The sequence below is a fragment of the Roseibium album genome, assembly GCF_965233825.1.
In the GTDB taxonomy this organism is placed as follows: Bacteria; Pseudomonadota; Alphaproteobacteria; order Rhizobiales; family Stappiaceae; genus Roseibium; species Roseibium album.
Genome location: NZ_OZ247583.1, coordinates 3,884,173 through 3,941,193, shown reverse-complemented (window position 1 = coordinate 3,941,193; position 57,021 = coordinate 3,884,173). Strand labels below are relative to the sequence as shown.

Genomic DNA, 57,021 nt, shown 5'->3' with positions numbered 1-57,021 from the left:
GCTCTTGACCGGATATCGATCCCACGCCGGTTCCTTGTAGTGCACATGCGCATCGAACAACGGCAGCTTCCAGACATCCTCTCCGATCGCCTCGTGGTCACCATCAGCGTTCGCAGTCGTCAAGGAGAGCATCAAGGATATGACACCAAATACCGGGAACAAATATCTGAAGCACGATCCGGGCATAAACTGACCTTTCATTTCACCAGCACTCTGTCAGAACTTATCCTAAAATATCGATTTTTCTATACCCATTATCATAATTTGGATTAATTCGCCCTTCATAAGTTGCATTCGAAAAAATGACATCCCCGGCACTTACCGGGTGCAATTACATGCTAAAATTGCACATCAACGGGAGGAGACCATGAGATGCGCACTGGCGAACTCACAATCCTTGTCGGTACCACCAAAGGTGCCTTTCTGATTTCCGGAGGCCGTGACAGGTCAGGATGGGCCGTCAAGGGACCACTATGCGATGGCTGGCCGGTCAACCACGTTGTCGGTGACGCTGAGAGCGACACATTGTGGGCAGGCGGAGGCAGTGACTGGAACGGTGCGGGGATCTGGCGATCCGACGATGGCGGCGATACCTGGGAGCTGACAAAACTCACAAGGGGTTCAATGGACGACTGGGCCGCGAATGATCCTGATTTTGCGAAGCTCATCGGCTGGATCGATCAACCCCAACCATTCGGCGATGATTTCTCGCAAATCTGGTCGCTTGGTTTCTTCCATGGAACACTCTATGCCGGCACCAAACCGGCCAAGCTTCTTGCCAGCCGTGACAGGGGCAAGAGTTTCGAGCATGTGGACAGTCTTGCCAATCACCCTTCCGCTGACAGCTGGAATCCGGGTGCCGCAGGGCTCGTTCTGCATACGATTGTTTCCGATCCCAAGGATCCGGCGAAGCTCTGGATCGGCATTTCAGCGGCCGGTGTCTTTGCGACGGAAGACGGAGCCAGAACGTGGGAGCGGCGGAACCGGCTTTCCAATGCTGCTGCCTGCGAGGGTCATGACCATCCTGCCGCACCGAGAGACGGCGATACAGGTCATTGCGTCCACAACATGATGCGTGCGCCCGGCGACGGCGATCTTCTTTACCAGCAAAACCACCATGGTGTATGGCGCTCCTCGGATGGCGGCCGGAGTTGGGACAGCATCAATGACGGCCTCCCCTCCACATTCGGTTTCCCGATCCGCGTTCATCCAAGGGATCCTCAGACCATCTGGACCATTCCACTCAACGGCGATGCCGCCGGCCGTTATCCACCCGATGCCTCGGCGGCGGTCTGGAAATCGTCGGATGGTGGTGAGAACTGGGAGGCGCAGCGAGACGGCCTGCCCCAGGAAGCCTGCTTCTTCACCGTTCTTCGCCAGGCAATGTCCGGCGATGACAGAGACCCGGCCGGTCTTTACTTCGGTACCAATTCAGGGTCGATCTTCGCCAGTTTCGACGAAGGCGATCACTGGCACGAAATCGCACGGCATCTGCCGACGGTGCTTTCGGTGGAGGTGATGGACCGGGCGTGACCTGCAGGCGGCGCATTTCAGTTACGAAACGCAAATGCCCATTGCCCCGCTTCCGTTTCTGATTTTTCCAGATCTTCCTGTTCACTTACCGAACGGACCAACTGATGAAACCCGGTATTCTCTGCTTGTTGTGCAGAAGCGCTGCCCGGTGGGTATCCAGCATCTTGTCTGACCGGGATGACAAACCAATTCACATTAGATATACAGTCAATATGCAGTCAATTTTGAAAGACCCCACCGCGCATGACCAATTGGCACCCCGACCTTTCAAACAGTAACGCGCCACGTTACATCGCCATAGCCGACAGCATCGAAACCGATCTTTCGACCGGCCGCCTGTCGCCGGGTGACAGGCTGCCTGCGCAACGACACCTGGCGAAACTGCTCGGCCTGGATTTCACCACCGTCGCCCGCGGCTACACCGAAGCCCGCAGACGCGGCCTCCTGTCTTCGCAGGTTGGGAGCGGAACGTTTGTCACACATCCCCATGACGGCGACAAGAAGAACACCGGAGGTCATTCGAGCCGCATCGGCATTCCCGATTTCTCCATGAACTTGCCGCCGGAGCCCGAAGGCACGGCTCTGTTGTCCAAAATGCAGTCGGGTTTTTCCGCGCTTTCATCAGATTTGACGCCGTTGTTGCGTTATCAGAGCTTCGAGACGTCCGAGCCGGACCAGAACGCTGCAGTCAGTTGGCTCAAAAGCGCTGGATTGACCGCAAGACCAGAGCAAGTTCTGTTTTCGCCAGGTGCCCAGGCAGCTCTGACAAACATTCTGGCAACGCTTACGGCCCCTGGCGATCAGATTGGCAGCGAGGCGATCACCTATCCTGGCATTCGTTCTGTCTGTGCGCAGCTTCACCTGGAACTCAAAGGACTGGAAACGGACGAAAACGGTATCATCCCTGAAATATTTGAAGCAGCAAGCAGAACCGGCGGGCTGAGAGCCCTTTATCTCAACCCGACCCTGCACAATCCGACCACACGCACCGTGCCCTACAAGCGTCGGCGGGAACTGGTTTCTATCGCCGAGAACCACGGCATCCCCATTCTCGAAGACGATGCCTACAGTCTACTCAGCCGAACGCCTCCAGTTCCGTTTGCCACACTGGCGCCCGAGATCACCTGGTATGTTGGCTCGCTGTCGAAGTGCCTTGGCGCCGGTCTGCGGCTCGCCTACGTTCTTGCACCGGACCAGGGCGCATCCTGGCAATTCTCGCGTGCAGTACGGACATCGCAAGTCATGCCGTCTCCGTTGACGGTCGGGCTCGCAACGCGCTGGATCGAAGATGACACGGCGGCCGCTCTTCTCGACCAGATCCGCTCCGAAAGCCGAACACGGCAAACCATTGCTGCCAACTATCTCAAGGATCATGCATTTTTAGCCGACCCGGACGGATTCCACCTGTGGCTCAACCTGCCGGACGGCTGGAACCGGTCAGCCTTCGTCAGCCAGATGCGCAATCTGCAGATAGGTATTGTCGAAGCTGACGCCTTTACCGTTTCAGGCCAGCCAACGGAGGCTGTCCGGATCGGACTTGGTGGCCCTATCAACCATGCGCAACTCAGCCAGGCCATGGAAATCATCGCTCAAACGCTGCAAGCTTCCCCTGCAAGGGCGTCGGTCTATTTCTGATGCCACAAGCCAATTTGCCGCAGCGGGATGGCTTGACTTGCTGCAGTAATTTCATAAATTGAATGCAATCACTTCCTATCAATATTGAAGTGACGGGATGTCAATCCACATTCAGCTGCGACCGCAAGCTCCCCAGAGAATGGCAACGCCAATGAACGCACAACAGTCCTGGCCCAAGCTCCCGCCGATCCAGACCGGCATCAAGGGCCGCTGCCCGCGCTGCGGGGAAGGCAAGATTTTCGACGGGTTTTTGACCCTGAAACCGCGATGCAATCACTGCGGACTGGATTACAGTTTCGCGGATCCCGCGGACGGGCCGGCCTTTTTCGTCATATGCTTCGGCTGTGTTCCGGCTGTCGCTTTTGCCATCTGGCTGGAAATCGCGTTCACGGCTCCCTACTGGGTGCACCTTGTGACCACCCTGCCCCTGATCCTGCTCACCTGCATTCCCATGCTGCGCCCGCTCAAGGGCTGGCTCGTTGCCAGTCAATATTTCTACAAGGCGGAAGAAGGCAAGCTTGCGAGTGCGGACCCGGAGCCTTCGGAAAACCAGCCCTGACCAACGGGAGCCCCAAACCTGCAATCAGGTCTGGCAAGGCAGCGCACCCGAACGGGGTCTGCGCTGCCTTTTTTTTGAAAAAATTCAGTGTTTACGAAGTCATCTTGTATCAAAGTCGGCGCTATTCGGATCAATCAACCATTGTCCTGAGTCCCAAATCGGCTTCCAGTCCAAGAACTTCCTTTCGAGGTCAATTTCCACTCTTGTGAGCTCCTGCTGGCTCCACCCTATTTTGAATGAGTGTCGGATGCAGGCATAGTTTGCGATATCGGTGCAATGGAAATTCTGCAGAACGTTTGATTTTTCGTTCCATTTCAGCCAACCGTGGTAGTCATGAACAACTACCGTCCAACCTTGATCCAGCTGCTTCAGCTTCGGTAAATACAACGACTTCCAATTCTCAAACTCAAGCGCAGACTTTTGTCCGCTTCTCAAATTCAAGAGCATTGCTTTCGAAAAATAGTCGCCGGTTTTGTCGGTCACGACCACAAGGAAAATCCAGGAACGGATTTCCTTCGAGAACCCGCTGAATTCGTCCTTATGCCAGTTGTCATCAATTCCTAGATGGCGACGTATTGCATCGGGGAAGACATCAAGATCTTCCAGCGCCAAGCTGTACTTTTCATGGAAATTTGCCCGGAACTCACCTCGCTTGATTGGCGTAGGTTCCCAGCTTTCAACCGGCTGCAGCTGCTCGAGCAGAGGGCTTGAACTCGCAGGCATGATTGCGATCGCCTGAATTGCTGCGATCAAAATATCAGCTTTAAGCAACTTCCTCAGCACACTCACCATCCCATCAAGCAACTTGTCCGAACGCATTCCAGATGGGAGTATCGAGATCAATTGACAAGGGAATTGCTATTCAGCCCTTATCCAAACAGCCGTATCGTGGAACGCTGCACCGCCATAAGGCGCAACCGGGTCGGCGCCGGTCAGCGTGTTGATGCCCTTGCCATCTTCAAAGGATGCGTTCGGCCAGATGCCTTCTGAAATCACTGTGCCGGGTGCAACGCTCGGCACATGCCGTGCATGCAGCGTAACGGCTCCACGTTCGTTGCCCATCCGGACCTTGGCCCCGTCTTCAATCCCGAAACGCGCCGCTTCGTCAGGCCTGATCCAGACTTCCGGCCGGCCTTCCTTCTTCAGTGATGTCTCCGTTTCATTGAAAGACGAGTTGAGGAAGGAACGCGCAGGCGATGTTGCCAGGCGGAACGGGTGTATCTCGTCGGCCTGTTCGATGCTGTCCCATTGGTCAGGCAGATCCGGCATGGTGTCGCACGGGCCGAAGACAGCGTCCCCTTCAGGCTTGTTCGGTGCGTCCGCCCTGCCCCAGTCGGGTCTGAAGTGAAACTTGCCGTCCGCGTGTCCAAAACCGTTCAGGTAGTGCGAGGTCTCGAAATCCGGCTGAAGGTCGCGCCACTTTTCCGCTTCGAGTTCCACCAGTGTTCCAAAGCCAGAATTTTGCAACATCCAGTCGATTTGATCGCGTGCGCTCATATCGAATCCGGGGTGAGACTTTGAATCAACGCGCTTTGCGATCTCATTGATGACAAATATGTTTTCTCTGGGACCTCCCGGCGGCTCAACCGCCTTCGGACCGAGTGACAGATATTGATGACCACCACCCTTGTAGATGTCGTCATGCTCCAGAAACTGGGTGGCAGGCAGAACAATATCTGCCATTTGAGCAGTTTCCGTGAGGAACTGTTCGTGCACGACAGTGAAGAGATCATCACGCGAAAACCCTTCCCTGACCAGTTCCTGCTCCGGTGCAACGGACATGGGGTTGGTGTTCTGTATGAAAAGTGCCTTGACCGGTGGACCGTTGAGCAGCGCCTCTTCGTCACCGGTCAGAATACGGCCGATCAGACTCTGGTCGAGAGTACGTGTCGAAGCATCCTTCAGCGAGGTCGCCTCGATCATCTCCTTGTTGAACCTGAACAGGCCGCCATTGTTGTGGAACGCTCCACCGCCTTCATACTTCCAGCAGCCGGTCACACTGGCGATGGAAGCTGCCGCATGCATGCCGACAGCGCCGTTGCGCGATCGGGTAAAGCCGTAACCAAGTCTGAAAAAGGTCTTTTTCGTTTCCCCGATGTGATTTGCGACTTCCTCGATCTGCCGGACTTCGAGCCCGGTGATCGCCGCCGCCCATTCAGGAGTTCTGGTCTCAAGGTGAGTTTCCAGTTCCTGCGGACAGTCCGTATAGGCGTTCAGGTAGTCCCGATCTGCATGGCCGTCGCGGAAGAGAACATGCATGATGGCACAGGCAAGCGCGGCGTCTGTTCCCGGTTTCAGGATGAGGCCGATGTCGGCCTGTTTCATGGTTTCGGTTTCGTAGACGTCGACCACGATAACGCGGGCACCACGTTTTTTTCGAGCTGCGGTGACGTGGGTCATGACATTGACCTGGGTCGCAACCGGATTGGTTCCCCAGATGACGATCTGATCCGAACGCGCCATCTCGCGCGGATCTGGACCCGTCAGGCTGCCGGTTGCCGCAACATATCCGGTCCAGGCCATGTTGGTGCAGAAGCTGTCGAACTGGCGAGAATATCCCTTGGCATGCCGCAAACGGTGGATACTGTCCCGCTGCACCAGGCCCATCGTACCGGCGTAGTGATATGGCCAGATGCTCTGTGCACCGAATTCGGCTTCGACTTCCAGGAATTTCTCGGCGATCAGATCAAGGGCAGTTTCCCAGGAAACTTCCTCGAACCGGCCCTCACCCTTGCGGCCGACACGCCGCATGGGTTTGAGAAGGCGCTCCGGGTGATAGAGACGTTCCGGATATCGGGCAACCTTGGCGCAGACTACGCCCGCCGTATAGTCGTTGTCCTTGGCCCCATTCAACCGCCTCACGTCGCCATGCGGATAAAAGTGCACTTCAAGTGAACACGACGAGGGACAATCGTGCGGACACGTTGAGAATGTGCTTTTTGGCGGTTGCTGGTTCATGCCGCGTCCGATCCGGAGGATTGTTGTGAACAGGTCTACGATCATGCGTTATGAAAAACAAAGGGAGGCGCCGTCAAGCGCCTCCCTTTCAATTCAGGCAATCGTGTCTTTACTCAGCTGCCGCTGCACGGTGCACGTCGGCCTTGTCCGCCACCGCCCTGCCGGGGACCGCGTTGACCACGCTGCCCCCTTTGCGGAGGCGGACCACCGGGCCGCACTCGTGGCGGCTGACCGCCTTGTACCTGGATCAGGTGTCCGGCTGCTTCCGAGTTGTCCGTCATGGTGGCAAAGTCAATTGTCGGGCTGATTTGTTTTATCTCAACGTCGCCGCGGCGCTGTCCTCGGCCTTTCAGCCGCGTGAAGCTGGCATCCGGTTGCCCCATCCAGCATCGGGGAATGAAGGGAAACGTGTCAGTCAGGACATAGTGGTAGGTGCCGTCCGGATATTCCGGTATGACCGCAAAACGACCATTGCACTGGTCCAGGTCTCCCGCACCGGAGACGAAGGCCCAGTCCTGGGTAAACTTGCCATTATAGGCCCCCCCCGGACCATCCGGCCGGGTTCCGCTCTTGATCCGATAACTGCTCTTCAGCTTTTTCATCGATGATTTTCCGGCAGGATCCGAATACCCGTACTGGCCATAGACCGGAAAGCCGTCGGCTGCATAACCGATCATTGCAGGGACCGACCTGCCGCCGCTGGAAGCGACAACTCCCGTAGGTATGCCGTGATAGTGGTACGTGCCGTCCGGCTGGACGTGGGCATTGTATTTGTCCAGCCCAAGCTTGCAGGCGCCGCCCAGCGCTTCATAGTTCCAGCCTGAACGGCGATCGTTCTGCCAGAACTCCGCCGTTCCCGGGTCCATCACGACGCCATTGATGGCGATGCCGAAAACAGAACCTTGTGCGCTTGTTGCCCGGTTGGTCCTGCGCGGATTGAGAGGCACTTTCAAACTGTAGTTTTTCTTGGAAATCGCATGCGGATTGTTGCGGTTTGGAAACCGTCCTGGCGACTTTATCGGGTAGCCATTTGCGCGAATGCGCCTGGTGTTCCCCTGAACGGTGATATCCGCGCTCGCTTCGGCCTCAGGCAGAAGCAGATCCCAGATTTCATCCGCGATATGCGTGTGTTCGAGTGGTTCCTGACCACCAAGGGATGCAGAGCTGTCATGTGCTGCTGCAGGGAATGCAATCAGAGCGCTCGCAAACGCAAGACCTAAACGCATTGTCTCTTTCTCCCGATTCCAATACCCCGACGGCGCCAATATGGTCGGTTCCTCACGGGAGCACATCAGTTTTTTGGTAAGAATGTGTAACTGGATGTGTCAGGAAACGGGTTCAGAAACAAACAGAAAAGCCGGCCCTCATGGACCGGCTTTTCAAGTCTCGTAAAGAGACGGATTTATCCGACGATTTCGGTGCCGGAGAACCAGAATGCGATTTCCTCGGCGGCCGTTTCGGGCGCATCGGAACCGTGAACGGAGTTTTCGCCGATGGAAAGTGCATGTTCCTTTCGGATCGTGCCGTCAGCGGCTTCTGCCGGATTGGTCGCACCCATGACTTCACGGTTTTTGGCGATCGCGCCTTCGCCTTCCAGCACCTGAACGACGGTCGGGCCGGAAGACATGAATTCGGTCAGTTCGCCAAAGAACGGGCGTTCCTTGTGAACAGCATAAAAGGCTTCTGCTTCCCGAAGAGACATCCAAACGCGCCGGGAGGCTACAACCCGCAGGCCGGCTTCTTCCAGCTTGGCGGTGATGGCGCCGGTCAGGTTGCGCTTGGTTGCGTCCGGCTTGATCATGGAAAACGTGCGTTCAATCGCCATGGTTTCGTCTTTCTTGGTTCACAAACGGGCCGATCCATCGCCGGTCCCTCATTTTCAGAAATTTCGCGGCCTTCATAACTGTGCACCGCCTGCCCCGCAAGGGGGCCAGCGCATGACATTTTCATCTCGCTTGCGATATCGGCAATTGGAACCGCTCGATAACGCCCGAACAAGCTGGCATTGAAGCAAACGGATGCGTAGTCTTGCTCGGCATCGGATTTGTCTCGCCGAGCAAGTTCAACCGACCGGTTATCAATGGCAGAAACCCATGACATCGATAGTCAAACCGTTTTCCTTCCTTTTGATTGCGCTCATCCTGGCGATCAGCCTCGTCCAGGAAATCGCTTCGGCACAGACCGGTGCAGACGCGGACGGAGAACCCTATGCGGGTCTTGAAGCCAGTCTGGCGGAACTCTCATCCGACAGTCTCGGCGAACTGCTGGAATTCGTCTCGGGCAACACGCTCTTCGTGATCTATCACGAAGGTGGACACATGCTCGTTTCGGAGCTTGGACTTCCGGTCCTTGCTCAGGAGGAAGACGCAGTCGACAACCTTGCCACGATTTCCATGCTGGCCGCCGACACCGATGACATGGACCTCTTTCTCTATCATGCAATGACCGGCTGGTTCCTGATGTCGGAGGACAACCACGACGCACTGATCTTTTACGACGAACACGATCTCGACCAACAGCGCGGATATCGAATGCTTTGCATGATGGTCGGCGCGGACGAAGCTGCGTTTCTGGACCTTGCCCAAGACCTTGCACTTCCTGAAGATCGTATCGAAAGCTGCGGCTTCGACTTTGACCAGGCGTCGGTGTCCTGGGAAGTCGTTACCGATCCGTTTGTTCGTGATGGCGATGAGCCGGCCGGCAAGATCGATATCATCTATGAAGATGCACCTGAAAACCTGAAGACACTGGCGACCTCCTTTCAGGAAAGCGCCTTGATGGACCAGGTCGCCAACGAACTCGATACATTCTACGACCTGCCCGAACAGGTGACATTCCGCGCGACCACCTGCGGCACCGACAATGCTTTTTGGGATCCGGACCTGCGCGAAGTGATTATCTGTTACGAACTGCTCGGCGGATTTGCATCGCTATACCTTGATCTGCTGTCTGGCGAGGACTGAATGTTCTTGCGATAGGCACCCGGTGCCTCTTCAAACATCCGCTGGAATTCCCGGTAAAAGTTCGAACGGGTCAGAAACCCGACCTGTTCGTGAATTCTGGTCACTGGCGCATTTGTCTCTGCCAGTAGCCTTGCAGCCTCTTCCAACCTGATCTGATTGACAAACTGGCTGACATTGACACCGACAACTTTGTTGACGGCCTGAGACAGGTCCCTGTCCGGAGTTCCGGTCCGTCTTGCCAGGCGCGTCAGCGTCAAGGCGGGATCGCGATAAAGCTCCTGCTCCAACAGGATCCGTCTTGCCGCCTCAACAAGGGCGACCTTGTCGGCTTGTGCTGCCGATACATTTTTTTCTGAACGACGAGGCGGACGATAGCGCAATGCAAGCACGGCAAGTCCAAAGGCCGCGAGCAGAAAGGCCAGACTGGCATAGGAGATGATATCCGCGGCCATCGCGAATTTCTGCTGCGCGAACAGCAGAGCAATCCATGCATCTGTTGCAAGTGTCGCGGCCATGACCAGAATCGCCACCAGCTGAAGCTTGTGCAAAAGACCACTTTGACCGGTGGGCGCCTCCGATAACCTGTCAGGCCCGCCGAGCCAGACCAGAAACAGGGCCAGGCAGTAAACCGCGAAAGTCATGCCAATGACGACGTCCACAAAGCCTGGGATCGGGACCGGCAACATCATGGCTAGTGTCAAGAAGGTGGCGACCAGAGCGTTCAAACGGATCAGACGCTTCGCCCCGTCGAAAGGTACCGTCAGGGTCGCAAAGGCAAGATAGAGAGTTGGTGCAATCCAGACCGGCAGACTTCTTTGCAAGGCAAGAAAATCGACGTTGCCGTGCGCAAAGCGCAATCCAACCAACCCGGCTTCCACGCAAAGCAATAAGAAAAAGACCGCAAAAAGCAGTCGGGAGAAGAGCGGTAGCGCCCGCCAGAAAACCGCCAAAAGACCGAGTCCGAGGAAGATTGCTGCAAGCAGAAAGGAAACCGGAATGCTGATCATGTCTTTGCCTGCAGGGGGGACGGGCTGGCCACCTGTCCTTTATCACGTTTAAGGACAGGACAAAGCTTTCCCCGCGATTGTCAACACCTGCAGTCCGCACCCACGTTGGTGGAGTTGTCAATCGAACCGGAGGTCCCATGCCCTCACTCTTCTTCCGCCACCGCCTCGCGCAAAGACTACTGCTCCCGGCCGCATTTGTTGTGGCTTGTTCTCTCGCTGTGAACGCAGCACAGGCCGACAGCGAAACTGCCCTGCCCTACGGTCCGGGCGTTGCTAAAATCAACGTCGCAGACGAGCGGCCCGAAAGACCGCTTTCCGGTGACATCTGGTTTCCGACGCCAACACCTGAAAGGCACAGCCGCGCAGACAAGAGCAAGGTCTGGCAAATGGCGCTTGCCGACACGCGTGGCACGGTCGCCGATGGCACATTTCCGCTGGTGGTGGTTTCACACGGCATGTACGGCAATACGTTCAATCAGGCCTGGCTCGCATCTGAACTTGCACGACGTGGATATGTCGTTGCAATGATCAACCATCCCGGGACCAGCACTTTCCTGCGCGACGCGGACCAAGCCCGTGAATTGTGGCAGCGGCCTGTCGATCTTTCCAGGCTGATCTCTTTTCTCATTGACGAGAGCGAATATGCACCCGTCATCGACCGGAACAGAATATACGCCGCGGGTCATTCGCTGGGCGGCTTCACGGTGATGATGCTGGCGGGTGCGGAATTCGACAACGCCCGGTACAGGACCGTGTGCGATGGCCAAGACCTTCCCGTGGCCTGTGAAGTTCTGAGCGGCTGGTCTGTCGCGGAAACGAAAGACGATCAGGCCGAAATGGCAACTTCCCGGAAGGATGACAGGATCAGCAAAGTCATCAGTCTGGATCTTGGCGGCACTCCCGTCTTCTCTCTAGACAGTCTTGCCCGGTTTGACATACCGGTCCTGGTGCTGGGTTCCGGACGTGCAGACATGCTGAACCAGGAGATCGAATCCCGTGCGCTCGCAACTGCCCTGCCAGGGGAAAAAGTCAAACACCTTGAACTGCCGGATGCAGGCCACTTCGACTTCATGGGAGTGTGCAAGCCGGAAGGTTATGCCATTTTGGAAAAACACGAGCCTGGCGATGAAATTGTCTGCATCAAGGGACATCGCGAGCGTCAATCGCAGCATCAGCGCATCTTGAAGGAAATACTGACTTTTCTGGACAAGTGAGTGTGCGGGCGGCGGGCATTGCATCGAAGCCACAGCCCGCCGTCGGATGACGGGGACCGACGCTTTCCGCTTGCATCCCCGGCCATGCTCCGCCAAACATCCGGCCATGTTGCAGATTTCAGACCTAACCTATCGGATCGGGGACCGTCTCCTGATCGAAAAAGCCAGTGTGACGCTGCCCGGCAAAGCCAAGACCGGGCTTGTAGGCCGCAATGGTGCGGGCAAATCCACCTTGTTCAAGATCATTACCGGAGATCTTTCCACCGAGACCGGCTTCGTTCAAATCCCCAAAAGAGCGCGGATTGGACAGGTCGCTCAGGAGGCTCCGGGAACCGAAGACACCTTGATGGAAGTGGTTCTGGCAGCCGACAAGGAGCGCAGCGGACTGCTACGCGAGGCCGAAACGGAAACCGATCCCGAACGCATAGCTGATATCCACACGAGGCTTGCCGATATCGGTGCCCACACGGCGGAAGCACGAGCAGGCGCCATCCTGGCCGGACTGGGATTTGATGCAGCCGCCCAGCAACGACCCTGCTCCTCCTTTTCCGGTGGCTGGCGCATGCGTGTCGCGCTGGCAGCGGTGCTTTTTTCCGAACCCGATCTCCTGCTTCTGGACGAACCAACCAACTATCTTGATCTCGAAGGGACGCTCTGGCTCGAAAACTACGTCGCCCGTTACCCGCATCAAGTCCTCCTGATCTCCCACGACAGGGATCTTCTGAACAAGGCCGTTGACAGCATTGTTCACCTGGAGCGCGGTAAACTGACCTACTATTCCGGTGGCTACGACAGCTTCGACCGTCAGCGCCGCGAAGCGTTGGTGCTGGCGGAAAAAGCCAGGGAGAAACAGGATGCCCAGCGCAAGCACATGCAGGCATTTGTCGACCGCTTTCGCTACAAGGCCAGCAAGGCCCGTCAGGCTCAATCCCGGCTCAAGATGCTGGAACGGCTGCAGCCAATCGCCGCGCTGACGGAAGCAAGCGGCAAGCCGATCCAGTTTCCGGATCCGGAAAACCAGCTCGCGCCGCCGATCCTGAAACTGGAGAATGTGTCGACAGGATACGGTGACACAAAAATCCTGTCGCAGCTGACACTGAATATCGACACAGATGACCGTATTGCGCTGCTTGGCGCCAACGGCAACGGCAAATCCACCTTCGCCAAGTTGATTTCGGGACGCCTTGGGGCGATGGACGGCGAAATCACAAAGGCGTCAAAACTGAAGATCGCCTTCTTTGCTCAGCATCAGCTTGATGAGCTGAAGCCTTCGGAAAATTCCGTTGCGCATGTCCGAGCGCTGATGCCGGATGCGCCGGAGGCAAAAGTCCGCGCCCGGGTTGCGCGCTTCGGATTGCCGACAGACCGCATGGACACCCCGGCAAAGGACCTGTCAGGCGGAGAGAAGGCAAGGCTCCTTCTTGGGCTTGCGACCTTTGACGGTCCGCATCTTCTGATTTTGGATGAACCGACAAACCATCTCGACATCGACAGCCGTGAAGCCCTGGTCATGGCTCTGAATGACTATCAGGGTGCCGTCGTCCTGATCAGCCATGACCGGCATCTGGTCGAGGCCTGTGCCGACCGGCTATGGCTGGTCGCCGATGGCAAGGTCGACCCCTATGATGGCGACATGGAGGACTATCGCCGGCTGATCCTGCAAGGCCCGGAGGCCGTTCAAAAAGCTCGTATGCGGGCGGCCGAAGAAGCCGAAAAGGCATCCGCACAGGAAAAACGCCGCGAGGCTGCCCAGAAGCGCACACAGCTCAAGCCGCTCAGGCAGAAAATCGAGGCGGCGGAGAAGGAAATGGCGCGTCTGCAGGACAAGATCGCCAAGCTTGACGAAGCCCTGGCAGACCCCGAGTTTTTTCTGCGCGAAGCGGATCGCGCGACGAAATTCGCCAAGGAACGCGCTTTTTGCGAGAAAAAACTGGTCAAGGCAGAAGAAGACTGGCTGGAACTGTCAGCCGAATATGAGGACACGGGCTGACGCTGCGAAACGTCCGGTTGCCATGGTCTCATGACCAACTCTCTCCCAAGCTTGAAACCAAAGTATTCGTGACCAAACTGATGTATCTAAAACCCATGGAAGCGGCCGGCTCGCACACTCAACCAACGCTTGCTTTCGCGAAAAATCAACGGGTGCGACTAGACGGTTAAAATAAAAAAACAAAACCCGTGTCACTCAAAATTATTTCAAATTCTCCACAGCACGCGCATAATTCATTCGGAATTGGATCCCAGTATTAATACCGCTGCGAAGAAAAAAACGTTCGTTTGCGCTTGCAATTTCCTGAATAGCGAAATGCGGAAGGTCGAATTTATGTCCCGGAAGAATTCCCTTCTCGTCCTGATTTGTGCCGGAACTCTTGTGCTGGCACCCGTCGTAACCCCTGAGCTCATTCCTTTCCTGGAAACGAACGGCGAGGCTTACGCGAAAAACGGGAATGGAAATGGTAACGGGAACGGGAACGGCAACGGCAACGGTGGTGGAAACGGGAACGGGAACGGGAACGGGCATGGCGGCAACTCAAAGAAGTCGGGTAACGCTAATCGTGCGGGCGGGAATGGCGGGTTCGAAATATTCAACAACCGCAAGAACAAAACCCATGCCAGAAAGAACAAGGACAATTCAAACGGCTTTAAGGGGTTCTTCGGCAACGTTTTTGGAAACAATGCAGGGAACGGAAACAAAAAATTTAGTCGGCGCGGATCCTCCAACTCCAACTTTCGTCTTTCAAAGGCCGAGCGTGCGAGTCTTGGCAGTGTTGCCACAATACCCGCACGGAGACCCAGCCTGAAGGAGAAAAATCTCAATGCCAGACTGGGGCGCTTGAATTCTCTCAAAAGGAATTACAGGGCCTTCCTGAACTCCAATGACCCTCATCTTGCCTCGGTCAAGGAATTCATCGGTTCTTCGATTGAATTTCGCGAGGCAACCGAAGCTCTCAAAGGTCTTGCCGATGAATTTACTAAGGCACGCGACCGGCTGGCAGACGTTCTGGAAGGAAACGAACTGCCTGATGATTTCGAAGATCTTTCATCTGACGAAATATCGGATCGGATCGCGGAGCAAATAAAATCGCTGGAAGACGAGGTTGCGGAACTGCAAGCCTCCACCAACCCGGATGGCAGCTTCCCGAACGAAGAGGAAGTTGCAGCACTGCAAGAAGAGATCGATAATCTGAGCGATTTCCTTGGAAGTCCGGAGTTTGAACAATTCGCAAAAGCAGAGGCAACGTTCAGCGATGCCGAAGATAGTGTAGCTGAGTTGCAGGAGAGTGTCTCGGATGAGGCACTTAGGGAGGCACTGTCGGAAATGATCAACGACAATCGGGCCGACGCTGTTGATGACGAAATGGTCGATTGGGCGAAGTCGGTTCTGGATGGAAAGATAGAAGAAATCCGGGACGCCTCGGAGGATGAGGAAGAATTCTCCAAACCCGAAGCAACCCCGGGGGAAAATGCAAGCTTGGATCCGGATCTTCTTCCAGACGAAAACGATCTTCGCCCGACACTCGCCAACTGAAACCCGCCAATAGGAACTTAGGGCGACTGTTCCACCGGCCCGCCCTGCTTTGCCCAATCGTTGAATCCGTCTTTCAGGTGAGCGGCCTCAAACCCCATGTCGTTGAGGGTCGACACGCTCAAGGCCGAGCGCCAGCCGGAAGCGCAATGGAAGACGAACTTCTTGTCTTCGGCAAATACATCCTTGAAATAGGGACTTTCCGGATCAACCCAGAATTCGAGCATACCCCTCGGGCAATGGATGCTCCCCGGAATAAACCCCAGTTTCTGACGCTCGCGGACGTCGCGGATATCGACGAAGACAACGTCAGGGTCCTCAAACAGCCTGATGCCCTCTTCCGTCCCGATCTCCTCGATCCGTTCCTTTGCCCGTGTCACCATTTCGGCTGACGACATCTTCAGTTTCTTCACACCCGTCTCCCCTGGCTTCAAGCCTTTTTCTCCCAGCCGCCAACTTGCGTCTGTTGCCAATAGGCGATCTCAAACCCTTCGGATTTCGCCTCTTTCCAACGCCTGCGCGCTTCCTCGAGCGCTGTCTGGTCGTTGCCGTCAAATATGTAGATCGCCCGTTTGTAATCCTTCAGAGATGGCGGATCGGCCCTGTCCACCAGAAAGCGCACCTCGGCAGCGTTTGGATTGTCCTGTTCCGACGTCAGATAAATAGGTTGTTGTTCCGCAAAACCGTCCGTTTTGGTTCCGTGGGGAAGAAAACTGTCGTCGGCAAAGGTCCAAAGATGCGCATCGAGTGCATTGCAGCGCTCCTCGCTTCCGGTCTGAATAACCACCTTCCAGTCACGTTCAAGGCATTTGAGCAGAAGTTGCGGCAAGGCCGCTTCGAGCGGCTTGTGCAGCAGATGGTAGAACATCACTTCCACGCTCATTTTCCACTCCGGCGCATGTTGCACGCGTATCGGTTTGATCGCGGCAAGTGTCGATATGGACCTCCCGAGTGATGCGCTCGTGCAACAGCGTCTCACACAAATCCGTTTCATCGCAATTGCGACATAGACAGGTCACAAGACTCGTATCATTAACCCTTCGCAAATGTCGATTGACTAGGGTTTGTTCCCGGGGACGATCCAAGGATCATTTCTGGGTGGCCGGTGTGCGGTGGTCCCGAACCGGCCAATAAGGGGATTAGTGAATGATTGCACGTGTTGTTGTGTTTTGTGCATTGGTAGCCGTTGTTGCAGGCGCCACGCTTGGAATGGGAATGCTGGTCGAACCGGCAACCGCTTGTCAGACATACAAAACCTGTTGAGCAAGCCGGATAGTCTTGAAAAACCCGCCTTTCCGGCGGGTTTTTCTTTTGCTTTCATGACGAGGCTGCTCAGTTTTCGTAGTGATCTGCGACCAGTTGGTTGAGCAGCCGCACCCCGTATCCCGACGCCCAGCTTTGGCAGATATCGTCCTTCGGGGCACCAAACGCGGTGCCGGCGATGTCCAGATGTGCCCAGGGAACGTCATTGGCGAAGCGCTGAAGAAATTGCGCTGCCGTAATCGAGCCGGCCCAGCGGCCGCCGGTATTCTTCACATCGGCATTTGGTGTGTCGATGATCTTGTCGTAGTCCTTTGACAAGGGAAGCCGCCACAGCGGTTCACCACTTGCCTTTGCAGATGCAAGCAGCTTGTCGGCCAAGTCGTCATTGTTGGAAAACAGACCTGCATTGAGATTGCCGAGCGCGACTAGGACCGCCCCTGTCAGCGTTGCAAGGTCGATCATGATTGCAGGCTTGAACTTCTCCTGGGTGTACCAGAGTGCATCCGCCAGAACGAGACGCCCCTCGGCATCCGTATTCAGAATTTCAATCGTGGTTCCGGACATTGCGGCGACGATGTCGCCGGGACGCTGGGCGTTTCCATCCGGCATGTTCTCCACCAGCCCTATTACACCGATGACATTTGCTTTCGCCTTGCGAGCGGCAACTGCATGCATTGCCCCGATGACCGCGGCGGCACCGCCCATGTCACCCTTCATCTCTTCCATGCCCCCAGCCGGCTTGATTGAAATGCCACCGGTATCAAAGACTACACCCTTGCCGACGAACGCAACCGGAGCATCGGCTTTCTTGCCACCGTTCCAGCGCATGACGGCCAGCCGCGGCGGACGAACGGAGCCTTGAGCAACGCCAAGCAGTGCCGCCATCTTCAGCTTTTTCATTTCCTTTTCGCCGAGGATTTCAACTTCAACGCCGAGCTTTTCCAGATCGGAGGCTTTCCTGGCAAACTCTACAGGACCGAGAACATTTGCCGGTTCATTGACCAGATCCCGCGCCAGAACGACACCATCGGCAACGGCCTGCGACACACCCCAGTACTTTCTCGCCGACTTCGGATCTGTGACTTTCAACGTGAGCTTGAGATCCTTGCTGCCCGTCTCGTCCTTCTTTCTGGTTTTGTAGGCATCAAATGCATACGCCCGCAGTTTTGCGCCCATAGCGAATTCGGCCACCGCACCGGCAGGGATATCCACTCCCTGCGGCGCCTCAAGGAGAACCTCGACGGTCTCTGCCTTCACTTTCTGCAACTCCGCGAATACGGCGCCACCGAAAGACCGCCAGTCTGCGTCGGTCAGGTCTTCGGCCTTGCCGATGCCGAATGCGATCAGGCGATCGAGACCAAGGCCTGCGGGGGCGACAAGGTCCAGGCTTGTTTTTTTCTTTCCCGAAAAACCCGCGATACCAGCGACCCGCTCAAGGCCGCCCTCCAGGCCGGCAACCACCTCTCCTGAGATTGCCCCGAGGCCGAGCCCATCGGCAACCAGTACAACGGCTACTCCCTTCTTCGGAGCGTCAGCCTTGGAAAAGGAAATTTTTGCAAGCTTGGTCATTCGTCGGTCCTTGTTGAAATTGCTGATTGATCCTTGACTGCCGGCGCACCAGATCGCCCACTCTCAAAGAAGCCTGATTTGTCCGCAAATCATGGGGTTTGCACACCTTTTCGGCAAGAGCCAGCAAAATTAATGTATATTAACCATTCTTATTTATGCGGCGTTCACCACATTCCGTGTTATTCGGTGGCTGAGCGGAATTTTCACCGAAAAAACAAGGGACCTGGTCCGGCCAGACATGAAAACGCTTGAACGCTACATAATGCGCCGGACACTGTACGCATTCACGCTCACGATTGCGGCAATGACCGGTGTTGTATGGGCGACACAAGCTTTGCGGCAGCTGGATCTGGTGACTTCCAAAGGGCAAACGATTGTCCAGTTCATCGGCATCACGATGCTCGCCTTGCCGTTTCTTATCATGATTGTCGCGCCTTTCGCGCTGATGCTTGCGCTCATCCTCGTTCTAAACGCTCTTTCCGGTGATAGTGAACTGATTGTCATCGATGCAAGCGGTGGCTCGAGATTTCTCGTTCTCAAACCCGTATTGCTGTTTTCATTTGCCGTCATGCTGTTGATCGGCAGTCTGTCGCTTTACATCGCCCCGGGCGGGCTGGCACAGCTGCGCACTGAAATCACCCGGGTCAGGGCCGATCTTGTTGCCAACATCGTGAAACCCGGCAAATTCATCTCGGTCGAGGGCGGTCTGACGTTTCATATCAGAAACCGGACCGGCAACGGCACGCTCGACGGCCTTTTGCTCCACGACACACGCGACGTAGAAACCGCCTTCACCTACCAGGCGGATACAGGACAGATTGTCGAAGCGGCTGATCGCACTTTGCTCGTGATGAACAACGGAACGATCCAGAGACGTCCGAAGCAGGAAGGCGACATATCCATTGTCCGTTTTCAGTCCTATGCGTTTGATCTGTCCAATCTGATACCTGAAGCCGGAGAACCGGTCTTCAAGGCAAGCGAACGCACCACGGCCAATCTGTTCGCTCCGGGCAAAAACGACGCGTATGCCCTGAAAAATTCCGACAAACTGACGCAGGAACTACACGAGCGTTTCAGTCAACCTCTCTATGCGATCGCATTTGGACTGATTGTTTTCGCTTTTCTGGGCAAGGCAAGAACCACCAGACAGGGGCGCGGTGCCGCCATCGTGGGTGCGATTGCCTGCTGTGTGATCCTGCGTACGTCCGGGTTTGGCGTGACGGCGATTTCCGGCGGGCCGACGGCACTGCTGGGTCTGCTTTATGCCGTGCCGATTGCAGGATCCGTTCTGGCGCTCATATCGATATTCAAGGAACAGCGTTCGCAGCCCAGATGGCTGAGCAATCTGCAGCACACTGTACAGGATCGCATCGAGGCAATCGGCAATCGGCTGAACAACCGGCAAACCGGGGGAGCCTCATGATCCTCGGAAGAACCCTGTCGATTTATTTCTCTAACCGGTTCCTCAAGGCCATACTGGGACTGTTTCTTTTTGCGGCTGTCCTCATTTTCCTGTTTGACGTTCTGGAACTGGTTCGCAGGGGTGGCGACCGCGAGGGATTTTCCGTTTTGCGGGTCGCACTCATCTCCGCGCTGCGCGTGCCCTTGCTTCTCGAGCAGGTCATTCCTTTCACCGTCCTTTTCGGTGCTATCGCGGCTTTTGTTACACTTAGCCGTGCTCTTGAACTCGTGGTTGCCAGAGCCTCCGGAATTTCGGTTTGGCAATTTTCCCTGCCGGCGATCCTGGTTGGCATCTGCCTCGGGATATTATCCGTAACAGTCTACAATCCGGCGGCAGTCTGGTTCCAGAAGAAGTCCGACGAGGTCGCGACCGGCCTTTTCGGTTCGGACCAGACATTTTTGCTGCAGAACAGCAATGAGGTGTGGGTCAGGCAGGATGGTCTCGACGGTGAGTCGGTGCTTCTTGCCCGGCAGTTGCTTGACGGTGGAACACGACTTCTCGGCGTTACGGTTTTTACCTTCGACAAGGATGGCACGTTCCGAGAGCGTATCGAGGCAGACGAAGCTCGGCTCGGAGATGAAATCTGGTATCTCAATGACGCTATCGTCTATACGACCGAGCAAGATCCACAGCCTTATGGACAATATCAGGTCAGCACATTTTTAACGGCAACCGAAGTACGCGAGAGCATCGGTTCGCCGGAGTCCATCTCGTTCTGGAACCTGCCGCGCTTTATTGAACTGGCAAGAAACGCAGGGTTACCCGCATATAGGTATAATTTGCAGTACCAGACTTTGTTGGCACGGCCGCTTCTTTTGGTCGCCATGATTTTGATTGCAGCCGCAGTTTCCCTTAAAGTTTCACGGTTTGGTGGATTGGGAAGTATGATTCTGGGTGGAATCCTGTCCGGGTTCGTGCTTTACGTTCTCACCGAGTTGGCCAAGGATTTCGGGGGCGCGGGTATCGTCCCCCCCTTGGTAGCAGCATGGGCGCCTGGAATATTTGGAGTACTTATGGGTTTGACTATTCTCTTGCATCAGGAGGACGGATAAGGCCGATGTCTTTACCGGTTTTCCTGAAGACAGAGATGTGGGCCAAAAGGGGCAGCCTGCTGGCGGCGGCAAGTACGCTCGCCATAGCCGTCTCCCTGTTGCAGGACGTCATCCCCGGCGCGAATGCGCAAGATCTGACAAGCGGGCTGGCCGGCGAAGTAGACCCGAACAAGGAATTGCTGCTCGAATCCAGTGAAGTTACATACGATTTCGACAATGACGTCATTCTGGCGACCGGCAGCGTGCAGGTCTATTATGACGGCAATACGGTTCAGGCCCATCAGATTGTCTTCGACCGAAAGAGCGGACAGCTGACGGCAAAGGGCAATGTTATATTCATCGAGTCGAACGGAAATGTCGTTCGCACCTCCGAATTGACGCTTTCTGAAGATTTTGCCGAAGGATTTGCAAGAGCCCTGCAGATCGACACGACGAAACGCACACGTTTTCTGGCGGAAAAGGCGCGACGTGAGGGAGACAACGTCACCTCGATCGAAAACGGCGTCTATACCGTTTACACCAAGCCGACCAATCCGCCCGACAAGCCGCCTCTCTGGCGCGTTCGAGCCGAAAAGATCATTCACAAGCAGCAGGAAAAAATTATCCGGTTCGAGAATGCTGCATTCGAAGTCTATGGAAAGCCCATTGCGTATCTGCCGTATCTTTCCATGCCGGACCCGACCATCAAGCGCAAGTCAGGTTTCCTGATCCCGAGCGGTATTGTGAACGACAAGCTCGGCTACGGAGTTACGGTTCCTTATTATTGGGCGCTTAGTCCGCACTACGACCTGACGACGACACTCACGCCGCTGACCAAACAGGGCCTGTTCGGCGACGTTCAATACAGGCACAGGTTTGAAGCTGGACAGGTCAGTTTTTCTGCCGCGGGTCTTTTCCAGGCGCAACCGGGTCAGTTCACCACGTCGCGGGCCGATGAACGCTGGCGCGGCGCGGTCAATTCCACGGCCTCATTTTCGTTGAGCAAGGACTGGACGCTCGGCTGGAATGTTACCTACAAAAGTGACCGTCAGTTCTTCCAGGACTACTCGATGGCCAGCTTTTCGGGTGGTGATCCGTCCGAAGTCTTTTTCGAAGGCAGAAATGAGCGCAACCTGCTGTCGGTCAGGGCCTATGCCTTCCAGATCAGTCAGGAAGATTACGAGGACAGCGAATTCGACGCGCTCGGGTTCTCGCCAGTCGGCAGTTCGCTGCAGGACAAACAGCCACTTGTCCTTCCTGTCATCGACTACGACTACGTATTCGCCGACCCTGTCCTGGCAGGTGAACTTTCCCTCGCCGCGAATTTCACATCCCTGACACGGGATGAAACCGACGCGTTTTCGATCGACGGGGGAACAACCGCCAAGTTCCGCGGCGTTGACGGAACCTTTTCCCGTCTGTCACTGCAAGGTGATTGGCGCCGAACTTTCATAGATCCGCTCGGTCAGACATTTACACCCTTTGCCTATATGCGCGGAGACCTTTTCTTCCTGGCGTCGCCGGATGCAGATGTTACCGCGCTTGCAGGTGAGAGCTTTGTCGGACGGGCCATGCCCGCGGTTGGTCTCGAGTACCGCTATCCGATCATTGCTGCCTTCGACGGCGGCAACCAGGTGTTCGAACCGATTGCACAGGTTGTCGTGCGCCCCAACGAACAACGGATAGGCGAGCTTCCGAATGATGATGCACAAAGCATTGTCTTCGACACGACCACGCTGTTCGATTACGACAAGTTTTCCGGCTTCGATCGGGCCGAGGGCGGCACACGCCTGAATCTCGGCCTGAACTACAAACTTCAACTCAACAGCGGCTACTACCTGAGTGGCCTTTTTGGCCGCTCTTACCAGCTTGCGGGTGAAAACTCCTACGCAAATCCCGACATTCTCGGGGCAACAGCCGATTCCGGTCTTGCGTCCGATCTTTCGGATTATGTGGGCAGCCTCTATCTGGACACCCAATACGGCGTAAAATTGGGCGCACAGGCGCGCTTCGACAAAGACGACTTTTCCGTCAACCGCCTGCAGGCGCAGGCCAGCGCGATCTACGGACCTGTCGTGTCTTCCCTTGCCTACGCGTTTCTCGGTGAACAACCGGATGTCGGTATCGACAATCCCCGCGAGGAGATTTTGGGGTCTGCGAGCCTGCGGCTTCAGGAAAACTGGCGCGTTTTTGGCTCGATGCGCTACGATATTGAAAATGCCAACATCGTGCAGGACGGTGTCGGGATCGGTTATGATGACGAAGGTTTCTCGCTTTCAGTCTCCTACGCTGAAGACCGAAGCCGGAATGACGGCGACTCCGTCAACCGGACGCTCTATTTCCGCATCGGGCTGAGAACGATCGGCAACACCCAGGTTTCAAGTGGCGCCCTGAACTAAAGTGACCCCAGGCAACAGGAAATTCGCTCAGGGATCACGATATTATGTGCGTATTGTTTTCACTCAGACATTTTGCCGCCATGAATTCAGGCATCATGCCGGTAATATTTTGAATTTGTGACTGTGATATGCGAGAAAGCAGACCACAATAACATTAACTTCGGTTTGGCTTCAGGCCTGCACGGATGGTTGAGCAATGCGACTCCGTTTTGTCCCGGTAATTATGGGCCTTTTTCTGGCATTGGCCATGCCGATCGTCACCCCGGCTTACGCTGCCATCAAGGTGATCGTGAATGATACTCCGATCACCGACTACGATATCAGTCAGCGCGCCAGGTTGATCACGCTTACTCAGCGAAAATCCGCCTCCATAGCGAAGCGCCAGGCGGAACAGGAGCTGATCGATGATCAGGTGAAGCTTGCGGAAGCGGAAAGAATGGGGATCGAAGTTGGTTCCTCCGAGATCGACAACGCATTCAACAACATTGCGCGCAACGTCAAGATGTCACCGTCCCAGCTTTCCAAGGCTCTGCGAAGCGGTGGGGTCAAGCCGGAAACCCTGAAGGCGCGCCTGAAGGCTCAACTGGCCTGGAACCAGCTTCTGAGACGTCGGTTCAGCGGCAAGATTGAAGTCGATGAGTCGGATATTATCGCTGCTCTCCAGAAGAAGGATGAAGCAGACAGGCAAAAATCGGTTGAATACGACCTCAAGCGTGTAATCGTTGTTGTCCCGAAAAATTCCTCCGGCGGCTTCAAGTCGAAGCGCAAGCAGGAAAGCAACAAGATCCGTGCTGCATTCAGCAGTTGTGAAGAAGTCGGAAGCGTTCTGGGTCAATACAGCGAAGTCGTTGTTCAGCCCATCGGACGCCGCCTTGAGACCGAGTTGCCTGCAGAAATGCGGGAGGAAATCAATTCTCTCGGCCCGGGCAAACTGACCAAGCCATCGGCCACGCCTGTGGGTTATGAGATGATTGCCATTTGCGGCAAGCGGGAAATTGCCTCCGATATCGCGGTGCGCGCCGAACTGGAAAACGAGCTACGCGCCAAGGAAGGCGAGAGCCAATCCAGAAAGTATCTCATGGATGTCCGGCGCCGCGCGACGATCATCTATCGCTAAGCTGAATGAAAACTCGTCACAAGCCGATTGCCGTCAGTATGGGTGAACCGGCCGGAATCGGCCCCGAACTCGCCCTTCTTGCCTGGACCAAACGTAAATCGCTTGGACTGCCGCCGTTCTATGTGCGTGGCGACCGATCGCTGTTCATCGAACGGGCACGGACAATCGGCTTGAAACCGCAGATCAGTTCCTGTGCCGCCGAAGATGCTCCGGAAGCTTTTAACAAGGGACTTCCGATTGTTCAGACAGGCGACACCCTGTCAGACTGTCCCGGGATCGAACAGGAAGAAACGGCATCAACAGTCGTTGCGTCCATAGAACGATGCGTTGAAGATGTGCGCGATGGACTCGCGACCGGCGTCGTCACCAACCCGATCAACAAAGCCGCACTTTACAGGACCGGCTTTTCCTTTCCAGGTCATACGGAATTTTTAGGCGAGCTCGCCTCAAGGCACTGGCCTGGCGAGCGTGCACGGCCCGTCATGATGATAGCAGGTCCCGACCTGATGGTCGTTCCGGTCACCATTCACATTCCGATCAAGGACGTGCCCTTGGCACTGACGGAAGATCTCATCGTCGAAACCGCTGAGATCATCGCGAGTGACCTCAGGAATCGCTTTGGGTATTCCCAACCAAGGCTTGCGGTCTGTGGCCTCAATCCGCATGCCGGTGAAGGCGGGACCATGGGCACGGAAGATCTCGACATCATTGCGCCGGCAATCGCCAGACTAAAGGAAATCGGCATCGAGGCTTCGGGTCCCCATCCCGCCGATACCCTGTTTCATCCGCCAGCTCGCCAGAATTATGACTGCGCGCTCGGCATGTATCACGATCAGGTTCTCGTTCCGGCCAAGACGATCGGGTTTGATGACAGCGTCAATGTCACTCTGGGGTTACCGTTCGTGAGAACGTCACCGGACCACGGTACGGCCTATTCGCTCGCCGGATCCGGAACGGCCCGGGTTGATAGTTTTGCAGCGGCCCTGCGCATGGCACACGTGCTTGCAAATCCGGATATGTTCTGACGGTAAAAACCATGGCACAGATCGATGACCTGCCTCCTCTGCGCGATGTAATTGCTGCGCATGGCCTCAATGCGAAAAAATCACTCGGCCAGAACTTTCTTCTGGATCTGAACCTCACATCCCGTATTGCACGCTCTGCGGGAGATCTGACGGACTGCACGGTTCTGGAAGTTGGCCCGGGACCAGGTGGTCTTACTCGCGCGTTGCTTGCAGCCGGTGCCAAAAAAGTGGTGGCGATTGAAAAGGACAGCCGTTGCCTGCCTGCTCTTTCTGAAATCTCGAGCCACTATCCCGGCCGACTGGACGTGGTCGAAGGAGATGCGCTCAAACTGGACCCAGTCACACTGACAGGCGGTGACAAGGTCAGGATTGCGGCGAACCTCCCCTACAATGTCGGAACGCAGCTGTTGCTGAACTGGATCACGACGCCGGACTGGCCTCCGTTCTGGTCTTCGTTGACGCTGATGTTCCAGAAGGAAGTCGGCGAACGGATCATTGCAGAGCCGGGATCGAAAGCCTATGGCCGGCTGGGCGTTCTGGCGGGATGGCGCTGCAAAGGCGGGATCCTGTTCGATATCAGTCCCAAGGCATTCACGCCGCCTCCGAAGGTCACATCGGCGGTTGTTCACCTGACACCCAATGACAGTCCCCTGCCCTGTAACCTGAAATCGCTGGAACAAGTAACAGCGGCTGCATTCGGCCAACGCCGAAAGATGCTGCGTGCCAGTCTCAAGTCTCTCTCTCGCGACGCGGAAGAGCTGATCGTCCAGGCGGGACTGAAGCCAACGGCACGAGCCGAAGAGATTGATATTGCAGGATTTGTGTCGCTTGCAAACATGATCAGCAAAACGGAAAACAGCTAGGTTTCGGATCGCTCGCACTTCTGCCATTGCAGCGAAGACGGCTGGCCTCTTCCGTTTTTTCGGATCGTTCATCCAACGCCAGGTCCCGCACAAGCCAGGACGGCCAGCATGATGGGTCGCGCGACAGATAAAGAGCGGCCGGAATGACGGTTTTTCGCCGCCGTTTGAATTTCTTGAGCCAAAAAAACAGCACTACATCCTCCTGTTTCATCGTCGGGAGAATGTCTGCTCAACTTCTATTTGTATCTGAATGTTATTGCATGATATTATTCATTAATGAAAAATATGGACTGGAATTCCATTCGCATCTTTCTCGCTGTCGCGGAGCAAGGCAGCCTTAGCGCAGCCGCACAGGTGCTGTTGGTCTCGCAACCAACAATCGGACGACAGATTTCGCGTCTAGAAGATCAATTGGGCTTGCGGCTGTTTGACAGGCGCCAGACGGGCTATGAACTAACCGAAGAAGGAAAACGGCTGGTAACCGAAGCCCAGGCAATGGCACGCGGGGCAGCCGATTTCAAACGGGCAGTCGATTTTGAAAAATCGGCTGCGCCGCTTCAGGTCTTCAGAATTACGCTTGGCGAATGGGGTCTTCATTTCCTGTCCGGGAAAATGGAGGCAATTGTTGCGGGTATCGACGGGGTAAGGCTGGAATTGTATGCAGATGATGCCTTTTGGGATCTCGGCATGAATTCCGCGGACATTGCGATCGGAAATCAGGTTCCCAAACGCTCGCATCTGATAACCCAGAAACTTGGAGAAAGAAGTTTCTACGCATACGCGTCCGAAAGTTATCTGCGGTCGCATCCCGATGCAGTAAACGCCGATAGCTGGGACAAGCAGGTCTGGGCCGGTTACTGCGGAAGCAGGGCCCGCCTGAAGTCCGCACAGGTTCTGAGTGAAATTCTGGCTGGCAACGAATGCGGCTTCGCCGTGAACAGTTCGGTCGCCCTTCTGAAAATTCTCATGTCAGGCCGTGCCATGGGCGTGCTACCGGACTGGATCGGAGAACATGAGAATCTGATCCGCCTTTCAGATCGTCCTCTTGCGCGAAACACTTCCTGGATGAGTTTTCACGAGAGACTGAAACTTCGTCCCAAACTGTCTGAAGTCAAACGCAGGATCGTGGGGATCTATAAGTCCCGGTACGAGTTGACGGACCGCATCGTGGTGACAGGCGGCCCCTGAGTTCAATCGGACCGCGCCGGCTAGTCTTTATCCCTCAGTTCCATTTCCAGATCGTCAACCATGCCCTGTATCAGCGGTCCGATTTTCGGCGAACGGAACTGTTTCAGGCGCTCAGCGCGCAAGATGGCGCGGACATTCTCGTACGCGCGTTCCAGATCGTCGTTTACGACAACGTAGTCGTATTCCGACCAGTGGCGCATTTCGCCGACGGCAGTCTTCATGCGCTTGGCGATGATTTCGTCCGCATCTTCGGCCCGTCGGAACAGGCGCGATTTCATTTCGGCGATGGACGGCGGTAGAATGAAGACTGAAACCACGTCCGAGCGCATCTTGTCGTAGAGCTGGTATGTGCCCTGAATGTCGATATCGAAGAGAATGTCGCGGCCGCTCTCGATCGCTTCCTCCACCGGACCTCTCGGCGTTGCATAATAATTGCCATGAACTTCCGCCCATTCCAGAAGCTCGTCATGCTCCCGCATCTGCTCGAAGCGTTTCGGGTCCAGAAACTTATAGTGGACACCGTCGACTTCGCTGGAACGGCGCGGTCGTGTCGTGACAGAAATGGAGAGTTCCAGATTGTCTTCCTTGTCCAGAAGCAGACGGGCAATCGTGGATTTCCCGGCACCTGAAGGAGATGACAGCACGAGCATCAGGCCCCGGCGTTGCTGCTCTGCCTCTTCCGCACTGACAATCGTTGCAGCGGGTGCTTCGGTCATGGGAACTACTCCAGGTTCTGTATCTGCTCGCGCATTTGATCGATAACCGCTTTCAAGTCCAGTCCGATCGCTGTCAGATCCACATCATTGGACTTTGAACACAAGGTGTTGGCTTCACGATTGAATTCCTGGGCAAGAAAATCAAGACGTCGTCCGATGGCACCGCCGGTGCCCATCAGGTCCCGGGCAGCAGCAACGTGAGCATGCAGACGGTCCAGCTCTTCACGAATGTCGGCCTTGGTTGCCAGGAACACGGCCTCCTGATGAAGACGCTGCGGGTCGAATTGGCCCTCCGAGGCGTCCATCAGGTCTGACACCTGTTTTCTGAGCCGTGCCTTGATCGCCTCGGGAAGTCTTGCGGGAAGGTCTTCTGCCGCCTGTGTCAACCCGGCGATCCTGTCTATCTGTCCGGTAACGACCTGATTGATCGCCTGACCTTCGCTATGGCGCATGTCGACAAGATCAATCAACGCGCCGTCTAGCGTCGTCAGCAGTGTCTTGTGCAGCGCTGCCTGTGTTTCCTCGTCGTCTTCCGGTTCCTTCAGCTCAAAGACACCCTTTTGCGAGAGGATTCCGTCGAGCGAGGGTGGCGCTAGGTCCGGCACCTTCTCCTTGAGAAGGTCGATGGTCGACAGAACCGCCTCAAGAGCGGCCTCATTGACCTGAAGCTGCTGTTCCGACTGATCCCGCTGCATGGCAAGCCCGATCGTTACATTGCCCCGTCTCAGGATCTTGCTGCACCGTTCTCTGATCTGGGGTTCCAGTGTTTCCAGACCGGCGGGTATGCGGATACGCAGGTCAAGCGACTTGCCGTTGACCGATCTCAGTTCCCAGGTCCAGCGCACCGCCCCCATTTCCCCGAGGGATCTAGCAAATCCTGTCATGCTGGCAAGCGCCATGTGCCCCTCCGGAAGTCTTTGATGGCTTACTGCGCTGCAGACCTTGGTGTCAGGCGCAAAAAAATCACTCAGTTGGACGTCTCAGGCTCAACGTCCTGTTGCTGTTCAGCCTGCCGGCGCTGCCGCTCGACCTGACGCCATTTGCGGACATTTTCCTGGTGCTGTTCATAGGTTTCGGCAAAGGCATGACCGCCCGTACCATCCGCGACAAAAAACAGATCCTGCGTGCGTGAAGGATTGGCAACCGCTTCCATCGCGGCGCGGCCCGGATTGCCGATCGGTCCCGGTGGCAACCCATCGATCTGGTAGGTGTTGTATTCGTTTTTAGCGTCAATCTCGGACTGCTTGATGGCCGACCGATCTTTCAACCAGGCTTCGCCGCCATAAAGGCCGTAGAGAATCGTCGGATCGGATTGCAGCCGCATGTTCTTGTTCAAACGGTTGACGAACACACCTGCGACGCGAGAACGCTCATCGGCCAGTGCAGTTTCCTTTTCCACGATGGACGCCAGAATCACCAGTTCCTCGGGTGAGTTGACCGGCAATTCATCCGTACGTCTTTCCCAGACCTCGGCGAGCAGACGTTGCTGTGCCTGTTTCATCTGATTGAGAACTTCCTGGCGGCTTGTTCCCCTTGCGAATGTGTAGGTTTCAGGCAAAAGGTCTCCTTCAGCAGGGACCTCGGTGATTTCACCTTCCAGAATCGGATGTGCCCGAACACGTTCGATGATTTGCGCGGTTGTCCATCCTTCAGGAACGGTAACCGAATGGGTGACGGCATTGCCTTCCACGAGATCCGTCATGATCTCGTGCATGGAGACACCTGGCGCAAAGGCATATTCGCCGGCTTTCAACGCCGTCGCATTCTTGTAAAACCGAATACCGAGATTGAAGACCCATTCGTCGAACATGCTGTCATTGATGACACCCTTGCCGGCAAGACGGTCGGTAATGCCTGACAAACCGGAACCGGAGGAAATCACCACCATTGCCTCCTCGGACAAGGGTCCTGGTTCCTCGAATTTCTGCTTGCCGAAATAAAGCGCGCCACCGACGGCCGCCAGACCGAAAACCGCGAGGGTAATGATCAGATTGCTCAGGATCACAAGGGGATTGCGCACGTGCCGGGAGCGTTGCGGCGGTTCCGGAGCCGGCTCGGGTTGCAGGGCTTCACGCGGGCTTTTCGGCTTTATGCGCATATCGGGTCACATCTCCAAGATTGATCCCAAAACCGTGACACAGGCTCAAGCAGACCAGTTGTCACAATCAAATTCTCAGGCCGGGCAAGAGAATCAGGCCCGGCCTGAGAGAACTTGAAAGGGTTATGCGGCAACTTTACGGAAGACGAGCGATGCATTCGTGCCGCCGAAACCAAATGAGTTCGACAACGCGACGTCAATATTCATCGCCTTAGCCGTGTGCGGCACCAGATCGATCTCGGTCTGGACCGAAGGATTGTCCAGATTGATCGTCGGCGGCGCCATACCGTCCCTGATCGCAAGAACAGAGAAAATCGCTTCCACGGCACCCGCTGCCCCCAACAGGTGGCCAATCGAGGACTTTGTCGACGACATGGTCAGGTTCTTGGCATGCTCTCCTGCCAGCCTGCTGACCGCACCAAGCTCGATTTCATCTCCAAGAGGAGTGGATGTTCCGTGTGCGTTGACGTAGTCGATATCGCCAGGCGTTATTTCTGCGCGTTTCAATGCGGCTTCCATGCACCTGTAGGCGCCATCGCCATCAGATGACGGTGCCGTGATGTGATGGGCATCGCCGGAGAGACCATAGCCGATGACTTCGGCATAGATCCGGGCCCCGCGCTGAACAGCGTGCTCGTACTCTTCCAGCACAACCACACCAGCTCCCTCGCCCATGACAAAACCGTCCCGAGCCACATCATAGGGGCGTGAGCCCCTTTCAGGGGTGTCGTTGAACCCGGTCGACAAGGCCCGACATGCGGCAAATCCGGCGATTGCCAAACGGCAGAGAGGTGATTCCGCCCCGCCGGCAACCATGACATCCGCATCACCGAAGGCAATCAGGCGAGAAGCATCACCGATCGCATGCGCCCCTGTGGAGCACGCGGTCACAACGGCGTGGTTCGGTCCCTTCAATCCGTGGCGAATGGAAACATAACCGCCCGCCAGGTTGATAAGACGCCCGGGAATGAAGAACGGGCTGATCCGCCGCGGACCCTTCTCCGCCAGGAGATGAGCCCCTTGTTCAATTCCCTGCAATCCGCCAATGCCGGAGCCGATCAGAACACCGGAGCGTGCCTGCTGTTCGTACGTTTCCGCCTTGAAACCGGAATCGGCCATTGCCTGATCGGCCGCGGCCATGGCGTAGACGATAAAGTCATCAACCTTGCGCTGTTCCTTGACGTCCATCCAGTCATTGGGATCGAACGCGCCGTCCTCGCCCGGATCACGCGGAATCTGGCAGGCAATCTGGCAGGCCAGATCGTCAACCTTGAAATTCGTGACCTTGTTGGCCCCGCTCTTTCCTTCGAGGATCTTTTTCCAAGTGGCATCGACGTTACCGCCAAGCGGCGACACCATGCCCAACCCAGTTACGACAACTCGCCTCATTAACCCGCACTTACGTTGGAAGGGCCTGGCGGAGCTTTCCCCGCCGGCCCGGTCGTCATTCAGAACTCAAGCAGGGTTGCCCCTTACTTGTTGGCTTCCAGAAACTTGACAGCGTCGCCGACGGTCAGGATCGTTTCCGCAGCGGTGTCGGGAATCTCAACGCCGAACTCTTCTTCAAATGCCATGACCAGCTCAACGGTGTCGAGGCTGTCTGCGCCCAGGTCATCGATGAAGCTTGCGCCTTCCACAACCTTCTCCGCGTCTACACCCAGGTGCTCAACAACGATTTTCTTTACCCGATCCGCGATATCGCTCATCTTTCACTTCCTTGTTTTTCGTCTATTCGTCGCTCGCGATATTGTACCGGACCGGTTTTCAAAAAACGTCGGCGCCAACTCACGGCTTGAAGATGTCTCAGCATCATCGGACCAGTTCACCAGACTCGACAACGCAATTCGTAACAATCGGCGGGTAGGTAACACACTTTGTTGACCATTACCAGCCAGTCCCGGCCGCTTCAAAGCGGTCCGGATTCTTTTTGCCAGTTTGGCAAAACTCTCTTTTAAATCATGGCCATGCCACCGTTCACATGCAGCGTCTGGCCAGTGATGTATGCCGCCTCGTCGCTGGCAAGATAAAGCGCGGCAGAGGCAATCTCCGCCGACGTGCCCAGACGGCCTGCCGGAACGCTCGTCAGAATTGATTCTTTTTGCTTGTCGTTCAGCGCATCGGTCATCGCTGTTTCGATAAATCCGGGCGCAACCGTATTGACGGTGATGTTTCTGCTGGCCACCTCGCGTGCCAGAGACTTGTACATTCCGATCATTCCCGCCTTTGCGGCAGCATAGTTGACCTGCCCCGGATTGCCGGTCACACCGACAACCGATGTGATGCCGATGATACGGCCGGCACGACGTTTCATCATGCCCCTGATTGCAGCACGGCAAAGGCGGAAACCGGAGCTCAGATTGACCTCCAGAACCTGGTCCCACTCTTCGTCCTTCATGCGCATGAAGATATTGTCACGGGTAATTCCGGCATTGTTGACGAGAATGTCTACAGAACCCATTTTCTCTTCAGCCAACGGCAACAAGGCGTCGACCGCATCACGATCGGACAAGTTTGCAGGTGTCACGAACGCGCGTTCGCCAAGGTCCGCCGCAAGGGCATCCAGCTTTTCGGCACGTGTGCCTGACAGGGAAACCGATGCTCCCTGGGCATGCAACACCCGGGCGATTGCCTCGCCTATACCACCGGTCGCGCCGGTGACGAGCGCGTTTTTGCCTTCCAAGCTGAACATCTAAGGTCCTTCCCTCATCGTATTGCGTACCAGAATGTGACCGTTGCCGGCAGAACCGTTCCTATCCGCCGATCTTTGCCATCAGCGCGTCAATGTCTTCCGTCGTGTTCACGGACAAACCCGTGGATTCCTTGTGAATGCGTCTGACCATGCCCGACAGGACCTTGCCGGTCCCGACTTCTACAAAAGTATCGACACCTTGGCCAGCAAGCCACAGAATACTCTCGCGCCAGCGAACCGTACCGGTCACCTGCTCGACCAGTCTGGAGCGGATCTCGGTAGGGTCCGTGATCGGTTCAGCAAGAACATTGGCGACCAGCGGAACCACCGGAACGTTGATTTCAGCATTCGCGAGTGCATCGGACATGGCGTCTGCAGCCGGCGCCATCAAGGAACAATGGAACGGGGCACTGACCGGCAACATGATTGCCCGACGAGCGCCTTTGGCCTTTGCTATCTCGACAGCGCGCTCTACGGCTGCAAGATGACCTGAGACAACGACCTGTCCCGGCGCATTGTCGTTCGCCGCCTGACAGACTTCACCCTGGGAGGCCTCCTGAGCTACTTCCACCGCAACATCGAAATCCAGTCCCAGCAAAGCCGCCATTGCACCAACGCCCACCGGAACGGCATTCTGCATCGCGTCTCCGCGTACCCGCAACAATCGGGCGGTGGTGGCAATATCGAGACTTCCGGCTGCCGCAAGCGCGGAATATTCGCCAAGGGAATGACCTGCGACAAAGGCAACGCTCGACTTCAAGTCGAGGCCCCTGGCTTCAAGCACCCTCATTGTTGCAAGACTGACAGCCATCAACGCCGGCTGAGCGTTCGCGGTCAAAGTCAGAGTATCGTCAGGTCCGTTCCACATGACATCGGACAGCTTTTGTCCCAACGCGTCATCCACTTCATCAAAGACGGCCTTTGCTTCGGGGAAGGTTTCAGCGAGAACCTTGCCCATTCCAACGCTCTGGCTGCCCTGGCCGGGAAAAGTGAATGCTATGGTCATTTGGAAACGCCTCCGTTGAAACGTGCGCGGGCCTGCCTCTTTCATAAGGTGTGGACCATCGGCTTTGGAAGAAAGCGAATTGCCTGCCCTGCTCTGGGCTGACGTCATACTTGGCGCGAGGCTATGGTACGCTCTTGCCCGACCTGTCAAGGCCCAGACAAAAATCAAGCGCAGAATCTTGCTTTTTTAAAGGGAATTTCGGTTTTTTCGATGAACCGTTCTCTTTCTACCGGCACATTGTGCATGGAACAAAAGAAGGGTTTCAACCGGCAATCGCGGGAACAACTGTCGTATTTGGATGAAACGTTTGGGTTAGAGACCGGTCCGAAATCACCCTGTTGGACGATGCGAGCCCTGCAATCAACCTGCCGGTGTCACATTGCCACTTCACACTCTCGCCAAAGTAGCGTAATTGACAATTTTTACACTATCAGTGCGGGGGCATGATGAAAAATTCCATCTCTGGGGTGCTTGCGGCAGCCACAGTCGCGATATCGGTTCTGACTTCAAGCCACGTGGCACAAGCAGTCACTTTCGACTTCAATTTCTCCTTTTCAAACCCTGAATCGTTCGGTGGAGGCCACATTACCGGAATCGTCCGGGGACTGACGGAAGGAACTTCCAATGCAACAAGCGTTGAAATTCTAGGCAACACCGAAAACTTCGGCCTCGGTGGCTACATCGGACCGCCGGAGACGAACACGTTCATAAACCTCTGGAAGGTTGAAAGTGGTGCTGTCACACACGTCGATTTTGTTTCTTACATCGACAACACTCCAAGAGCAGGTAGCGATTGCTGCGTTTTGTACCTTTGGTTCTTCCCTCCGACGGGCGCTGCCGAAGGAGCGTTGAGATTGCGCAACAATTATACACCTTATCCCGAAGGTGACCTGGGACTCCGGTTCACGCCTGTTCCCCTTCCGGCAAGTGGCGGACTGCTGTTCGCGGCGATAATGGGCGTTGCAGGGGTTCGTCGCTGGAAGAAGTCCTCTGCCTGAACGAATTCACCAAACTCTTGCTTTGGGTCCAACCAAACGTGATCTCTTGCCTGGAACAAAAACTGCCAACCCGCGTCTTTGCAATTGGACGCAGGGTGACTTCACCAGCAGCGTTCCAAAGGTAGGAGACAATGCTCGATTTGGACTTGCAATTCCCACAAAACAGAGTATAGAGCGCGCTTCATCCGGGTTTGGCCGGGGGCTGAACGGAAGGGCGTTTGCCAGGATTTTTTTGAGAGATCCGACTTCCCGTGTTCCCACTCCCGTAAGATTTCTCGTGCGCCTTTCCGGGTCTACGAGGAGGCTTTGCGCCAATCCCGCGTTGTCAACACGAAGAAAGGCTATTTTCATGCCTCTTTATGAGCACGTTTTCCTGGCGCGCCAGGATGTTTCGGCACAACAGGTCGAACAGCTCGTCGAACAGTACAAGGGCCTCATCGAAGGTGCTGGTGGTACTGTCGGCAAGATTGAAAACTGGGGTCTGCGGTCCCTTGCCTACCGCATCAAGAAAAATCGTAAAGCTCACTATACGCTTATGAACATCAACGCGCCGCATGCCGCTGTCGCCGAGATGGAGCGTCAGATGGGCCTCAGCGAAGATGTCCTGCGCTGCATGACCTTCCGCGTCGGTGAACTGGATGAAGAACCATCCGCCATGATGCAGAAGCGTGATCGCGACGACCGCCGTGGCGGTGGCCGGGGTGATCGCGGCGACCGTGGTGATCGTGGCGACCGTGGTGAGCGTTCTGGTGGTGGCCGTCCGCCACGCCGTGGTGATGAGGAGTAAGAGACAATGGTTGATATTGCACAGCTTCCGAGCCGCCGTCCGTTCTTCCGTCGCCGGAAGACCTGCCCGTTCTCCGGTTCCAATGCACCGAAGATCGACTACAAAGACATCCGTCTGTTGCAGCGTTACATCTCTGAGCGCGGCAAGATCGTTCCGAGCCGCATCACCGCGGTCTCCGCGAAGAAGCAGCGTGAACTGGCTCGTGCGATCAAACGTGCACGCCTGCTCGGCCTGCTGCCGTTCGTGATCAGCTAACGCTTCCTTTTGGAAGCCGACTTCTCCCGGGCCCTCCCGGGAGACCCGTATTGGGACCGCGGACATTCGGTCTCTAACCGCCGCACAGGCGGGACAGTAGGAGAAAAAAATGCAAATCATTCTTCTTGAGCGTATCGCAAGGCTCGGCCAGATGGGCGACACCGTTCGCGTCCGTGACGGCTATGCCCGTAACTACCTGCTGCCGCAAGGCAAGGCGCTCCGCGCCAACAAGGCAAACCTGGAGCGCTTCGAGCTTGAACGCGCGCAACTCGAAACCCGGAATCTGGAACGCAAGAGCGAAGCAGAAGCCGTTGCTTCCAAGCTCGACGGCGAAGCACTGGTGATGATTCGCTCGGCGGGCGAGACCGGCCAGCTCTACGGATCCGTTTCCACGAGAGACGTCGCAGATGGTCTGACAGAGAGTGGCTTCACGGTTGCCCGCAACCAGGTCGAACTGCGCACACCGATCAAGACAATCGGTCTGCACACCGTTCTGATCCGTTTGCATCCGGAAGTCGAAGTCACAATCTCCGTCAACGTCGCCCGCTCCGAAGACGAAGCAGCGCGCCAGGCAGCTGGTGAAGACCTGACGACGCCGGAACAGGACGTCTTCGAGTTTGAAGAAGACGAGGAAGACGCAGAAGCCGAAGGCACCGAGGAAGGTTCCGAGGCCGAAGAAGAAGCTCCTGCAGAAGACGAAGTCTGATCGGCTTTCACGTTCTTCTCCAGTCAAGCACAAAACGGCACTGCTCGCAGTGCCGTTTTTATTTTGCCAGCAATTCATTTCGCCAAAATTCGACGTTGCCTAAACCAGCAAATTCAAACTCCCATACAACGCGTTGAATCCACAGCCCAATTCCTTAACTACTCATTAACCTCACTAAAAAAGCGATAGTTTTCAATGACTAAGATCTATCGCCTTGAGTCTCCAAACAGCTTTTGTGTCAAGCAGGATCTGAGTCTTTCCCCGCTGATCTGTGCAAGTCGGTGGGAAACAATGACAGTCGTTTTTGAGCCTTGAGACCGCCCGCGTCAAAAGGTATGCCCAATGAACTTGGGTCATTGGGGGTCGGTATGAAGGGCACGTTGCAGAAGGTCGAAACAGAAGAAGACATTCAGCGTCTCGCTCCGCACAATGCGGAAGCGGAACGTCAGCTTCTGGGTGCGATTCTCGTCAACAACGAAACCTTTTATCGGGTCTCCGACTTTTTGGAGCCACTTCATTTTTTCGTGCCATCGCATCACGACATCTACGAGAAGATCAGCCACCTGATTCGGGCCGGCAAGACGGCTTCTCCAATCACGCTGAAAACCTTCTATCCCGCAGACGCAAAGATAGCGGACCTGTCCGCGACGCAGTTTCTGCTGCGTCTTGCCGGTGATGCGGCCTCGATCATCAACGCGGAAGACTACGGACGAACCATCTATGACCTCGCCATTCGCAGGAACCTCATCCGGATTGGCGAAGACATGGTCAATATCGCTTTTGATGCCCCGATAGATGTGCCGCCGGGTCAGCAAATCGACGATGCTGAACGCAGGCTGTTTGAACTTGCCGAAACCGGCCGCAGCGAGGGTGGTTTCGTAGCTTTTGGCGATGCGCTTACCGAAACAATCGAAATGGCGCATGCCGCCTACAATCGTGAAGGTGCCCTTTCGGGAACGTCCACCGGCCTGAGGGAGCTGGACAAACTCATGGGCGGGTTGCAGCAATCCGATCTGATCGTTCTTGCCGGTCGTCCGGCAATGGGAAAAACCTCGCTCGCCACAAACATCGCCTACAACATCGCACAGGCGTTCAAATCGGAAGAACAACAGGATGGTTCGGTCAAGACCGTCAATGGCGGCGTGGTCGGCTTCTTCTCACTCGAAATGTCCGCAGAGCAGCTCGCGACACGTATAATTTCCGAACAGGCGGAGATCTCGTCTTCCAAGATCCGTCGTGGAGACATTACGGAAGCAGAATTTGAAAAACTTGCCGCGTGTGCCCAGACAATGCAGTCAGTGCCACTGCATGTTGACCAAACGGGCGGTATCTCCATCGCTTCCCTGGTGGCCAAGGCACGCAGGCTGAAACGCCAGCGCGGCCTCGACCTGCTTGTGGTCGACTATATCCAGTTGTTGTCGGGGTCCGCCAAGAACACAGGCAACCGGGTGCAGGAGATCACCGAAATCACTACCGGCCTGAAAGCACTGGCCAAGGAACTCAACGTTCCGATCATTGCGCTTTCTCAGCTGTCCCGCCAGGTCGAATCTCGTGACGACAAACGCCCGATGATGTCTGATCTTCGCGAATCGGGATCCATCGAGCAGGATGCCGACGTGATCCTGTTCGTTTACAGGGAAGAATATTACCTTTCCAAGACCGAGCCCGAGATCGGGTCACCTGAATATGCAGCTTGGGAATCCAAGCACGAGGCTGCAAGAGGCAAGGCAGAAGTGATCATCGCCAAGCAGCGACACGGTCCTACGGGGACGGCGAATCTCCACTTCCAGGGCGAGTTCACCCGGTTCTCCGATCTGGCTGAGGATGACCATCTGCCGGAGCGCTACGAATAGTCAGTCATTCACACCTGGACCGAACGCACTGTGATATTGCGTCATTTAGCACCGAGCGCTTAGCTGCTCTGCGCGGTTCATGAGCGTATCGTCAATATCGTGCGAAGAAAAATATCATCGGCAGATCATAGATATTGGCTTGTACGTTTTGACAATTTTAAGTCATCTTTAAGCCTCGTTATTTACCCTAAGTAATCAATCATTAGAATTCGCCGATTTTTCTGGAAATGGATCATCGTGGTTTCACCGGTGCAAAAATTGTTGGAGGAAGCCAGGATCTTCCCCCGGAAGAACTGCAAGTGGCCCGGGATCCTCAGGCTCGAGAAGATTCACCAACCGTGTGTCGTCGAGGATATCAGTGCCGGTGGCTGCAGGATTGCAACCAAAACCAAAAACCTGAAGCAGAACGCAAAGGTCGTCCTTGAAGTTGAAAGCAAAAAACTGCGTTTTCACGGGGAAATACGCTGGACCCGCACGGATGAGGCCGGCATCGAATTTCTCTATCAGGACTAAGGCGTCAGGACGCAAATGACGGGCGTTTTTACAACGCGCTGCCCGATCTAACACCCGCGATCACAGGCCGCGTCAATCTTGCATTTTTCAATTGGAACCGGGTCCGATCATTGCGGTAGAATACCACCTGATTCCACGGGAACATCCCAATCTACCGGAGCAAAATCAGGACTGTGCCCAATCGACTCGAAACCCCCTTCCATTCGGACCTCTATGGTGGACGCCTCACCATTGACCTGGGCGCGATTGCGCAAAACTGGACTGCGTTGAAAAACAGGCTGGGAGACGCAACTGAATGTGCCGCCGCGATCAAGGCGGACGCCTATGGCATGGGCCAGGCCCAGGCCGGACAGGCGCTGTACGACGAAGGATGCCGAACCTTCTTCGTTGCCGTTCCGACAGAAGCGATCGCGTTAAGGCGCGTGCTTCCAGATGCGGTCATATATGCCCTGAACGGCCTGCTGCCCGGGACAATCGACCATTATCTCGAGCACCGTATCCGTCCGGTTCTGGGCTCGCATGCCGAACTGGTGGAATGGATAGACCTTTGCAAGGGTGCTGGCAGGTCATTTGACGCAGCGGTTCATGTCGATACCGGAATTCACCGGCTTGGACTATCGCCGAGTGAATTCACCGCGACGTTTTCAAAACCCGATCAAATGGGTCCTTTCATTCCCTCGCTTCTCATGAGTCATCTGGCCTGCGGGTCCAACCCAACCCACGTGATGAATGATCATCAGCTCAGGCTATTCCGGGAGGTCACGGCTCCGCATACTCACATTCGACGTTCTCTGGCGAACTCCGCAGGCGTTCTGATGGGTCCCGAGTTTCATTTCGATCTCGTGCGTCCCGGTATTTCCCTTTACGGCGGTCAGGCGATCGAAAATGAACCCAATCCGATGAAACCGGTTGCCAAGGTAGAGGCCCGCATCATGATCGTGCGTGACGTACCGGAGGGTGACACGATCGGCTACGGCGCCAGTCACACGGCTGGCCGGCCACTCAAAAACGCCGTCGTTGCCGCTGGTTATGCCGACGGACTGCTCCGGGGCGCGAGTTCGACAGATAGCCGCCCGGGCGGGTTTGCGATGATCGGCGGTTACAAGGCCCCGATCCTCGGTCGGATCTCGATGGACATGATTACGCTTGACGTTACCGACGTTCCCGATCATCTGGTCAGACGCGGCGCGTTTGTGGAAATGCTCGGACCCAATGTTGCAGCTGCGGACCTGGCAGCGTATGCCGAAACAATAGACTATGAATATCTGACAAGCTTGGGGCAGCGCTTCGAGCGCATCTATCGCCCACTCAGCTAACTGGAGATCCCATGGCCCGGCGGTCCAGCTCTTTCGTCTGCCAGTCCTGTGGCGCAGTTACTGCCAAATGGGTCGGGCGCTGCGAGTCGTGCGGTGAATGGAACACGATTGTCGAGGAACAGACCGGTGGCGGGGTCGGGGGCGGTCCGCAACGTGCACCGCGTAGCAAGGGACGCGTTGTTCCGCTTGTAGGCCTGTCCGGTGACACGAAAGAAGCTCCCCGTATCCAGACAAATGTTGCGGAACTGGACCGGGTGACCGGAGGCGGCTTTGTTCGCGGCTCGGCGCTATTGGTCGGCGGTGATCCAGGCATTGGCAAATCCACGCTTCTGATTCAGGCTGCCGCACAGTTGGCAAATCTCGGACACAAGACCATCTATATTTCAGGCGAGGAAGCGATCGGACAGGTTCGCCTGCGTGCCGAACGCCTGGATCTTGCCGACGCTCCGGTCGCACTTGCCGCCGAAACCAGTGTCGAAGACATCCTTGCGACGCTTGAGGCTGACAAACCACCCGCTATGCTGATCCTGGACTCAGTTCAAACCTTGTGGACCGATCAGGTAGAATCGCCACCAGGCACAGTGACCCAGGTCCGCGCCTCGGCGCAGGCCATGGTGCGCTATGCGAAGAAAAACGGCACCACACTGGTACTTGTGGGTCATGTGACGAAGGACGGACAGATCGCCGGCCCACGTGTGGTGGAGCACATGGTCGACGCCGTGCTTTATTTTGAAGGTGATGGTGCGCACCAATACCGGATCCTGCGCTCGGTGAAAAACCGCTTCGGCGCAACCGATGAAATCGGCGTTTTTGAAATGACCGGCAAGGGGCTGGCGGAAGTCTCCAATCCATCGGCGCTCTTTTTGGGAGACCGGTCAACATCGTCACCTGGTGCAGCCGTGTTTGCCGCACTCGAAGGGTCCAGACCGCTTCTCATTGAAATCCAGGCACTCGTTGCCCAATCGACGCTTGGAACACCCCGCAGGGCGGTGATCGGTTGGGACAGTGCGCGTCTTTCCATGATCCTTGCGGTTCTGGAAGCGCGGTGTGGTGTGCGGTTTTCCCAGCACGATGTTTACCTGAATGTGGCTGGCGGCCTTAAAATCAACGAACCGGGAGCCGATCTTGCAGTTGCAGCGGCATTGATATCATCGCTTAGCGGGCTTGCCCTTCCGGCCAATTGCGTCTATTTCGGCGAGGTCAGCCTGTCAGGTGCCATCCGGCCTGTCGCCCAGGCCCAGTCCAGGCTGAAAGAAGCGGAGAAACTCGGCTTCGATCAGGCGATATGTCCGGAGGGGAACCTCAAGGACGGTGCGGCATCGTCATTCAAGGCATCCGGCCTGTCGGAACTTGGGGACTTTGTCGCGAAACTCTCGGCTGAGGCTAGTGCGTCGAAGGGCGCAGAAGCATAATGCCCATGGGATCGGAATAGAGAATTCAGCTCTTTTTTGAGCACCAGACAAAGGGACTTTTCAGGAACATGCCGATAACCATTCTGGACGGACTGCTCTTGGCCATCATGTTCATTTCGGCGGTGCTTGCCATGATCCGGGGATTTGTCCGCGAAGTCCTTTCGATCGTCTCCTGGGTTGCAGCGGCGGCCGCGGCCTTTCTGCTCTATGAACGGGTCTTGCCCTACGCGAAACAGTACATAACTCATGATCTGGTGGCTGCCGGCGCTTCGGCCGCAGCTGTGTTTCTGGTGACACTGGTCATTGTCAGCTATATTACGATGCGGATTTCGGATTTTGTGCTGGACAGCCGGATCGGTGCGCTGGATCGCACACTCGGCTTTGTGTTCGGCGCTGTACGCGGCCTTTTGTTGCTCGTGGTGGCGATGATGTTCTTCAACTGGTTCGTCCAGCCTGATCAGCAGCCGGAATGGGTCCTGGACGCGAAATCGAGACCTATCCTGCTTTCGATTGGCGAGCGCCTTGTCGCCGTCCTGCCGGAGGATCCGGAAAAGGCGATCCTGGACAGAATACGCGATGCTGATCTGACGGGTAACAACGCCGGAGCACCATCCGAGGAGCCTGAATACAGCGAAACCGAGCGTCAGGGCCTGGATCAGCTGACGAGCGACAACAACTGACGCCGACAGAAGCGAAGACCTATCCGCACCGGCAGTTCGCATTACCGCGTGCCAAACGACAATGCTGCTTTCGCGAGGAAGCAGGCCAATTCAAAGTCTCGGGCCGCAATCTCTGTCGGCCGAAAAGAGGAGTGTTCGCCATGACTGGCGGAACGGAAGTGGACGAGCTGTTTGATATGGATGGCGACACGCTTCGTGAAGAGTGCGGTGTCTTCGGCATTCTGGGACACGAGGACGCCAGCGCCCTCGCCGCCCTTGGTCTGCACGCCTTGCAACATCGGGGGCAGGAAGCAGCCGGTATAGTTACCTTCGACAATGATCAGTTCCGCGCAGAACGGCATCTGGGACTTGTCGGCGATCACTTTTCCGATGCAGATACGATCGGGCGCCTGACCGGCCGTGCTGCCGTCGGTCACGTACGGTACTCCACGACCGGCGAAACAATCCTGCGAAACGTACAGCCACTGTTTGCCGAACTCGATGGAGGCGGGATCGCGGTCTGCCACAACGGGAACTTCACAAACGCTCTCACGCTGAGGCGACAGTTGATCCGCGACGGTGCGATCTGTCAGTCCACATCGGACTCCGAAGTCGTGCTCCAGCTGGTCGCCCGCTCCCGCAAGAACAAGATCGTCGACCGTTTCATTGAAGCGATCACGCAGATGGAAGGTGCCTACTCGCTCGTGGCGCTGACGTCCAAGAAGCTCATCGGCGCGAGGGATCCGCTTGGCATCCGTCCTCTCGTCCTCGGCGATCTGAACGGCGCGCCAATCCTGGCTTCAGAGACCTGTGCGCTTGATATCATCGGCGCGAAATTCATCAGGGAAGTCGAAAACGGTGAAGTGATCGTCTGTACGTCGACCGGCATCCAGTCCTTTTTTCCGTTCGGCAAGCAGCAGGCACGGCCCTGCATCTTCGAATACATCTACTTTTCACGGCCGGACTCCGTTCTGAGTGGTCGCAGCGTCTACGATGTCCGCCGGGAAATGGGCAAGCAACTCGCGCGCGAAACCAGTGTTGAAGCAGATGTAATCGTACCGGTTCCCGACAGTGGCGTTCCGGCCGCGATCGGATACAGCCAGGAAAGCGGCATTCCGTTCGAACTTGGTATCATCCGAAATCACTATGTCGGCCGGACATTCATCGAACCAACGCAGCAGATCCGGGCGCTAGGTGTGAAGATGAAGCATTCGGCGAACCGGTCCCAGATCGAAGGCAAGCGCGTTGTTCTGGTCGACGACAGCCTCGTTCGCGGCACCACGTCGGTCAAGATCGTCCAGATGATCCGTGAAGCCGGTGCCAAGGAAGTTCACTTCCGGCTTGCCAGCCCGCCGATCCGCTATTCCGACTATTACGGGATCGATACGCCGGTCCGGGAAAAACTTCTGGCCGCCAAATACAGCCTCGAAGAAATGTGCGCATATATCGGCGCCGACAGTCTCGCGTTCCTGTCCGTCGACGGCATGTACAAGTCCATGGGGTATGACGGTCGCGATAACGAAAACCCGCAATTCACCGATCACGGATTTACCGGCGACTATCCGACGCCGCTGACGGATCTTTCCGAAGACCAGGAATTCATCAGCGCACCGCGCCTGGTGGAGGTCGGTTAAGAGACATAGCATGACACAAGACTTTGACGGTCGGATCGCACTGGTGACCGGCGCCTCTCGCGGTATTGGCTATCAGATCGCAAAACAACTCGGTGAACGCGGCGCACATGTGATCGCACTCGCCCGGACCGTCGGCGGTCTGGAAGATCTCGACGACGAGATCAAGGCAGCTGGCGGCCAGACGACACTGGTGCCCGTGGACCTGATGGATTTCGATGCACTCGACCGGCTCGGCGCCGCCATTTTCGAGCGCTGGAAGAAACTCGACATTCTTGTCGGCAATGCCGGAATGCTCGGAGTTCTATCCCCCCTCGGCCATATCAGTCCGAAGGACTTTGAAAAGGTCATGGCTGTGAACGTCACAGCAAACTGGCGCCTCGTCCGCTCGCTGGACCCGTTGCTGCGCCAGTCGGATGCTGGTCGGGCATTGTTCCTGACCTGTGTCCAGGCACAAACGCGCACCGCGTTCTGGGGCTTGCAATCAATCAGCAAGTCCGCTGTTGAAGCAATGGCCAGAACCTGGGCAAATGAAAGCCTTCAAACTGCGATGAAAATCAACCTCGCTGACCCGGGCCCCACGCGAACAGGCCTTCGCGCCAAGACCATGCCAGGCGAAACACCGGAGAACCTGCCGACAACCCAAGTGGTTGCAGCGGACCTTGTCGAACTGCTGAAACCCGAAATCTTTCGGACAGGTGAGCTTTATGACCGTATCAGCGGCGAGTGGACGAGCTAGGTTTCATCCTTCGCAGACGGTGTATTGAGGCACTGCCGGATCCAAGCCGGAATGCGAGAGCAGCACTTTATGCGCAAGAACACGAAAGCAATCGCCTGGGACTTCGATGGCGTCCTCAATCGCAATGTCATTGGAGGCAAGTTCGTCTGGTCCGAAACACTGGAAGAAGACCTCGGAATACCGTTGAAGGACTTTCAGGAGGGCATATTCAATCGGACTTTCATGCAAGTCATTTCCGGAAAGACAGACCTGAAAGACCATGTACGGGATTGGTTGTGCAGGCAAGATCACCCATATACTGCAGATGCAATTCTGACCTACTGGTTTGCGAAGGACGACCTTCAAGATCCGCTTACCTGTGGCCTTGTTGAACGACTTCGTCTGACAGGGATCCGTCAGGTTGTCGCGACAAACAACGAACATCACCGCACAACATACATCGAGAGGATTTCAGGTTTTTCGGACCGTGTCGACAGGGTTTTCTCTTCAGGGCGGATTGGCCATGCAAAGCCAGATGCGGCGTTCTTCCAACATGTCAGCACATCTCTCGATCTTCCTCCGGAAGATGTGCTGTTAATCGATGACAGCTCGGCAAACATCGCGGCAGCGCGCTCACTCGGCTGGGACGGCTTTCATTTTACGGAAGAAACCAGGACCGAGCTTGCATCCTTTCTCGGCCTTTGAAAGCATGTAGCCTTTCCTATCAGCGGTACAGGAGGCCATTCCATGCAACTCGGTGCGTTTTCAATCAGCCTGACGGTCAAGGACCTTCAGAAATCAAAAGCCTTTTATGAAGGTCTCGGCTTCTCGGACCTGGGCGGATCAGGCGCGGACGGCTGGGCAATCCTGAAAAACGGGGACACCGTCATCGGTCTGTTCCAGGGCATGTTTGAAAAGAACATGCTGACCTTCAATCCGGGCTGGGACCAGGGTGCGCAAAAACTCGACACCTTTCAGGACATCCGTGAACTCCAGCAGCAATTGAAGTCCAAAGGTTATGCCTTTGAGGCAGAAGCGGACGAATCGACCACCGGTCCGGCCAGTTTCGTGCTGATCGATCCGGACGGAAACCCGGTGCTTGTCGACCAGCACGTCTGACACTTGTTACTCGGCAGCTTCCAGGGGTGCGAAGGAACTTTCGGCGATTTCCCTGATATCCCCGAAAACACCCGGTGCTCCCACGACCACGCGAGCCCCGTGATATAGCGAATTATTGACGTCCTGCTCCATCACCACGCCGCCTGCTTCCTTGATGAGCAACATGCCAGCCAGGCAGTCCCAGGCATTCATGTGTGATTCCGCATAACCGATCAGCCGGCCGGCCGCTGTATAGGCGAGCATCAACCCACCCGAGGCATTACGGAAAAACACACCGCCTTTTGATACAAGAGCGCCAATGACATTCACGGCATCCGTAACGGCCGTCCGGCCATTGAAACCGACACCGACAGATCCGTTGGACAGGCTGTCGCTGGTCGACACCTTGATTTGTTTGCCATTCAGGAAGGCGCCCTGCCCCGCTGCTGCGGTGAAAGTTTCCTTGGCCACTGGATCGTGGATAACGCCGACGATAACCTGGCCCTGGTGAACGCAAGCAATGATTACGCACCATTGTGGTATGCCGGTGACGAAATTCGCAGTCCCGTCGATTGGATCGGTGATCCAGGTGTAGCCGGATGTACCTTCTTCGATGCCGTGCTCTTCACCCAAAATGCTGTCGTCGGGATATGATTTGGCAAGTTCCTTGCGGATCAGCGTTTCAACATTCCTGTCTGCTTCGGACACCAGGTCCTGGTGTCCTTTCTGGGTGATAGTCAGCGTGTCGAGTTTACGAAAATACTCCAGACCGAGTTCACCTGCCTGGATTGCAAGACGTTCGGCAAACGCAAGCCGTTCGGAAATCATTATTTTGCTCCTTCGAAACCCGATAAGTTGAGGCCGGTTTGCGATCGCTCCGAATACTTCGTCGCCCGCACACCGGATCCGTGACTACTGAATCTTTCGCTTTTTCCCGGGGGCGTACGGATTTTCCCCTTTGCGATACGTCAGGCGCACGGGAGTGCCCTGGATATTGAACTTTTCCCGCAAGGAATTCACCAGATAACGTGTATAGCTCTCCGGCAACTGTTCCGGACGGGAACAGAAAACGATGAAATGAGGTGGCCGCGTTTTCGGTTGCGTCATGTAGCGCAGTCGAATCCGCCGACCCGCCACGGCAGGTGGCGGGTGATTTGCCGTGACCCTGTCGAGCCAGCGATTGAGTTTGGAAGTCGAAACGCGGGCGTTCCAGGCTTCATAGGACTTGAAGACGCTTTCGACCAATCGGTCGATGCCCTGCCCCTGAATCCCGGATAATGTTGTGATCTGAACACCGCGAATCTGATTGAAGTAGCGCTCGTTGGCGTCACGTATCTTCTTCCAAGCCGCTTCCCGATCTTCAACCAGGTCCCACTTGTTGATGGCGATCACCAGTGCCCGGCCTTCGCGCGCGACGAGATCGATTATCTGGAGATCCTGTTTTTCGAAAGACATCGTGGCATCGAGCGTGACGACGACAACTTCCGCGAACTTGATCGCTCTCAGCGCGTCGGCCACCGACAGTTTTTCGAGCTTTTCCTGAACCCTGGCTTTCCTGCGGATACCTGCCGTGTCGAACAGCTTGACATGCCGGTCGCGCCAGACCCAATCGACTGAAATCGAGTCGCGGGTGATGCCGGCCTCCGGCCCTGTCAGCATGCGGTCTTCACCCACCATCTCGTTGATCAGCGTGGATTTGCCCGCATTGGGCCTGCCGACGATCGCGACACGCAGGGGACGCTCTTTTGTGCCAGCCGGATCTTGCTCCTCGATGAACTCACCGTCTTCATCCACATCGACATTGACGACTGCCTCTTCGCGGTTCGACTGTTCTTCATCGGACACGCGGTCGACATGCGGTTTCAGTGCATCGTAAAGATCAGCAAGTCCTTCTCCATGCTCGGCGGAAATCGCGATCGGTTCACCGAGACCGAGCGAGTAGGACTCATAAAGACCACTCTCTCCCGCCCGGCCTTCCGCCTTGTTCGCAAGCAGGATCACGGGCCGTGTGGTCTTGCGGGCGACTTCGGCGAAATGCGCATCGAGCGGCGTAACGCCCGCGCGGGCATCGATCAAGAAAAGGACCGCATCCGCGGTCTCTATCGCTTCTTCGGTCTGCCGGCGCATCCGTCCTTCGAGCGAACTCTTGTCCGCCTCCTCCAGACCGGCTGTGTCGATGATCGTAAAACGGAGGTCGCCCAGACGCGCCTCCCCCGGCCGCCGATCCCTGGTGACACCGGGAGTATCGTCGACCAGCGCCAGGCGCTTGCCGACCAGGCGGTTGAACAAAGTGGACTTGCCGACATTCGGCCGTCCGATGATGGCGACAGTTGCGCCCACAGCAGTTTCTCCTGATGGGCAGGCTTCTTGAAGAGCCCGTCCCTGAAATCGAAAGCACCCGGCCCGCGATCAATCGAGCGCGGACAGGGCCTCTCATACTTATATCGATCGACAATGGACATCCAATCGATTCCGATTGGGTGCCCGCAGACTTAGTTGAACGCGGTAACCCCGTCATTGCCGGACAGCACGATAATTCGGCCACCGGCGACAATCGGTGTCACGTAGACATCCGCATTGGTTCTCTGGGTCGTCATAATGTTCCCGCTGGCCGCATCGACGATGGCGATCTGTCCATCGCTCGAAAATGCCACGAGCGCACCATTGGCCAGGATTGGCCCCGCCCAGTTGCGGCGGCGTTTCTTTTTCTCCGGCCGCGGCAGAGATGTTGCCCAAAGGGTTTCGCCGCTTTTCAGATCAAGTGCAACCATGCGGTCGTCCAGATCCACCATAAACAGTGCGCTACCGGACACAATCGGCGTGTGTACGCTGCCGAGATCCTGTTCCCAACGCCGCAATCCCGTGCGCGCATCGACCGCCACGGTTCTACCGGCAACACCGGTTGCATACACCATGCTGCCGGTCACCACGGGACTTGCCGAAACATCGGCAAGACCGGATAGCGCAAGTGTACGGAAACCGCGTGATACGCTATCGACCCATTGCGCCTCTCCGGACTTGATGTCAATTGCCATGATCTCGCCGGAGGAAAAGGGAACGATTACCCGGTTTCCGGAGATTGCCGGATTTGCTGCCGACAACAATCCGGCGGTTTCTTCAATTCCGGCATAGGTCCAGGCGATTTCACCATCTGCCTTTGAAACCGCATAAACCTCATTGGACTGGGAGACGACAAAGACGTGACCTGCCCCGGCGACCGGAGCACCGCGTGCCGGAGTGTCAAGTTCAGCGGTCCAAAGGACCTGCCCGGAGCCGGCGTCCAGCGCGACCAGCTGACGGTAGCTTGTTCCTGCATAGACGACGCCGTCGGCAACGGTAACACCGCCACCGGGACCGACGTCCCGCTCACCTTCCGGGCGGAGGTTCTGCGTCCAGGCACGACCGCCGGCCGTCGACAGGGCAACGATCTCACCATTGGGCTTGTAGACGTAGATCTTGCTGCCATCGCTTACCGGACGCGACGAAATTCGCAAGGCGGACGATGTCAGTCCGCGCCCCGATGTTCCGACATTGGAGCGCCAGGATGTCGTTCCGGATATCGACACGGCCACATTGCCCGGGTCGTTGGTAAGACCGCCGCCACTGGTCGTCCAGGACTGGCCGCCCGTCGCGGGGCCTACCTTGGCAGTCTGGCCAAGTGCACGCGCAGCTGGATCGGCACCGTCGAAAACAGGTTGCCGTTCACCGGGCAAGATTTTTTCCCGAGAAAACGGGTTGATTGAATCACCGAATTCACTCACCGACCCGCAGCCGGTCAATGCCAGGGAGAATGCAAAAATACCCAGCAGTGCAAATCTGCCGGAAGAACCTGCCGCAAAAATCACTAGTTGCTTCCTTCACCAGCCGCTTCATCACCGCCATTGGCAGCACGGATCACATCGTTCAGAAGAGACACACGGCGGCTTACATCAACTGGAGACTCGGGGTCATTCTCAACAGCGGAAATCCAGCTTCTCGCAGTTTCCATATCGCCGTTTTTCCATGCACTTACAGCAAGAAGCTCACGTGCTGCTGCACGAAATGGCGCCGTGTCGCCCGTCAGTTTTTCAACACGATCGGCAACTGCCGAATAACTCTCCAGATCAACAGCGATATAGCCGGCGCGCAAAGCTGCCACGCTACGAATGGCTTCCATCTGACCGCTCTCTCTGGAAAGCGCATCGAATGCCGCAAGCGCTTCCTGGGATTTTCCCGATTTTGCCAGATCCGTCGCTATGCGGAGTTTCGCCAGCGCCGGATACCCGCCAATGGAGCCCTCCAGTTCACCGTATAGCTCGGCTGCCTCCTGGTACTTCTGTTCTTCAGAAAGCTGAACTGCGTCGTAAAACTTGTCGCCCGCATCCTGAGACTGCGTTTCCTGCCAATAGAGCCAACCGCGATAGCCGCCGGTGCCAACCACGATAAGAACCGCGACGCCGATAATCCACAGACCAAACCTGCTCCAAAGTCGACGGTATTTTTCCTGGCGGATATCCTCATCGACTTCACGAAAAATGTCAGACATGCGTGTCTAGTTCCTGCATTGATCTTGCCGGTCCGCATTATTTATCGGACCACCACCCCTTTATGAGTGGCGCACATTATCCATTTGATCCGTCTCGGGCAATTCCCTGAACGGGCTTTAAGCTTCCCTTCGTGGCGCAAGTGGGGCAATCGCCGTCGAATTGACAAAAACACTTATGTTTTTCCCACGCTTCGTGCCTTACCCGACCGGGACACCAATGAGAAGTACGTGCAGTTTCCAGACAAACAGACCGTAAAGCGCCAGACCAATGAGAATCACCCAAACATCGGAATACCTGCCAGCGCTTCGCGCGGCTGCGATCTGGCCAACTCCCGGGCCACGCCTTTTTATCGAAATGCGATCAGCGACTGCCCAGAGGAAAAATCCGCCAAACAAAAGAACCGAGGCCAGATCGCCATTCGCAAGAAGGTGTGACAGCGCCCACAGTTTGATCGCGACCAGCATCGGATGCTTCAGCGCCCTGGAAATCTTGCAGGGAATGTATGCGGCTGCCAGAAAAATGAAGACTGGCACCATCAGCAGCATCGTGACATGACGCAGCCAGAGTGGCGGATCGTAGATGAGTGGCGAGCCTTCAAATCGCGCCACTCCATAGCCGTATATCGTCAGCCCCAGGCCAATAACCGATACGAGCGTGAAGAGACCTTTGTAACCGTTTTCGCCAAGTCTGGCGACAAGATTGCTGCGGGTCGCCGGCAACATCGGCAAGATATGAAATCCCAAAAAAAGTACCAATCCGGCAATCAGCAGTGCCATCCCGCTCTCCCTCAATCTGCGCGCGCCCGGACGGATAGTCAGGTCCCCAACCGCAAGCGGACCATAAGAGGCGGGCGGACGGGCCGCAACAGATTGCAGTATTCTGTCCCGCTAAAAGACTCAGCTTCCGGCAAATGGCCTGTTCTGCGGCAACCTTCAGGGAAATTTTGACGGAAAACCTTCAGTTTGGCTGGGAAATGCAGTCCCTGCAGGTTCCCCTCAACTCAATCGTCGTGCGCGCAAGCGTAAATCCCTCCGCCTGTGTCCACTCCTTGAGCAGTTTGATCACCTCGTCAGGTGTGAATTCGCTGACATCACCGCAGTTTTCGCATATCGCGAACGCCGCAGTCCCATGCTCCGCACACCCCTTGTGACTACAGGCTACAAAGGCATTCAGGCTCTCGAGCCGGTGAACCATGCCGTATTCGACCAGCTTGTCGAGCGCGCGATAAACCTGGAGTGGTGCCCTGAAGCCGTTCTCTCGCAGAAGATCCAGGATTGCATAAGCCGTCAACGGTCCACCTGCGTCTGACAGGGACCCGAAAACCAATGCCTGGTTCTTGGTCAGTTCTGGCTGCGCATGAGCGATCACGGATTGTCTCCTGAATTCCTTGCCCCAGGTCAGGTCCTACTCCTGGGAACCTGTCCTCATCCTTGTCACAAGTCGCCCCCACGGGACAAGACTGATTACGAACAATACCAAAGCAGCCACAACAATCGACGGACCCGACGGGGTGTCGTAGTTCAGGGACGTGTAAAGCCCGCCAACCACGGAGGCTGCGCCTGCAAAGGCAGCAAGGATCGCCATCTGTTCCGGAGATGACGACACTCTGCGCGCGGCGGCGGCAGGAATGATCAAAAGGGCGGTGATCAACAAGGCGCCGACAATCTTGAGAGAAATTGCGATCACGATCGCCGTCAATATCATGAAGACGAGTTCCATTCTTTCCGGCTGCAGCCCCTCGCCGCCAGCCAGATCAGGATTGACCGTTGCCGCGAACAGGCGCCGCCAGATCAGAACAAGGACGGTGAGCACCAATGCGCCACCAGAGTAGATCATCGCAATGTCCAGCCGGGTCACCGCCAGGATGTCTCCAAAGAGCAGACCCAGCAAATCAACACGGACCCAGGTCATGAAGGCCAGGCAGACAAGACCGAGTGCAAGAGCAGAATGGGACAAGAGCCCCAACAGGGCGTCGGATGACAGGGTTTCGCTCCTGCGCAACGACACCAACAGAACTGCCAGGATGATCGACGTGCCACCGACGGCAAGCGTCGTGTTGACGTCAAAGAGCAACGACAGGGCAACTCCCAGCAATGCAGCATGGGAGAGCGTATCGCCAAAATAGGCCATGCGCCGCCAGATCACGAAACAGCCAAGCGGACCGGCCACGATCGCGACACCTATCCCGGCAACAAGTGCTCTTGTAAAAAAATCATCAAGCATTGCCAGCCCCGGTGCTTACACCCGGATCGTCATGGTCATGACCCTGATGTTCTCCCGGACAATCAGTACACAAGCTGCCATCGGCATGCTTCACCGTACCGTCCGGAAGGTGAACATGGTCATGATGATGCTCATAGACCGCAAGGCCCACGCCTGCCCGCGCCCCGAATAGCGCCTGGTAATTGTCGTCCTTGCTCACATCTGACGGCGTACCACGACAGCAAACGTGTCCGTTCAGACAAATCACCTGATCAGCTGCCGCCATAACCACATGCAGATCGTGCGAAATCATCAAGATACCGCAGCCAAGCGTGTTACGAATCTCGGAAATCAAATTGTAGATCGCTATTTCACCAGCATAGTCAACGCCTTGTACCGGCTCATCCAGCACGAGAAGATCCGGCCTTCTGGCAATCGCCCTCGCCAACATGACGCGCTGCAGCTCACCACCGGAAAGTGTTCGCATTTCAAGACCGATCAGCCTGGATGCACCGGTCTGTTCCAGGGCTATCGAACACTCTGTGTCGGAAAGCGCATTCGTCAGCCGCATGAATCGTCGCACGCTCAATGGCAGCGTCCAGTCAATTGCGAGTTTCTGGGGGACATAGCCAACACTCAAACCGGTCTTCCGTCTGCTCGATCCTTCCGTTGGCTTCAAGATGCCGAGCGTCATTTTGGCCGTCGTCGATTTGCCGGATCCATTTGGGCCTATCAGTGTCACGATTTCGCCGGGAGAAACCGAAAGATCGACACCTCGCACCAGCCAGCTGGTGCCTCTGCGGACACCTGCCCTGTCGAGCTCAACCAACCGGTTGTTATCTAGAACCATTTTCAGCAGACCTGTTCCACCATCGATAGGCGCTTCGTTTGGAAGTCGGAAGTGGCGTTATATTATTACATACTTTCCCGTCAAGTCCGAACACGTCCCGAACAAGATCCGTTAATCAATTCAGATGCATTCCGGTATATAAAGCAATCGAGAATTCGTATCTTGTCAGGACTTCGCTCATGATCTTCCCCTGTATCCTGTCCGGTGGCGTCGGTACGCGGCTCTGGCCCCTGTCGCGAAAGGACCGGCCCAAGCAGTTCCTGCCCTTGTTTGAAGGGGAAAGTCTGTTTCAAATGACCTGCAAGCGGGTCAACCATACAGGGTTCGCAGCACCGATCGTGATCGGCAGCAACACACACCGTTTTCAGATGGGTGAACAGCTTTCCGATCTGAACATCGAGGCGAACACGATATTGCTGGAACCGGTCGGCAGAAACACGGCGCCTCCAGCTCTCATGGCGGCAATAATCGCGGCTGAAACCGATCCGGAAGCGTTGATACTCCTGCTGCCGTCAGATCATCTGATCCGCAAAGAAGATGTCTTTCTCGAAACGGTGCACGCTGCTGAAGACGCCGCGCGAAACGGCAAGATCGTGACCTTCGGAATTACCCCATCCGAACCCAATACCGGCTACGGATACATCAATGTGGCTTCAGGCGGGGAAGCGGTACGTCCGGTGGAACAGTTTGTCGAAAAACCGGATTATGAGCGAGCCAAGGCCTTCCTGAAGGAAGGAAGCTACGTCTGGAACGCTGGCATTTTTCTTTATTCCGCACGCACCATGATCGACGCCTTCAAGCAATTTCAACCCGAACTCTACCGCGACATCGCTGCTGTCATGGAGACGCGGCACAGCGATCTGGATTTTACCCGGCTTGATCAGGCCAGTTTCGAAAAGCTCGACAACATCTCCATCGACTACGCCATCATGGAGAAATCGGACAATGTGGTTTGCGCCCCCGTTTCGCCGGAATGGGATGACCTCGGGTCCTGGTCGGCGATCTGGTCAGTTCTCGACAAGGACGAGTGCGGAAATACAGGCCTGGGTGACACCCGCTTCCTGCAGAGCAGAAACTGCCTTGCCTATTCCCAGCAAAGTCTCGTTTCCGTTATCGGTCTGAAAGACGTGATGGTCATTGCCACGAGCGACAGCGTTCTGGTTGCTCACAAGGACAATGCCCAGGACGTCAAGACGGTTGTCGACCAGTTGAAGGCAGAAGGCCGGCACGAAGCCGACCGCCATCCGCGAGCCTACAAACCGTGGGGCTATACCGAACGCATCAACGCCGGTGACAGGTTTGCGGTTCAATCGATGATGATCAAGCCCGGGAAACGCCTCAGCCTTCAAAGCCACCTGCATCGGACCGAACATTGGATCGTGGTCTCCGGCACGGTCGAGATCACGATTGACGGGCAAACGCGTCTTCTGACTGAAAACCAGTCCGCGTTTGTACCGCTCGGAGCCCGTCATACGCTGCACAATCCAGGCAAGATACCGGTCAGGATGATCGAGGTTCAGTCCGGAACTTATCTTGCAGAAGACGACATCCAGCGGCACACCGGCGACGTGTGATCCGGCACTTTCCACGCCGGAGCATGCTTGCATTCCAGGTTGAAACTCTACAAGACTTGCACAGGTTCCAACCTCCTAGCAGGCACCCAGGAAACAACTCATGCACCATGTCTTTATCTGCGACTATGTCCGTACGCCGATCGGCAGATATGGAGGAATCCTCTCGTCCGTACGCACGGATGACCTTGGCGCAATTCCAATCGAAGGCCTGATGGAGCGCAATCAGGATGTGGATTGGGCGGCGCTCGATGACGTCTTCTTCGGATGCGCCAACCAGGCTGGTGAAGACAACCGCAACGTCGCGCGCATGTCCGCACTGCTCGCCGGACTGCCCGATACGGTTCCCGGTCTCACACTCAATCGGCTTTGCGGTTCGGGCATGGATGCGGTGATGACGGCGGCAAGAGCCATCAAGTCCGGCGAAATGGATCTGGCCATTGCCGGTGGTGTCGAAAGCATGTCACGCGCCCCCATGGTGATGCCCAAGGCGGACACTGCGTTTTCAAGAAAGGCGGAAATTTTCGACACCACGATCGGCTGGCGCTTCGTGAACCCCCTGCTCAAGCGGCAATATGGCATCGATTCAATGCCGGAAACGGCTGAGAATGTCGCGGAAGATTTTTCGATCTCGCGCGCCGATCAGGATGTCTTTGCCTTGAAGAGTCAGCAAAAAGCTGAAGCCGCCTGGAAAAACGGCCGCCTGGCGGAAGAGATCATCCCGGTGATGATCCCGCAGCGCAAGGGCGATCCGATCCTGGCTGACAAGGATGAGCACCCGAGGGCCGGAACAACGCTGGACATGCTGTCCGGCCTGAAGACACCTTTTCGGGAGAACGGGTCCGTGACGGCAGGCAACGCTTCAGGCGTCAATGACGGTGCCGCGGCCCTGTTGATTGCGTCAGAAACAGCGATTGAAAAATACAATCTCCGTCCGATTGCGCGCATTGTCGGTGGCGCGACAGCCGGCGTGCCACCTCGCATCATGGGCATTGGCCCGGCCCCTGCAACGCGCAAACTCTGCGCCAGATTCGGTGTTTCACCTTCCGATTTCGATGTTGTCGAATTGAATGAAGCTTTCGCAGCCCAGGCTGTTGCCGTGATGCGAGACCTTGGCCTGCCGGAAGACAGCGAGACACTCAATCCCAATGGTGGTGCAATTGCGCTGGGTCACCCTCTCGGCATGTCCGGGGCCCGAATTGTCGGTTCGGCTGCACTGGAACTGAAGAAACGATCCGGCAAACTTGCCCTAGCAACCATGTGCATCGGCGTCGGTCAGGGCATCGCGCTTGCAATAGCAGCCCCCTGAACTTGTGACGCGTTGATCACGGGTCGGGATCCGGAAGTCGCCGGCGTCGTGTCATCGGCGCGCCTTGACAGGTCCTCATTGAAATTGTCGAGCCGTTCGGCGAGTTTTTCAAAGACCAGCGAAGGCAGACGTATGGTCGTGACAAACAGCGCTTCAAATTCGTCATAAGCCACCTTCCAGTTGAAATCCCGTATCTCCTGGTACGCACCGGTGGCCAGCGTTTTCAGCTCGACGGCATCTTCAACCAAGGGACGAACCAACCGGGTAGCCCGCTCCGGGCCATTTGCAACCCAAACCGCCATTGACATCGAAAGAAATGCAAAAACAAACACATACAAATTTTTAAAAAGGAACCGCATTACAACCCCAGGCATCGATTAAGATTTCATTAACTCACAAGGGTCGTAGAAGATGCGCGTAGGACGCGCAACCTCATTCATTCAGTTTTAAGTTGTATTTTAGAGAGTAAGGTTAACTTCAGCGGCTCTCTGTGCAAAGACGCCGACAGGCAGATGTTGCAAGGCAACACCCGCCTGACTGCGATAACAGCCGCCCTAAGCGGGAAGCAAGGAAGTCGTCCGGATTTTTTCCTTCGTGTCGTCATCGAGCCTGTAGCCCATGCCGACCAGCCAACTGATGTTTACACCGCGCGGTTTGAGCTTTTTCCTGAGCAGGCAGATATGCACACGCACGTTTTCAAGCTCCGGTCCGCCATCTTCCCGGTCCGCATAGAGGAAAGCGTGGATCTGTTCACGATTTGCGAAGGTTCGCTTCAAAAGGAAACGCAGGATGCGTG

General features: G+C 56.1%; 55 protein-coding genes (2 of these 55 cut by a window edge). 29 read left to right on the top strand and 26 right to left on the bottom strand.

Translation table 11 applies throughout. From position 1 onward, the window contains the following. On the bottom strand, positions 1–123 hold the 5' end (the start) of the coding sequence (locus tag ACO6TI_RS17950) for an amidohydrolase family protein (RefSeq protein ID WP_422383015.1). Its footprint begins 717 nt before the window's first position; the window shows 123 of its 840 coding nt (coding positions 1–123); the start codon lies at positions 121–123; its stop codon lies beyond the left edge, outside the window. Between the two features lie 249 nt (positions 124–372). On the opposite strand from ACO6TI_RS17950, the gene ACO6TI_RS17945 reads away from it, so the two are divergent. The 3 genes from ACO6TI_RS17945 (at position 373) to ACO6TI_RS17935 (ending at position 3,727) form a co-directional block, all read left to right on the top strand. Further along, positions 373–1,533 carry a WD40/YVTN/BNR-like repeat-containing protein gene (locus ACO6TI_RS17945; protein ID WP_422383014.1) on the top strand — a complete coding sequence of 387 codons (1,161 nt, stop codon included), beginning with the start codon at positions 373–375 and terminating at the stop codon, positions 1,531–1,533. Between the two features lie 243 nt (positions 1,534–1,776). Further along, the gene (locus ACO6TI_RS17940) at positions 1,777–3,168 is read left to right on the top strand and encodes a PLP-dependent aminotransferase family protein (protein ID WP_422383013.1); all 1,392 of its coding nucleotides are present in this window, start codon (positions 1,777–1,779) and stop codon (positions 3,166–3,168) included. Between the two features lie 151 nt (positions 3,169–3,319). Next, on the top strand, positions 3,320–3,727 hold the full coding sequence (locus tag ACO6TI_RS17935; protein ID WP_196879448.1) for a DUF983 domain-containing protein: 408 nt from the start codon (positions 3,320–3,322) through the stop codon (positions 3,725–3,727). Between the two features lie 99 nt (positions 3,728–3,826). On the opposite strand, the gene ACO6TI_RS17930 is transcribed toward ACO6TI_RS17935, so the two are convergent. The 4 genes from ACO6TI_RS17930 to ndk all read right to left on the bottom strand — a co-directional run bounded on the left by ACO6TI_RS17930 (position 3,827) and on the right by ndk (position 8,510). Continuing rightward, complete coding sequence (locus tag ACO6TI_RS17930; protein ID WP_422383012.1) at positions 3,827–4,546, bottom strand: hypothetical protein; 720 nt, start codon at positions 4,544–4,546, stop codon at positions 3,827–3,829. 39 nt (positions 4,547–4,585) lie between these two features. Further along, positions 4,586–6,685, bottom strand: coding sequence for a molybdopterin-containing oxidoreductase family protein (locus ACO6TI_RS17925; protein ID WP_422383011.1), 2,100 nt, complete (start codon positions 6,683–6,685; stop codon positions 4,586–4,588). A gap of 113 nt (positions 6,686–6,798) precedes the next feature. Further along, complete coding sequence (locus ACO6TI_RS17920; protein ID WP_422383010.1) at positions 6,799–7,911, bottom strand: YHYH protein; 1,113 nt, start codon at positions 7,909–7,911, stop codon at positions 6,799–6,801. 176 nt (positions 7,912–8,087) lie between these two features. Then, positions 8,088–8,510: a nucleoside-diphosphate kinase gene (gene ndk, locus ACO6TI_RS17915; protein ID WP_029066429.1), complete on the bottom strand. Its 423-nt coding sequence runs from the start codon at positions 8,508–8,510 to the stop codon at positions 8,088–8,090. A gap of 268 nt (positions 8,511–8,778) precedes the next feature. Between ndk and ACO6TI_RS17910 the strand changes: the two genes are divergently transcribed. Further along, positions 8,779–9,648, top strand: coding sequence for a DUF4344 domain-containing metallopeptidase (locus ACO6TI_RS17910; RefSeq protein ID WP_108872681.1), 870 nt, complete (start codon positions 8,779–8,781; stop codon positions 9,646–9,648). Here the strand turns inward: ACO6TI_RS17910 and ACO6TI_RS17905 are convergent. Further along, positions 9,588–10,655 carry a helix-turn-helix domain-containing protein gene (locus tag ACO6TI_RS17905; protein ID WP_422383009.1) on the bottom strand — a complete coding sequence of 356 codons (1,068 nt, stop codon included), beginning with the start codon at positions 10,653–10,655 and terminating at the stop codon, positions 9,588–9,590. The two genes, ACO6TI_RS17910 and ACO6TI_RS17905, sit on opposite strands and share 61 nt — an antisense overlap. A 137-nt stretch (positions 10,656–10,792) precedes the next feature. Here ACO6TI_RS17905 and ACO6TI_RS17900 point away from each other — a divergent pair, with 137 nt between their 5' ends. The 3 genes from ACO6TI_RS17900 to ACO6TI_RS17890 all read left to right on the top strand — a co-directional run bounded on the left by ACO6TI_RS17900 (position 10,793) and on the right by ACO6TI_RS17890 (position 15,398). Then, the gene (locus ACO6TI_RS17900; protein ID WP_422383008.1) at positions 10,793–11,869 is read left to right on the top strand and encodes an alpha/beta hydrolase family protein; all 1,077 of its coding nucleotides are present in this window, start codon (positions 10,793–10,795) and stop codon (positions 11,867–11,869) included. Positions 11,870–11,975: 106 nt separating this feature from the next. Further along, a complete protein-coding gene (locus ACO6TI_RS17895) occupies positions 11,976–13,859 on the top strand; it encodes an ABC-F family ATP-binding cassette domain-containing protein (RefSeq protein ID WP_281927103.1) in 1,884 nt (627 codons plus the stop codon). A 333-nt stretch (positions 13,860–14,192) separates the two neighbouring features. After that, positions 14,193–15,398, top strand: a complete 1,206-nt coding sequence (locus ACO6TI_RS17890; protein ID WP_422383007.1) for a hypothetical protein — start codon at positions 14,193–14,195, stop codon at positions 15,396–15,398. A gap of 17 nt (positions 15,399–15,415) precedes the next feature. On the opposite strand, the gene ACO6TI_RS17885 is transcribed toward ACO6TI_RS17890, so the two are convergent. From ACO6TI_RS17885 to ACO6TI_RS17875, 3 genes are all read right to left on the bottom strand, one after another. After that, complete coding sequence (locus ACO6TI_RS17885) at positions 15,416–15,793, bottom strand: rhodanese-like domain-containing protein (RefSeq protein ID WP_082442851.1); 378 nt, start codon at positions 15,791–15,793, stop codon at positions 15,416–15,418. Positions 15,794–15,825: 32 nt separating this feature from the next. Continuing rightward, entirely contained in the window at positions 15,826–16,278 is a 453-nt protein-coding gene (locus tag ACO6TI_RS17880; protein ID WP_422383006.1) for a DNA polymerase III subunit chi, read from the bottom strand. Positions 16,279–16,727: 449 nt separating this feature from the next. After that, positions 16,728–18,227 (bottom strand): leucyl aminopeptidase, encoded by a 1,500-nt coding sequence (locus ACO6TI_RS17875; protein ID WP_422383005.1) that lies wholly within the window; start codon positions 18,225–18,227, stop codon positions 16,728–16,730. A 238-nt stretch (positions 18,228–18,465) separates the two neighbouring features. Between ACO6TI_RS17875 and lptF the strand changes: the two genes are divergently transcribed. The 7 genes from lptF (at position 18,466) to ACO6TI_RS17840 (ending at position 27,312) form a co-directional block, all read left to right on the top strand. Beyond that, positions 18,466–19,650 carry an LPS export ABC transporter permease LptF gene (gene lptF, locus ACO6TI_RS17870; protein WP_108872687.1) on the top strand — a complete coding sequence of 395 codons (1,185 nt, stop codon included), beginning with the start codon at positions 18,466–18,468 and terminating at the stop codon, positions 19,648–19,650. Then, positions 19,647–20,741, top strand: a complete 1,095-nt coding sequence (lptG, locus tag ACO6TI_RS17865) for an LPS export ABC transporter permease LptG (protein WP_422383004.1) — start codon at positions 19,647–19,649, stop codon at positions 20,739–20,741. The genes lptF and lptG overlap by 4 nt, the downstream gene beginning before the upstream one ends. Positions 20,742–20,746: 5 nt before the next feature. Further along, positions 20,747–23,119, top strand: a complete 2,373-nt coding sequence (locus ACO6TI_RS17860) for an LPS-assembly protein LptD (protein ID WP_055118581.1) — start codon at positions 20,747–20,749, stop codon at positions 23,117–23,119. 196 nt (positions 23,120–23,315) lie between these two features. Beyond that, the gene (locus ACO6TI_RS17855; protein WP_104705127.1) at positions 23,316–24,236 is read left to right on the top strand and encodes a SurA N-terminal domain-containing protein; all 921 of its coding nucleotides are present in this window, start codon (positions 23,316–23,318) and stop codon (positions 24,234–24,236) included. 5 nt (positions 24,237–24,241) lie between these two features. After that, on the top strand, positions 24,242–25,261 hold the full coding sequence (gene pdxA / locus ACO6TI_RS17850; protein ID WP_104705126.1) for a 4-hydroxythreonine-4-phosphate dehydrogenase PdxA: 1,020 nt from the start codon (positions 24,242–24,244) through the stop codon (positions 25,259–25,261). 11 nt (positions 25,262–25,272) lie between these two features. Then, positions 25,273–26,124 (top strand): 16S rRNA (adenine(1518)-N(6)/adenine(1519)-N(6))-dimethyltransferase RsmA, encoded by an 852-nt coding sequence (rsmA, locus tag ACO6TI_RS17845; RefSeq protein WP_196879459.1) that lies wholly within the window; start codon positions 25,273–25,275, stop codon positions 26,122–26,124. A gap of 276 nt (positions 26,125–26,400) precedes the next feature. After that, positions 26,401–27,312, top strand: a complete 912-nt coding sequence (locus ACO6TI_RS17840) for a LysR family transcriptional regulator (RefSeq protein WP_422383003.1) — start codon at positions 26,401–26,403, stop codon at positions 27,310–27,312. A gap of 20 nt (positions 27,313–27,332) precedes the next feature. On the opposite strand, the gene gmk is transcribed toward ACO6TI_RS17840, so the two are convergent. From gmk to fabD, 7 genes are all read right to left on the bottom strand, one after another. Further along, positions 27,333–28,028 carry a guanylate kinase gene (gmk, locus tag ACO6TI_RS17835; protein ID WP_055118594.1) on the bottom strand — a complete coding sequence of 232 codons (696 nt, stop codon included), beginning with the start codon at positions 28,026–28,028 and terminating at the stop codon, positions 27,333–27,335. A gap of 5 nt (positions 28,029–28,033) precedes the next feature. Continuing rightward, positions 28,034–28,927 (bottom strand): YicC/YloC family endoribonuclease, encoded by an 894-nt coding sequence (locus ACO6TI_RS17830; protein WP_422383002.1) that lies wholly within the window; start codon positions 28,925–28,927, stop codon positions 28,034–28,036. A gap of 68 nt (positions 28,928–28,995) precedes the next feature. Then, positions 28,996–30,126, bottom strand: a complete 1,131-nt coding sequence (mltG, locus tag ACO6TI_RS17825) for an endolytic transglycosylase MltG (RefSeq protein WP_055118598.1) — start codon at positions 30,124–30,126, stop codon at positions 28,996–28,998. Between the two features lie 123 nt (positions 30,127–30,249). Further along, complete coding sequence (gene fabF / locus ACO6TI_RS17820) at positions 30,250–31,515, bottom strand: beta-ketoacyl-ACP synthase II (RefSeq protein ID WP_082442821.1); 1,266 nt, start codon at positions 31,513–31,515, stop codon at positions 30,250–30,252. 83 nt (positions 31,516–31,598) lie between these two features. Then, a complete protein-coding gene (locus ACO6TI_RS17815; protein ID WP_008194310.1) occupies positions 31,599–31,832 on the bottom strand; it encodes an acyl carrier protein in 234 nt (77 codons plus the stop codon). Positions 31,833–32,077: 245 nt separating this feature from the next. Then, positions 32,078–32,815 carry a 3-oxoacyl-[acyl-carrier-protein] reductase gene (gene fabG / locus ACO6TI_RS17810; RefSeq protein ID WP_422383001.1) on the bottom strand — a complete coding sequence of 246 codons (738 nt, stop codon included), beginning with the start codon at positions 32,813–32,815 and terminating at the stop codon, positions 32,078–32,080. 61 nt (positions 32,816–32,876) lie between these two features. Beyond that, on the bottom strand, positions 32,877–33,821 hold the full coding sequence (gene fabD, locus ACO6TI_RS17805; RefSeq protein WP_422383000.1) for an ACP S-malonyltransferase: 945 nt from the start codon (positions 33,819–33,821) through the stop codon (positions 32,877–32,879). A 446-nt stretch (positions 33,822–34,267) separates the two neighbouring features. Here fabD and ACO6TI_RS17800 point away from each other — a divergent pair, with 446 nt between their 5' ends. The 13 genes from ACO6TI_RS17800 to ACO6TI_RS17740 all read left to right on the top strand — a co-directional run bounded on the left by ACO6TI_RS17800 (position 34,268) and on the right by ACO6TI_RS17740 (position 45,788). Next, the gene (locus tag ACO6TI_RS17800) at positions 34,268–34,819 is read left to right on the top strand and encodes a VPLPA-CTERM sorting domain-containing protein (protein ID WP_422382999.1); all 552 of its coding nucleotides are present in this window, start codon (positions 34,268–34,270) and stop codon (positions 34,817–34,819) included. A gap of 349 nt (positions 34,820–35,168) precedes the next feature. Further along, positions 35,169–35,606, top strand: coding sequence for a 30S ribosomal protein S6 (gene rpsF, locus ACO6TI_RS17795; RefSeq protein WP_055118609.1), 438 nt, complete (start codon positions 35,169–35,171; stop codon positions 35,604–35,606). Between the two features lie 6 nt (positions 35,607–35,612). Further along, complete coding sequence (gene rpsR / locus ACO6TI_RS17790) at positions 35,613–35,861, top strand: 30S ribosomal protein S18 (protein WP_029066450.1); 249 nt, start codon at positions 35,613–35,615, stop codon at positions 35,859–35,861. Positions 35,862–35,970: 109 nt separating this feature from the next. Continuing rightward, a complete protein-coding gene (gene rplI / locus ACO6TI_RS17785; RefSeq protein ID WP_055118611.1) occupies positions 35,971–36,567 on the top strand; it encodes a 50S ribosomal protein L9 in 597 nt (198 codons plus the stop codon). Between the two features lie 368 nt (positions 36,568–36,935). Then, positions 36,936–38,420: a replicative DNA helicase gene (locus tag ACO6TI_RS17780; RefSeq protein ID WP_055119039.1), complete on the top strand. Its 1,485-nt coding sequence runs from the start codon at positions 36,936–36,938 to the stop codon at positions 38,418–38,420. 249 nt (positions 38,421–38,669) lie between these two features. Then, positions 38,670–38,933, top strand: coding sequence for a PilZ domain-containing protein (locus tag ACO6TI_RS17775; RefSeq protein ID WP_158510425.1), 264 nt, complete (start codon positions 38,670–38,672; stop codon positions 38,931–38,933). Positions 38,934–39,106: 173 nt separating this feature from the next. Continuing rightward, positions 39,107–40,249, top strand: coding sequence for an alanine racemase (alr, locus tag ACO6TI_RS17770; RefSeq protein ID WP_196899151.1), 1,143 nt, complete (start codon positions 39,107–39,109; stop codon positions 40,247–40,249). Between the two features lie 11 nt (positions 40,250–40,260). Then, positions 40,261–41,661 (top strand): DNA repair protein RadA, encoded by a 1,401-nt coding sequence (gene radA / locus ACO6TI_RS17765; protein WP_104705118.1) that lies wholly within the window; start codon positions 40,261–40,263, stop codon positions 41,659–41,661. Between the two features lie 68 nt (positions 41,662–41,729). After that, entirely contained in the window at positions 41,730–42,341 is a 612-nt protein-coding gene (locus tag ACO6TI_RS17760; protein ID WP_055118619.1) for a CvpA family protein, read from the top strand. 140 nt (positions 42,342–42,481) lie between these two features. After that, positions 42,482–43,954, top strand: coding sequence for an amidophosphoribosyltransferase (purF, locus tag ACO6TI_RS17755; RefSeq protein ID WP_055118621.1), 1,473 nt, complete (start codon positions 42,482–42,484; stop codon positions 43,952–43,954). A gap of 10 nt (positions 43,955–43,964) precedes the next feature. Further along, positions 43,965–44,690 carry an SDR family NAD(P)-dependent oxidoreductase gene (locus tag ACO6TI_RS17750; RefSeq protein ID WP_108872695.1) on the top strand — a complete coding sequence of 242 codons (726 nt, stop codon included), beginning with the start codon at positions 43,965–43,967 and terminating at the stop codon, positions 44,688–44,690. A 69-nt stretch (positions 44,691–44,759) separates the two neighbouring features. Then, a complete protein-coding gene (locus ACO6TI_RS17745; protein WP_422382998.1) occupies positions 44,760–45,374 on the top strand; it encodes an HAD-IA family hydrolase in 615 nt (204 codons plus the stop codon). A 42-nt stretch (positions 45,375–45,416) separates the two neighbouring features. Then, entirely contained in the window at positions 45,417–45,788 is a 372-nt protein-coding gene (locus ACO6TI_RS17740; protein ID WP_055118627.1) for a VOC family protein, read from the top strand. A gap of 6 nt (positions 45,789–45,794) precedes the next feature. Here the strand turns inward: ACO6TI_RS17740 and ACO6TI_RS17735 are convergent, their stop codons facing one another. The 8 genes from ACO6TI_RS17735 to ACO6TI_RS17700 all read right to left on the bottom strand — a co-directional run bounded on the left by ACO6TI_RS17735 (position 45,795) and on the right by ACO6TI_RS17700 (position 53,345). Continuing rightward, complete coding sequence (locus ACO6TI_RS17735) at positions 45,795–46,595, bottom strand: inositol monophosphatase family protein (RefSeq protein WP_029066460.1); 801 nt, start codon at positions 46,593–46,595, stop codon at positions 45,795–45,797. A gap of 84 nt (positions 46,596–46,679) precedes the next feature. Then, positions 46,680–48,107 (bottom strand): ribosome biogenesis GTPase Der, encoded by a 1,428-nt coding sequence (der, locus tag ACO6TI_RS17730; protein ID WP_055118631.1) that lies wholly within the window; start codon positions 48,105–48,107, stop codon positions 46,680–46,682. 152 nt (positions 48,108–48,259) lie between these two features. Beyond that, positions 48,260–49,612, bottom strand: a complete 1,353-nt coding sequence (locus tag ACO6TI_RS17725) for a PQQ-binding-like beta-propeller repeat protein (protein WP_209000841.1) — start codon at positions 49,610–49,612, stop codon at positions 48,260–48,262. Continuing rightward, positions 49,612–50,292, bottom strand: coding sequence for a tetratricopeptide repeat protein (locus ACO6TI_RS17720; protein ID WP_108872698.1), 681 nt, complete (start codon positions 50,290–50,292; stop codon positions 49,612–49,614). The genes ACO6TI_RS17725 and ACO6TI_RS17720 overlap by 1 nt, the downstream gene beginning before the upstream one ends. Positions 50,293–50,490: 198 nt before the next feature. After that, complete coding sequence (locus ACO6TI_RS17715; RefSeq protein ID WP_196892824.1) at positions 50,491–51,069, bottom strand: NnrU family protein; 579 nt, start codon at positions 51,067–51,069, stop codon at positions 50,491–50,493. Between the two features lie 181 nt (positions 51,070–51,250). Then, positions 51,251–51,658: a Fur family transcriptional regulator gene (locus ACO6TI_RS17710; RefSeq protein ID WP_055119041.1), complete on the bottom strand. Its 408-nt coding sequence runs from the start codon at positions 51,656–51,658 to the stop codon at positions 51,251–51,253. A gap of 39 nt (positions 51,659–51,697) precedes the next feature. Next, the gene (locus tag ACO6TI_RS17705) at positions 51,698–52,516 is read right to left on the bottom strand and encodes a metal ABC transporter permease (RefSeq protein WP_422382997.1); all 819 of its coding nucleotides are present in this window, start codon (positions 52,514–52,516) and stop codon (positions 51,698–51,700) included. Further along, positions 52,509–53,345, bottom strand: a complete 837-nt coding sequence (locus ACO6TI_RS17700; RefSeq protein ID WP_422382996.1) for an ATP-binding cassette domain-containing protein — start codon at positions 53,343–53,345, stop codon at positions 52,509–52,511. The genes ACO6TI_RS17705 and ACO6TI_RS17700 overlap by 8 nt, the downstream gene beginning before the upstream one ends. 179 nt (positions 53,346–53,524) lie before the next feature. Here ACO6TI_RS17700 and ACO6TI_RS17695 point away from each other — a divergent pair, with 179 nt between their 5' ends. Together ACO6TI_RS17695 and pcaF are read left to right on the top strand one after the other, a co-directional pair. Then, positions 53,525–54,919: a mannose-1-phosphate guanylyltransferase/mannose-6-phosphate isomerase gene (locus ACO6TI_RS17695; RefSeq protein ID WP_196899147.1), complete on the top strand. Its 1,395-nt coding sequence runs from the start codon at positions 53,525–53,527 to the stop codon at positions 54,917–54,919. A gap of 100 nt (positions 54,920–55,019) precedes the next feature. Further along, entirely contained in the window at positions 55,020–56,225 is a 1,206-nt protein-coding gene (gene pcaF, locus ACO6TI_RS17690; protein ID WP_422382995.1) for a 3-oxoadipyl-CoA thiolase, read from the top strand. On the opposite strand, the gene ACO6TI_RS17685 is transcribed toward pcaF, so the two are convergent. Continuing rightward, positions 56,192–56,533 carry a hypothetical protein gene (locus ACO6TI_RS17685; protein WP_144436146.1) on the bottom strand — a complete coding sequence of 114 codons (342 nt, stop codon included), beginning with the start codon at positions 56,531–56,533 and terminating at the stop codon, positions 56,192–56,194. The genes pcaF and ACO6TI_RS17685 overlap by 34 nt on opposite strands. 246 nt (positions 56,534–56,779) lie before the next feature. Then, a protein-coding gene (locus ACO6TI_RS17680; protein ID WP_029066470.1) for a winged helix-turn-helix domain-containing protein crosses the window boundary here: on the bottom strand, positions 56,780–57,021 show its 3' portion. Its footprint extends 142 nt past the window's final position; only the last 242 of its 384 coding nucleotides appear in the window; the start codon falls outside the window, past its right edge; the stop codon is at positions 56,780–56,782.

Excerpts from the sequence above, each read along its gene's own strand:
- ACO6TI_RS17940 (WP_422383013.1), top strand. The coding sequence starts at position 1,777 with ATGACCAATTGGCACCCCGACCTTTCAAACAGTAACGCGCCACGTTAC.
- gmk (WP_055118594.1), bottom strand. The coding sequence starts at position 28,028 with ATGACCGAAGCACCCGCTGCAACGATTGTCAGTGCGGAAGAGGCAGAG.
- fabF (WP_082442821.1), bottom strand. The coding sequence starts at position 31,515 with ATGAGGCGAGTTGTCGTAACTGGGTTGGGCATGGTGTCGCCGCTTGGC.
- ACO6TI_RS17760 (WP_055118619.1), top strand. The coding sequence starts at position 41,730 with ATGCCGATAACCATTCTGGACGGACTGCTCTTGGCCATCATGTTCATT.
- ACO6TI_RS17920 (WP_422383010.1), bottom strand. The coding sequence starts at position 7,911 with ATGCGTTTAGGTCTTGCGTTTGCGAGCGCTCTGATTGCATTCCCTGCA.
- ACO6TI_RS17780 (WP_055119039.1), top strand. The coding sequence starts at position 36,936 with ATGAAGGGCACGTTGCAGAAGGTCGAAACAGAAGAAGACATTCAGCGT.
- ACO6TI_RS17800 (WP_422382999.1), top strand. The coding sequence starts at position 34,268 with ATGAAAAATTCCATCTCTGGGGTGCTTGCGGCAGCCACAGTCGCGATA.
- ACO6TI_RS17880 (WP_422383006.1), bottom strand. The coding sequence starts at position 16,278 with ATGAGCGTGGAAGTGATGTTCTACCATCTGCTGCACAAGCCGCTCGAA.
- ACO6TI_RS17705 (WP_422382997.1), bottom strand. The coding sequence starts at position 52,516 with ATGCTTGATGATTTTTTTACAAGAGCACTTGTTGCCGGGATAGGTGTC.
- ACO6TI_RS17885 (WP_082442851.1), bottom strand. The coding sequence starts at position 15,793 with ATGTCGTCAGCCGAAATGGTGACACGGGCAAAGGAACGGATCGAGGAG.
- ACO6TI_RS17900 (WP_422383008.1), top strand. The coding sequence starts at position 10,793 with ATGCCCTCACTCTTCTTCCGCCACCGCCTCGCGCAAAGACTACTGCTC.
- ACO6TI_RS17740 (WP_055118627.1), top strand. The coding sequence starts at position 45,417 with ATGCAACTCGGTGCGTTTTCAATCAGCCTGACGGTCAAGGACCTTCAG.
- radA (WP_104705118.1), top strand. The coding sequence starts at position 40,261 with ATGGCCCGGCGGTCCAGCTCTTTCGTCTGCCAGTCCTGTGGCGCAGTT.
- ACO6TI_RS17700 (WP_422382996.1), bottom strand. The coding sequence starts at position 53,345 with ATGGTTCTAGATAACAACCGGTTGGTTGAGCTCGACAGGGCAGGTGTC.
- mltG (WP_055118598.1), bottom strand. The coding sequence starts at position 30,126 with ATGCGCATAAAGCCGAAAAGCCCGCGTGAAGCCCTGCAACCCGAGCCG.
- rpsR (WP_029066450.1), top strand. The coding sequence starts at position 35,613 with ATGGTTGATATTGCACAGCTTCCGAGCCGCCGTCCGTTCTTCCGTCGC.
- ACO6TI_RS17715 (WP_196892824.1), bottom strand. The coding sequence starts at position 51,069 with ATGGCACTGCTGATTGCCGGATTGGTACTTTTTTTGGGATTTCATATC.
- purF (WP_055118621.1), top strand. The coding sequence starts at position 42,482 with ATGACTGGCGGAACGGAAGTGGACGAGCTGTTTGATATGGATGGCGAC.
- ACO6TI_RS17830 (WP_422383002.1), bottom strand. The coding sequence starts at position 28,927 with ATGGCGCTTGCCAGCATGACAGGATTTGCTAGATCCCTCGGGGAAATG.
- ACO6TI_RS17890 (WP_422383007.1), top strand. The coding sequence starts at position 14,193 with ATGTCCCGGAAGAATTCCCTTCTCGTCCTGATTTGTGCCGGAACTCTT.
- rplI (WP_055118611.1), top strand. The coding sequence starts at position 35,971 with ATGCAAATCATTCTTCTTGAGCGTATCGCAAGGCTCGGCCAGATGGGC.
- rpsF (WP_055118609.1), top strand. The coding sequence starts at position 35,169 with ATGCCTCTTTATGAGCACGTTTTCCTGGCGCGCCAGGATGTTTCGGCA.
- ACO6TI_RS17910 (WP_108872681.1), top strand. The coding sequence starts at position 8,779 with ATGACATCGATAGTCAAACCGTTTTCCTTCCTTTTGATTGCGCTCATC.
- ACO6TI_RS17685 (WP_144436146.1), bottom strand. The coding sequence starts at position 56,533 with ATGTCAATGGCGGTTTGGGTTGCAAATGGCCCGGAGCGGGCTACCCGG.
- ACO6TI_RS17905 (WP_422383009.1), bottom strand. The coding sequence starts at position 10,655 with ATGATCAGCATTCCGGTTTCCTTTCTGCTTGCAGCAATCTTCCTCGGA.
- ACO6TI_RS17925 (WP_422383011.1), bottom strand. The coding sequence starts at position 6,685 with ATGAACCAGCAACCGCCAAAAAGCACATTCTCAACGTGTCCGCACGAT.
- lptF (WP_108872687.1), top strand. The coding sequence starts at position 18,466 with ATGAAAACGCTTGAACGCTACATAATGCGCCGGACACTGTACGCATTC.
- ACO6TI_RS17695 (WP_196899147.1), top strand. The coding sequence starts at position 53,525 with ATGATCTTCCCCTGTATCCTGTCCGGTGGCGTCGGTACGCGGCTCTGG.
- ACO6TI_RS17735 (WP_029066460.1), bottom strand. The coding sequence starts at position 46,595 with ATGATTTCCGAACGGCTTGCGTTTGCCGAACGTCTTGCAATCCAGGCA.
- ACO6TI_RS17750 (WP_108872695.1), top strand. The coding sequence starts at position 43,965 with ATGACACAAGACTTTGACGGTCGGATCGCACTGGTGACCGGCGCCTCT.
- ACO6TI_RS17875 (WP_422383005.1), bottom strand. The coding sequence starts at position 18,227 with ATGACCAAGCTTGCAAAAATTTCCTTTTCCAAGGCTGACGCTCCGAAG.
- ACO6TI_RS17860 (WP_055118581.1), top strand. The coding sequence starts at position 20,747 with ATGTCTTTACCGGTTTTCCTGAAGACAGAGATGTGGGCCAAAAGGGGC.
- ACO6TI_RS17930 (WP_422383012.1), bottom strand. The coding sequence starts at position 4,546 with ATGCGTTCGGACAAGTTGCTTGATGGGATGGTGAGTGTGCTGAGGAAG.
- ndk (WP_029066429.1), bottom strand. The coding sequence starts at position 8,510 with ATGGCGATTGAACGCACGTTTTCCATGATCAAGCCGGACGCAACCAAG.
- fabG (WP_422383001.1), bottom strand. The coding sequence starts at position 32,815 with ATGTTCAGCTTGGAAGGCAAAAACGCGCTCGTCACCGGCGCGACCGGT.
- ACO6TI_RS17935 (WP_196879448.1), top strand. The coding sequence starts at position 3,320 with ATGAACGCACAACAGTCCTGGCCCAAGCTCCCGCCGATCCAGACCGGC.
- lptG (WP_422383004.1), top strand. The coding sequence starts at position 19,647 with ATGATCCTCGGAAGAACCCTGTCGATTTATTTCTCTAACCGGTTCCTC.
- pdxA (WP_104705126.1), top strand. The coding sequence starts at position 24,242 with ATGAAAACTCGTCACAAGCCGATTGCCGTCAGTATGGGTGAACCGGCC.
- ACO6TI_RS17895 (WP_281927103.1), top strand. The coding sequence starts at position 11,976 with ATGTTGCAGATTTCAGACCTAACCTATCGGATCGGGGACCGTCTCCTG.
- rsmA (WP_196879459.1), top strand. The coding sequence starts at position 25,273 with ATGGCACAGATCGATGACCTGCCTCCTCTGCGCGATGTAATTGCTGCG.
- ACO6TI_RS17815 (WP_008194310.1), bottom strand. The coding sequence starts at position 31,832 with ATGAGCGATATCGCGGATCGGGTAAAGAAAATCGTTGTTGAGCACCTG.
- ACO6TI_RS17745 (WP_422382998.1), top strand. The coding sequence starts at position 44,760 with ATGCGCAAGAACACGAAAGCAATCGCCTGGGACTTCGATGGCGTCCTC.
- pcaF (WP_422382995.1), top strand. The coding sequence starts at position 55,020 with ATGCACCATGTCTTTATCTGCGACTATGTCCGTACGCCGATCGGCAGA.
- fabD (WP_422383000.1), bottom strand. The coding sequence starts at position 33,821 with ATGACCATAGCATTCACTTTTCCCGGCCAGGGCAGCCAGAGCGTTGGA.
- ACO6TI_RS17855 (WP_104705127.1), top strand. The coding sequence starts at position 23,316 with ATGCGACTCCGTTTTGTCCCGGTAATTATGGGCCTTTTTCTGGCATTG.
- ACO6TI_RS17945 (WP_422383014.1), top strand. The coding sequence starts at position 373 with ATGCGCACTGGCGAACTCACAATCCTTGTCGGTACCACCAAAGGTGCC.
- ACO6TI_RS17720 (WP_108872698.1), bottom strand. The coding sequence starts at position 50,292 with ATGTCTGACATTTTTCGTGAAGTCGATGAGGATATCCGCCAGGAAAAA.
- ACO6TI_RS17840 (WP_422383003.1), top strand. The coding sequence starts at position 26,401 with ATGAAAAATATGGACTGGAATTCCATTCGCATCTTTCTCGCTGTCGCG.